A 57,671-nucleotide genomic window follows, 5' to 3' on the forward strand; every position below is an offset into this window, starting at 1 on the left:
ACAACCGCCGCAGAATACACAAGATATATCAACTTCTGCACTAGGCTCTGTGAATGGGAAAAAGCTTGGACGAAATCTAACTTTTACATCTCCGAACATATATCTTAAAAATTCTTCTAAAACATATTTTAAATTAGCAAAAGATATTTTATCTCCATCTTCAACCACAAGCATTTCTATTTGATGAAACATAGGAGTGTGTGTAATATCAAAATCTCTTCTAAATACGGCACCAGGTGCAATCATTCTAATAGGTGGATTTTGTTTTTTCATAGTTCTTATTTGCACCGGACTTGTTTGAGTTCTAAGTAGTAATTTATCTATAAAATAAAAAGTATCTTGCATATCTCTAGCAGGATGTGATTTAGGTAAATTTAAAGCTTCAAAATTATGAAAGTCATCTTCAATCAACGGACCTTCTTCAAGACTAAAATTTTGTCTTAAAAAATAATCAATTATCTTATCCATTGTGCTCATTACGGGATGAAGAGCACCAGAATTTGAACGCTCATCAAAATAAGCAAAATTGAAAGCATCTTTTTTAGCTTTTGCTTTTATAAATTCATCTTTTAAATATTTTTGCTTTTGAGTAAATTTATCGTTAAATTCATCTCTTAATTTATTTAAAATTTCTGCTCTTTGTTTTTTTTCATCACCTTCTAAGTCTTTTAACTTAGCAAATTCACTTGTTAAATAACCTTTTTTACCAAGAATTTGCACCTTTATTTGCTCTAATTCTTCAAGCGAAGAACAATTATCTAAACTAATTAAAATATCTTCCAAGAGTTAGCCTTTTTATTGATTTTTTACAATTTTAGTGTAAATTACATAAATAAACGATTAAGACTATTAAAAAAAGGAAAGAAAATGAGCGATTTAAATGTTTTTGAAAGAATTGTAATAGGCGAACTCCCATCTAGTAAAGTTTTAGAAAATGATGAATTTTTAGCATTTCACGATATAGACCCAAAAGCTCCTGTTCATATATTAATAATTCCTAAAAAAAGATTTGTAAGTTTTCAAGATGTTGATGGTGCTACAATGGCAAAAATGACAGATTTTATTCACGAAGTTGCAAAATTATTAGGACTTGATAAGAGCGGATATAAATTACTTACTAATGTAGGTGCTGATGCAGGACAAGAAGTGTTTCATTTACATTTTCATATGCTAGGTGGATTAAAACTATTTATCCCAAAAGTTGAAGAAAATAAAGAAGCATTATTTTAATTTAAATTCCTAGCATTTAGCTAGGAATGTTTTAATATTCTAAATCAGGTTTGATTGTTTTAGAAGTTGAAGCAGGTAAGCTAGGATATGTAATATCAGGCATTTTACCTGTTAGTGATTTTAAGAATGTAATTATTAATTGTGATTCTTCATCATTTATTTCTATTCCTAATTGGATTTTTCCCATTAATTTAACAGCTTCATCTAATTCCCAAATAGCACCATTATGATAATAAGGTGCGGTTAATTCAATGTTTCTTAATGTAGGAGCTTTAATTAAACCATCGCTATCTCCTTTAAAATCACCTATATTTGCATATTTATATTTATTAGCTACTTCAAATGCTTGTAGTGTCCCACCAAGATTAATACCTGTATGACAAGCAGTGCAACCTTTATCTATAAATAGTTTTAATCCTTGTTTTTCTTCTTTACTTAAAGCTTTTTCATTACCATTTAAAAATTCATCAAATCTTGATGGAGTTATTAAGGTTCTTTCAAAAATACCAATACTTGTAGCAATTAAATCAAAATCAATTTTTTTATCTCCATAAGCTTTTTTAAAATCATTAACATATTCAGGAATTGAAGTAATTTTGCTCACAACTTCACTTGGTATAGCTGCCATTTCTACTGATGATTGAATAGGCCCTTTTGCTTGGTCTTGTAAATGACCTGAACGACCATCCCAAAATTGTGAAGAATTAAATACAGAATTATAAACCGTTGGAGAGTTTAGATGATGTGGATTAGGAGACCATTTATGCCCTGTACTTGCTGGAACTCCATCAGTTCCACCTAAACCTAAATTATGACAGGTATTACAAGATATAATTCCACTTTTTGAAATTCTTGGGTCAAAATATAGTTTTTTACCAATTTCAACTCTTTCTTTAGTGGTAGGATATTCTACATAATCAGGTGCATATTGTTTAATTAATTCTTCTAATTTGGCTTTATCGCTAGGTATAGCAACCAAACCTGCTTCTTTTGCTTCATCAATTAAACTAGCAGCATTTAAACCTGCTAATAAACTTAAAGATAACATAATTTTTTTCATTATTTTCTCCTTTTAATTAAAGTAAAAAGATTATAAAGTTTTTTAGATAATAAAAAATATTATTTATATAAAATTTTATAGTTTTATAATTTATTTTTTGATAAAAAATATTATTTGATATAAAAATATACTTTGTATAAAAACTAAAATACATATTATTTTGAAGAGCTATAAAAGGTTTAGATTACAAATAAAGTAAATATAGAAATAGAATAATTTTAGGTCTTAATGAAAAGACCTAAAATATTAAATTAAGATTTTTTTAGTGCTCTAATTTTTGCACTTAAGCTAAATAGTCTTATAAATCCTGCTGCATCAAATTGATTATAAACTTCATCTTCGCTAAAAGTTGCAAAATCTTTATCATAAAGACTATTAGGAGAGCTTTTACTCATTGCATTGCAATTGCCTTTATATAATTCTATAATTATTTCTCCATTTAAATCTTTGCTAAATTCATTAATCGCAGCACTAATAGCAGTTCTTGTAGGGCAAAACCACTTACCATCATACACTAAATAGCTCATTTCAAGTCCTAACATAGCTCTTAATTTTAAGCTATCTCTATCAAGAACGATTTGCTCTAACGCTCTTAAAGCAGTATTTATAATTGTTCCGCCAGGTGTTTCATAGCATCCCCTTGATTTCATTCCTACAAGCCTATTTTCTACAATATCAATCCTACCAACTCCGTGTTTTGCCCCTATTTCATTAAGCTTATTTAACGCTTCGTAAGGACTTAGGCTAATATCATTTACCTTTGTAACCACACCTTTTTCAATGCTTAATTTTACTAATTCAGCTTCATTAGGAGCTATTTTTGGATTTACACTTAGACAAAAACAATCTTCATTATTAAAAGTTGTTGTGTCTTCTAAAACTCCACCTTCAGTTGAAATATGCCAAGCGTTTGCATCTTTGCTATAGATTTTTTCTTTACTCGCTGTTGTTTTAATATTTTTTAACGCTAAAAAATCAAGCAAATCTTCTCTTGATTTCATATTCCAAATTCTCCAAGGAGCTATAACTTCTAACTTAGGTGCTAATGCGTTTATAGTATATTCAAATCTTACTTGATCATTACCTTTTCCTGTAGCTCCATGTGCGATAGCATCAGCATTAATGCTTATTGCATAATCAACTAAAGCCTTAGCAATTACCGGTCTTGCCATTGAAGTGCCTAGTAAATATGTGCCTTCATATAATGCCCCGCTTAAAATTGTAGGATATATATAGTTTTTAACAAAATCTTCTTTTAAATCAACTACCACACAATCTTTTGCCCCTGAATTAAATGCCTTTTGTTTAACATCTACTAATTCATTTTTATCTTGACCAACATCAGCTACTAAAGCATACACTTCACAATCATAATTTTCTTTAAGCCAAGGAATAATTGCTGAAGTATCAAGCCCACCACTATAAGCTAAAACAATTTTTTTCATACTTTCTCCTTAATTATCTAAATCGTATTTTTGTAATAATTTTACATAAGTTCCGTTGTCTTTTAGAATTTTTAAGGCATTATTAAAATCATCTTTTAATTTTGTATTACCTTTAGCAAATGCAAAACTCACTCCATCACCTAAAATTGGTGTTTTAGCAAATACGCTAAGTTCAGGATAAGTATTAATATAGCCTTTAGCCACAGCAGCGTCTAATACAAAACCATCTATTTTTTTATTAACCGTTGCTAAAACAAAAACTATTAATTCAGAATTTAAATATGGTTTTACGCCTTTAATTTTACTAACTTCATCAGCTTGTAAAGTGCCTAATTGAGCTCCTAATTTAGCTCCTTTTGATAAATCTTCTAAAGAATTTATATTAGTATTTTCTTTTAATTTAACATAATAATTTACCCCGTTATAATATGAATTAGAAAAATCAACACTTTTTGCTCTTTGTGGGGTTTCATTCATTCCAGAAGCTATAACATCAATTTTTCCTGCTTTTAAAGCATTGATTAAACCATCAAATTCAATAGCAACAAATTCAACTTTAATATCTAGTATTTTTGCTATTTCTTCCACTAAATCCATATCAAATCCAACAATTTTACCATCTTTCATATATTCAAATGGTGCATAACCAGGAGATGTTCCTACTTTTAAAATATCTTGAGCAAAAATTTGTGCAACTAGTGCAAAACCTAAAAATAACTTTTTCATAATTAATCCTTTTAATAAAAATAAATAACTAAATTGCTTAAAGCAAAAAACTAAAATAACCTAAATAACAATGATAAAACTAACAATAATAAAAATTAACAATGATAAAATCTGGGAAATTAAAAAATAGTAGTAAGCATCAACGAAGTCTTAAAAATAATTTAGCAACACTCTTTTGCATTTTTTCTCCTTTAAAATAATTTAAATAATAATATCAATATTTTTTGTTAATGATGATAAAAAATTATTTTTTTTGTTAATTTCGTTACTATTTGTAACAAAATTAACAAAATTTGTATTAAAAAATATCACATTTCATATTTTTCTAATAATTTTTCATAAATTCCTTGACTTTTTACAATTTCTAAAGCCTTATTAAAATCATCTCTTAATTTAATATTACCTTTAGCAAATGCAAAGCTAGTGCCACCTTTTTCTTTTATATCTTTAAATATTTCAATTTCTTTATAGGTATTTAAGTATCCTCTAGCTACTAATTTATCAACTATAACAGCATCTATTTTGCCATTTACTAATGCTAAGATTAGATTTGAAATCTCAGAATTTAAAAATGGTTTTGCCGAAGGAATTTCATTAAGCATTGCAGCTTGAATTGAACCTAATTGCACTCCTACTACTAAATTATTTAAATCTTTAATATCAGTTCTTGATTTTAATCTTAAAAAACAATTTGAACCAGTGTAATAAATATCACTAAACTCAACATTCTTTGCCCTTGCAGGAGTATTGCTAAGTCCTGAAGCTATCACATCAATTTTGCCTAATTTAACAGCACCCATTAAAGCATCAAAATCCATAGGAACAAATTCCACTTTAATATCCAACACTTTAGCTATTTCATTTACTAAATCTATATCAAAGCCAACGATTTTTTCATCTTTTATATATCCAAACGGAGCAAAACCAGGCGACATACCAACTTTAATTAAATCTTGTGCGAAAATTTGCATTACAAATGCTAATAAAATAATTAATTTTTTCATAATTTTTCCTTATTCCATATCATATTTTTTTATTAAATTATCATAAATTCCACTATCTTTTATAATTTTAAGTGCCCTATTAAATTCATCTCTTAACTTTGTATTTCCTTTAGCAAAAGCAAAACTAAGACCATCAGTTTTTTCTTCAGTTTTCTTAAATACAACTAAATTTTTATAATTTCTTAAATATCCTTTGGCTACAGTTTTATCTACTAAAACAGAATCAATTTTGCCACCAACTAATGCTAAAATTAAATTTGAAGTATCAGCATTTAAAAATATTTTTACATCTTTAAATCTAGCTAATATATCAGCTTGAATTGAGCCTAATTGTGCTCCTATAGTAAGTCCATTAATTTCAATAATATCAGTTCTTGAAGATTGTTTTAAAAAATAATTACTACTTATGTAGTAAAAATCACTAAACTCAACGCTTTTAGCTCTTTCTGGTGTATTTCTAAGTCCTGAAGCTATCATATCAATTTTTTTAAGTTTTAAACCACCTATTAAACCATCAAAATCCATAGGAATAAATTCCACTTTAATATCCAATATTTTAGCCATTTCATTTACTAAATCTATATCAAATCCATATGCTTTACCATCTTTCATATATCCAAATGGTGCATATGCTGGGTCAATTCCAACTTTAATCAAATCTTGTGCGAAAATTTGCATTACAAATGCTAATAAAATAATAAATTTTTTCATAATTTTACCTTTAAAAACAATAAAACAAATTTATTTTCAAGCAAATAAAATAAAGCTATAAAGCTTAAAATGCTAAAAATAAAAAACTAAAAAAATAAACAATAATAAAAATTGGGAAATTAAAAAATAAGAGTAAGGGTCAATGGGCTTTAGTTAATAATACAAAAGAATTTAGATTGTTACAATTTAACATTTTATCTCCTTTAAAATTTTTTGCAAAATATATCATAAAATAGCAAATAATATTAATTATTTATAAAAAATATTATTTGCTTTAAATTTTATACTTTTTTGAAGAGTTTTAAGAGTTTTAACGTTAATTTTTTTAATATACTAGATTTTTGCGAAGCTAAATATTCAGCAATTTCAGTTCTTCCAAACATTAAAGCAAATGTGTAAGGAGTCATTCCTAAACCATTGTTTTCATCAATATTCGCTCCATTTTCTACTAGCAGTTTTACGATATTTAAATAACCTTTAAAGCAAACTCCAGCTAGTGGAGTTTGACCTTTATCATTTTTCATATCAACATTTGCACCATTGCTAATAAGCATTTGAGCGCATTCGTAAGAGCCGTTATAACAAGCCAACATTAAAAGTGTGTTTCCACGATGGTCTTTAAAATCAACATTAAATCCTGCCTTTATCATGTTAAGGAGAGTGTTGTAATCATTATTTCTTGCAAAATCCAACGCCATTTTACATAATTCATCGTATCTTGCTAATTCGGCACTACTTAATTGCATTTTATTTTCCTAAAGCTTTTCTTACGCCATTTGCATATTCAGGGCTAATTTTTTCAAAATGTGCTAGAGCTTTTGCAATGATTTCATCTTTTACACCATCAAAACTTGCTGCTAGATTTTTATATAGTCTTTCTTTTTCATCAGCAGGTAAGATATTAAATAGATTTCTTGGTTGTGTATAAAAATCATTATCAAGCGGAGCATATCTAGCTGCACTACTACCTATTGCCAAATCAGGCTCAAGATATTTAGCATTTTCACTTGCACCACCTAAAGTATTTGGCTCATAATAAGCACCATTAGATAAATTATCACCTATACCAAAATTCATAGCACCTGCAACATTATATGTGCTAACTTCATTTCTAGCTCTATTTACAGGTAATTGATGATAGTTTGCACCAATTCTGTATCTTTGTGCGTCAGGATAGCTAAAAATTCTAGCTTGAAGCATTTTATCAGGGCTAAAGCTTATACCTGGAACAATATTGCTTGGGCTAAATGCAGCTTGCTCTACTTCATTAAAGTAATTTTGTGGATTGCGATTTAATATCATTTCTCCAACTTCAATTAACGGAACAATGCTATGAGGCCATACTTTTGTTAAATCAAATGGATTAAATCCAAGTTTTTCAACTTCGTTTTCTGCAAGGATTTGAACTTTTACGCTCCAAACAGGGAAATTTCCTTTTTCAATATTCTCGTATAAATCTCTTTGATGAGATTCTCTATCTTTTGCTATGATTTTTTCTGCTTCTTCATTTGTTAAGCACTTAATTCCTTGTTTGGTTTTAAAGTGAAATTTAACCCAAAATCTTTCATTTTTATCATTAATAAATGAATAAGTATGAGAACCATATCCATTCATATGGCGATATGATGCAGGAATTCCTCTATCACTCATAAGAATTGTTACTTGATGTAGTGCTTCAGGAGTTAAAGTCCAAAAATCCCACGCAGCATTATTGCTTCTTAAATGAGTTCTTGGGTCTCTTTTTTGAGTATGAATAAAATCAGGGAATTTGTAAGCATCTCTTAAGAAAAATGTAGGAGTATTATTACCTACTAAATCCCAAATACCTTCTTTTGTGTAAAACTTAATCGCAAAACCACGAACATCTCTTTCAGCATCAGCTGCACCTGCTTCACCTGCAACTGTTGAAAAGCGTAAGAAAAGTGGAGTAACTTCACCCTTAGCAAAAACTTTTGCTTTTGTATATTTGCTAATATCTTGTGTTATTCTTAATTCTCCATAAGCTCCACTTCCTTTTGCATGAACTGCACGCTCTGGAATTCTTTCTCTATTTTGATGAGCAAGTTTTTCAATCAATTGATAATCTTGCATTAAAAGCGGTCCCATTGCACCTGCACTAAGTGAGTTTTGATTTGAACCTATTGGGTTACCAAAATCCGTTGTTAATTGTTTCATTATATCTCCTTTTAAAAATGTGAAGTAATAATAAATAACATAGGATAATAATTGGTAAATAATAAAAATTATTATCTAAAAAATTTTTTAGCTAATAATTTTATTCTATTTTATATGAAATTAGGAGCATCGTTTGAGAATATTATTAAATCCTTTTCTTTAGTTTCATTAGCTAAAGTTTCAATTAATTTTGCTTTATCTTTTAGAATGATTTTTTTAATTTTTAAATTCTCATCATATATTCTAGCATTAGTCTCACTTGTAATAATTGCTAAATCAAAACATTCATTAATTACTTCGCATAGTTTTTTATTTAACTCTTCACTTGCTTCAATTATGCCTGGACTAACTAAGACTTTTTTGCCTAAATTATAATCTTTAATTATTCTATAACTATCACTCATACCATCATAATTACCATTAAATCCATCATCAATTATAAATTTTGGCTCACGAGAGATGATTTGTAATCTATGTTCTGTAGCTTTTAAATTAGCTATTTCTTTGCTAATTTGCTCGTAATTTAAACCTAAAGCCTTAGCTAGGTAAATACAAGCACATAAATTACTAGCATTAAAACTACCTAATAAATTAGCAAAATACTTTTCATCATTGCATTTAAAACTAAGCCCATCTAAACTAGCTTTTATCTCACTTAAAGCACTATCATAGCTAAAGCTCTCACCTACACTACTATGAGTGATTGCTAATTCCAATCTAGTGCTTTTTAGGGCTTCTTTTTTAACTTCTTTAGTATTTTCTATATTTTTAAAATATTCTAAATGAGCTGTGCCAATTTGTCCTATTATTACATAATGAGGGCGGACTAATTTTGTGATTTCTTCTATATCGCCCTTTTTTCTAGCACCTGCTTCTATTATTAATAAATTTGTATTTAGGTCTAGGTTTTCATTAATATCTTTAATAAGCCCTAAAAGAGTATTAATACTTCCTTTAGCATAATGAATTTTAAAATAGTTTTGAGTAATACTAGCTAGGTAATGTTTGATACTTGTTTTGCCATAACTTGCAGTGATTAATACTACTTTACAATCTTTTAAATTGCTTATTTTATTGTAAGCTTTATCATAAAAACTCTTATTTACAAAATACTCACAAATATACGAAAGTAAAAATGCAAAAATTATAATATCTAAGGTATGTGGGTCAAGTTTGTAATAAAAATGAATTGGGGTAAATATAAAAGCACCTAATAAATTAAATAAAAATAATCTCTTAATCCTAGCTGTAAATACTAAAGGTTTATCAATATTTTTTGCTAAAAAAATTAAAGCTAAAAGATAAATTATAGCCACTCCTAAGGCTAAAAAATGATTAATATCACAAGTAATTACATAGAGTAAAAATGGTGCTATTAGATAATAAAAATGCCAACGCTTTTTAGAAAAATTAAATAAAACTCTTTTAAATTTATAATTATTTAACTGCAATACTAAAGCTAAATAATAAAGCATCAAAAAAGAAAACGCAAAAGAAACTATATAAATCATAAAAATAACCCTTCGTTAAATACATTTAATTCATTAATAAATTTATTTTTATCGCCTTTATATAACATATAAGTATGATTTTTTATTTCGGTGATTTCAAATAAATTTAAATGTTTTTTGATTTCGCTAATGATTAATTCGTTATTTTCAAAAAACACAACCTTAGAGCCTTCGCTCATTTTGACTATTTCACTATTATCATTTAAAAATATAAAATCTAATAATTTAAGATTTGAATAATTGATATTTAGTTCTTTAAATACATTGATTTTCGCAAATTGTTCTGTAAATATTATAGGTATAAAAACATTGTAATAATACTCATCATTTAATATTAAATCTTGATAAAAAAAACTAGAGCGTTTAATAATTTCATAAGAATACTTTACATTTTCATAGCTTAAGCTTAATTTATCTAAATATTCCTTGCTTGAGCAAAAGATTAAATTATTTTTTAAAATATTTTCAAAATCATAAAATAAGTCATTTTTTAAAGTAGTAATATTTAGCCTATTTAAACATTCTATGCTTAATTCATCTAATAAAACCACCCTTTTATCAATTGAATAAAACGCAAGCAATCTTGTTAAAGCAAATTCAAAATCATTTATTTTTAAAAATGCTACTTCTTTATCACTAATTGATAAATCCTTAGTGCTAATTATCGCATAAGCACCTTTTTTAATAGCTTCATTTGCCAATGCTTGTTCATTGGTAAAAAACGCACTAGCATTAGTAACGCTATTTAAATTAAGGCAAAAATCTTTAAGCCTAGAAACACTAGGCTTATTAATAATTTTTGCATTAATTAATTCTGAAAAATTAGTTATTTCCAATTTTTATCCAATCACAGCACCATTTTCACATTTAGTAAGCGGTGTTAATAAAACTAAGCTTTCATCTGAATTTTTAGCACTTAAAATCATACCTTCACTTAAATGCTTAAATACTTTTCTACTCTCTAAATTAGCAAGTAAAATAATTTGTTTGCCAACTAAATCTTTAGCATTATAATATTTCGCAATTCCGCTTAAAACTTGTCTTTTTTCAGTTCCTAAATCAAGTTGGAATTTTAATAATTTCTCACTACCTTCTACATTTTCACATTCTAAGACGGTTGCTACTTGCATTTTGATTTTTGCAAAATCATCAATTTTGATTTTTGGCTCTTTTAATTCTTTTTTTACTTCTTCTTTGCTTTCAACTTTAAGCTCAACTCTTGAGAATAAATGTTCGCATTCGTTTAAATTAAATTCTTTTTGTAAATTAAACATATCGTTATATGTTTTAGTATCAATATTTACTCCTAAAGCATTAGCTATTTTTGCACTAGCTTTTGGCATAACAGGACTTAATAAAATACTAGCATTTTTTAAAATGTTAAAAATTACTGCTAATAAGCTTTGAGTTTGTTTGCTTTCGTTGTTTTTCATCATAGTCCAAGGCTCATATTTTGAAACCATCGCATTTGCTATACTTAAAGCTTTCATAATTTCGCTTATATATTCATTCATTCTAAGCTCATTTATAGCATTTATACTTGCTTTAAAATATTCATTTGCCTTATTTAATTCTTCGCTAAATCCTGATTCAAATTCCACTTTCAAATCAAAATATTTTTTAGCCATTGATATGCTTCTGCTTAATAAATTACCTAATTCATTTACTAATTCAGCATTTATTTTATTAACCATTGCAAGTTTGCTAAAATCTCCATCATTTCCAAAAGGCATTTGAGATAATAAAAAATATCTTAAAGGCTCATTGCCAAATTCATTTTTAACATCAATAGGATTTATTACATTTCCTACACTTTTACTCATTTTTTCGCCTTCAACCGTCCACCAGCCGTGCGCTCCTATCATTTTAGGCAACTCTAAATCAAGGCTCATTAAAAAACAAGGCCAATAAATTGCGTGGAATTTTAAAATATCTTTACCAACTAATTGAATATTTGCAGGCCAAAAAGACATTTTTTCATCATTATCTAAATACCCTAAAGCACTCAAATAATTACTCAAAGCATCAAGCCATACATAAACTATATGCTTACTATCATTTAATTCATCAGGTATTTTTATACCCCAAGAAAAGCTAGTTCTAGTTACCGATAAATCCCTTAAGCCTTGTTTTACAAATGCTATTACTTCGTTTTTTTTGCTAGCTGGCATAATGCAAGTAGGATTATCTTCATACCATTTTAATAATCTATCTTGGTATTTGCTTAATCTAAAAAAATAGCTTTCTTCTTTTAAAATTCTAGTAGGCTTTTTACAATCAGGACATTTATCATTATCAAGTAATTGAGTTTTTGTATGAAAAGTCTCGCAAGATACACAATAATGACCTTCGTATTCATCTTTATAAATATCGCCTTTTTCATACATTTTTAAAAAAATCTTACGAACGCAATTTTTATGATTTTCATCAGTTGTTCTAATAAAATAATCATTACTAATTTCAAGTTCAGCCCACAAATCTTTAAAACTTTTACTAACTTTATCAGCATAAGCTTTTGGGCTTTCGTTATTTTTGATAGCGCTTTCTTCTATTTTTTGACCATGCTCATCAGTGCCTGTTAAAAAGAAAGTCTCATCTCCTTTAAGTCTAGCAAATCTAGCAAGCGTATCAGCAATTATAGTAGTATATGCGTGACCTATATGAGCTTTGTCATTTACATAATAAATTGGAGTTGTAATATATGTTTTCATCTAAATCCTTAAAAATTAAAATCTTGTGAAGCACCTTGCGACATATTTTCATAAGTAGCCTTTACAAAAGCATTTCTTATATCGCACTCACAGAGCTTTTCACAATCTATACAAGATAATTTATTTTGTGTTTTTTGTTGGCAATCTTGCAAATTCTTTTTAGCAATTTGCAAATTACTCTCATAAATATTCATCTAAATATGCCTTTTCACTGATTGAACCAAGATAACAAGGTGTGCTTGCGTGAATTGTGCTAAATTTTAAATTAAGCAAACTCTCATATCCTTTAGAGCCTTTTATCCCATCACTTGAAAATCCACCAGCTTTTTCATAAATATAAGCGAAAGGAAATACTTCAAATAAAGCCCTAAGTTTTCCTAATTTACCATCATTTAATGTAGCTTCGCTTGTATTTGGATATGAAAACAATCCCCCACCTTTTATTAAAATCTGATGCAAATCACTAACCATAGCACCACTATATCTTAAGCGGTATCCATCACTAAATATTTTATCAATCATTGCTTTATGAGCTTTACTCCAATCTTTTTGAGTGCCGCCTGTTGCGTTTAATTTACCTTTTTCATTTAGTTTTAAATCTTTTAAGAATTTAAATTCTTTTCCATCGTATTCATATAATTTTGGTTCATTTATACAAACTACTAATTGGGTTCTAGGACCATAAATTGAATAAATAGCTGCTTTTAAACTATTAGGCTCTGCAGTATTTTCATAGATGGCAAATATACTTCCTACTGCAAAATTAACATCAAATAAAGAAGAACCATCAAGTGGGTCATACGCAACTATATATTTTGCATCATCGTATAAAAATTGTGGATTTTCTTTTTCTTCACTGATAATTGCTTTAATTGAGCCAATTTTACTAAGCTCGTTTGTAATTATCATATCGCTTAATACATCTTGTTTTAATTGTAAATCCCCGCTAGCATTGCTTAATTCTGTATAGCCATATTCAGGGTTATCAAAGCTTTGCTTAATCTTTAAAACGCTTTGTTTTATAGCTTCTATTATTTCTTGCATTAAATCTCCTTAGCATTATTCAAAACAAATTCACTAATACTAGCAATATCATCTAAATTAAATTGCTTTAAACCATAATCTTTATTAGAATAACTAGCTAATGCTAAAGAATATTCTAAATAACTCTCATCAACTTCTTTGCAAAACACACATAATCTTGGTAAAGGCAAACTTTTAAGTCCTTCAACTAAAACAATATCAGCACTAAATTGCTTTATTATCTGCTCTATTTCTAAGCTTTCGTGATAAAAAATAGTAGTTTTTACAGGGCTTAAAACTGCAACTTCAGCACCCGTTTGATAGAATTTAAAACTATCTTTACCATTCGTATCAAATACTGCTTTATCTTTTGGGTCGTGCTTAATTATTGCTACCTTTAAGCCAAGCTTTTGTAAATGCTCTGAAATTTTACAAATTAGTGTAGTTTTGCCCGAATTTGATGGGCCAGTAAATGCGAATGCTTTTTTCATTGATTAACCTTTTTTATTAAAAATTATAAATTTATAAATTAAACGAAAGAGAAGTAATGAAAAAAGCTTTATTTTTAGTAATTTTGATATGTTTTACAGCTTGTGTTAAGCAAAATGATGAATTTTATAATTCAAAAGAAGAAATAATGCTAAGGTCTTATTATGTAAATGATTGCATTATTAGTTATTTAGGAGTTAAGGATAATAACGATTATTTTGTGATTGCTAGTAAAAATGAAATTGAACATATAATAATTGAAGGGTATTTGGTTCAATTTTTAAAACTGCCAAAAAATGAATTTAATTTGCCTTATAAAAATGATTTTTTATATTTTTACAAAATAATAAATACTGCTAGTAAAAAGACAAATATTGATATAGAAATTACTTTAAATAATGAAGAAACAAGAAGCGCTAAAATACAAAGAATTTCAAAATCTCTTGAATATCAATTTTAAGGGCTAAAAAACCCTTAAAATTACGCTAATAATGACGCTATTTGAGTTTGGTTAAAATTAACTTGCTGAGCGTTTTTAAAACTTTCTTCATTTTGCTTTAAAAAATTAGCGTTTAATTTAGAAAAATCTTCATTTTTAAATCTATCGTTATTGTTATTTGCTGTTTTTAAACTATTTTCTATTTTTTCTAAATCATTTTTCAAATCAGCTTTATTTGTATTATTATTTTGAATTTTTGAAATCATTTCATCTTGTTGAGTGCTGATTTCTTGATATTTTTTCTCGCTTAATTTTTCTTCACTTACTTTTTTCTCATTTAGTTGTTCTACCGAAGTATCTTCAACTTTTTGAGTAGGTTTATTTTGAGCCATTAAGACATTGCTTTGTATGTTATTGTTAATTTGCATACTAAACTCCTTTTAAATTTTGCCGATTATAGCCTATTTTTCTTTTTTCTTAGTAAAAAATAATATTAATTGTAAAATAACCATAACTTTAAAAATCATTTCACTTTGCTTATGATTATCATTAAAATCTTTACTATCAGTAATGCCTAAAGCCTGCATATCAAGCACATTAGCTGTATGATAAAATACAAACACTAAGGCTAAAATCAAAATTATTAGGCTTAAAATTGGCTTTAAACTAAATAATTTATTTGAAATACTTTCATAAATAATATTTAAAAAGCTTACGAAAAGTAACAAATAATTAAATTTTACAAACACTTGTGTCATCAAAAGTCCGCTTTGAAAGTGGCTTAAAATCCCATCTCCAATAATTGCACTAGGATAAAAAATAATAGGAGCAACAACAATTCCTATGAATAATTCTACAAAAATTATTCCAGCTAATAAAAAATCATTAATTTTTTTCATAATCTAACCTTTCTGCTATAAAAACTCTATCAAAACCATTTAAATCTTTATAAAAACTAGCCTTAAAATTCTTTTCTTTTAGATAATCATTTAGGATTTCTTTTTGATCATATCCAAATTCGCACATTAAAAATCTCACATTTTCTAAATAACATTTATCAATTATTTTAAATAATATCTCATATCCTTTTTTACCACCAAAAAGCGCTGTTTTAGGCTCTTTTAATACTGATTTATCTAAATTATATTCGGTGCTAATATATGGAGGATTTGAGATAATTAGTTCATAGTCTTTAAAATTAACTTTCATAAAATCGCTAATAAAAAAATCACAATTTATATTATGCAATTTAGCATTTTCATTGGCTAGTTTTAAGGCTAATTTGTTTATATCACAAGCTTTTATATTTGCTTTTGTAAATAATTTTAAAAATATACTAATAATCCCACTTCCAAAACCTATTTCAAAAATATTTTTTATGTTATTTTGATTTATTAGATTTATTGCTAAATCTATTAGTATTTCAGTATCATTTCTAGGAATTAACACTCCTTTAGCACATTTAAATTCTAAATCTTTTATATAAGTTTTTGAGAATATGTATTGTAATGGAGTGCCGTTTTTGTATTCGTTTGCAATACTTAAAAGTTTAATTTTATCGCTTGGATTTATCACATTTGCCCTTGCGACTGAATACTCAAGCATTGAATATGAAAAATACTCCATTATAATCTGTCTTGCAATTATTTCATTGCTTAGGGCTTTTAATTCGTTAAATGTGGCTATCATTTAATGCACTTATTCTTCTACTTAAACTCGGATGAGTTTTATAAATCATTTCATAAATAGCGTTATGATCTAACAAGGCTTTATTATGAATAGCTAATACCTTTAAAGCACTTATCATATCGTTTTTGCTAGTTTTTATTGCCCCATGTTTATCTGCACTAAATTCATTTTTTCTTGATAAAGAATTTAAAATAGGACTTAAAATAAACGAAATTGCCGAGCCTACCATAATAAAAGCAAACAACGGACTAGATACAAAGCCTTCTAAATTAAATTGATTTTCAAAAAAACTTGAAAAATATCCAAAAAACGCAAAGGTAATTAATAGATTTAAACCACTTATAAAAAGCATTCTTAAAATATCTTTATGTTTAAAATGCCCTAATTCGTGAGCTAATACGGCAAGTAATTCATCTTTACTCATAGCATTGATTAAAGTATCATAAAGAACTACTTTTTTTGCTCCAAACATACCCGCAAAATAAGCATTAAGTCTGGTATCATTTTTACTAGCGTCCATACTAAATACCCCATTACTTTTAAAGCCACATTCATCTAATAATTTTGCAATATCATCTCTTAATTCACCTTCTACAGGGCTTAATTTATTAAACAATGGAACTATAAAATTAGGATAAATAACCATAGCTAAAAGACTAAAAATAAATAAAATAGCAAAGCCACCTATCCACCAAAACTCGCCTAATTTAGCAATAGCAAAAAGCAAAATATAAACTAAAGCTCCACCTATAATTACTAATAAGATTAATGATTTTAAAAGGTCTTTAAAATACATTTTAGGAGTTTTCTTATTAAAGCCGTGCTTGGTATCAACAACCATAGTTTTATAATAATCTAAGCAAGTTAGAATACAAGAATTTATAATAAAATACAATAAAACTAAAATAGTATTATCAAGCAGTGAATTAGGCTCAAAATGAACCTTTAATACATTAAATAACACCAATATAAATACGCAATTTAAAATAAGTGCTAAAAAATTATTTAGTATTGAAAATTTATGCTCAACTATAGCTATATTTTTAAATTCTATAAATTGCTCATCACTTAAAAAACCTTTATTTGTTTTTGTTTTAATATGATTTATTTCAAGTAATTTAAGTATTGTTTCAATCACAAAAATTACACTAATTATACTAATTATCAACATTTTCTAACCTTTCTGTAAGTTCTAAAACTTCGTAATACTCATTTTCTAAAAGCTCTAATTCCTGATTTAAATTCTCAAGTCTTTCATTAAGAGCCAATATCCCATATTTTTCATATTTTGTAGGGTCGCTTAAGTATTCATTTAATAATCTAATTTCTTTTTCAATCTCTTCAATTTTAACTGGGTGTTCTTCTAGGATTTTATTTTGTTTATAGCTTAATTTTACGCTTTTTTTACGCTCAACTTTTACTGGTTTTTCTTTATCATTTTCTATTTCGCTATTTAACTCGCTTAATTCATCGTTTAATTCTAAAAGCTCACTAAATTTCATAGTTTCAATTTCAATTGATTGATTTGAAAAGGCAAAAAGCTTAGTAGCAAGTCTATCCGTAAAATATCTATCATGACTTACAAATATCAAAGCACCTTTAAAATCCATTAAATACTGCTCTAAAATATTAATCGTAGCAATATCTAAATCATTAGTAGGCTCATCTAAAATTAATACCTCATAATCTTTTGTAAAAAGTTTTGCTAAAGCCACCCTACTTTTTTCGCCACCACTAAGTGAGCCAATTTTATAAGTAAGTTGTTCTTTAGGAAATAAAAAATGCTTTAAATATCCATATACATGCATATTAGAGCCTTTCACATTGATAGTATCTCCACCATTTGGACAAAAATACTCAATCAAAGTTTCATCATCTTTTAAATCACTTTTTTTCTGGTCAAAATATCCTATATTTATCTCACCTTTTTTAATAAAACCACTGCTAGGGCGAAGTTTTTCAAGTAAAATTTGTAAAAAGCTAGATTTTCCACAGCCGTTTTTGCCTACAATTGCTATTTTTTCACCTTGTAAAATCCTTGCATTAAATGGCTTAAATAATAATTTTTCGCCTAGCGTTAGGCTAATATCGTGTAATTCAAAAAGCATTTTTTTCTTATTTGCTATGAGTGGATTTGATTTTATATCACTTGCACGGGCAAGTTCAACTCTTAGTCTATTCAAAATACTAGGATTTTTTTTAGCCTCTTCACGCATTTTAAAAATACGCTCTTTTCTGCCTTCATTTCGCTTAAGCCTTGCTTTTACCCCACGACGCAACCATTCTTCTTCGCTTTTTAATTGTTTTACTAAGGTTTCATAGCTTTTATTAAGGCTTTCTAGTAATCTTGCCTTAGCTTGTAAATAATTTGAATACCCACCTTCAAATTCTCTTAATTTTGCATCTTCTATTTCTACGCATTTACTTGCAATGTTGTCTATAAAATATCTATCGTGACTTATAAAAATAACACATTTTTTACTAGCTTTTAACATATCTTCAAGGTATTTACACATAGTTACATCTAAGTGGTTCGTAGGCTCATCTAAAATCAAAATATCAGGAGATTTAAGCAGCATACAAGCAAGGCTTAATCTTCTTAATTCTCCACCACTAAGACTTGCTAGATTTCTATTTATAAAACTACTTAATTCAAATTCTTTTAAAGCTCTATTTATTTTACTATCAATACTCCAAGCGTCCTTGCTCTCTATTAAATCAAATAAAATTTGTTGTTTTTGTAATAATTCTTTATCATTTGGATTAGTTGATAGTTTAGAATTAATCTCATTATATTCGCTTAAAGCATTAAAAATATCGCCTAATTCTAATTTAATATATTCATCTACGCTAAGATTATAATCTATATTAATGCTTTGAGAAAGCATAGAAAAATTTATACTTGAATTAATCAAAACCCTACCATTATCAGGTTCTATTTCTTTAGTAATTATTTTTAAAAATGTAGATTTGCCCTGCCCGTTTTTACCTATTATTGCGATTTTTTCGCCATCGTTTATACTAAAATTTACATTTTTTAAAATAACTTTTTCGCCGTAAGCTTTATCAATATCAATACAATCTATTAAAATCAATTTAAATAATCCTTAAGTTTTTTAAAGGCTAGTATTCTAGCCTTTAAAGATTATTTAACATCTACATCAAAATAAATTTCAACTTCTTCGTGAGTTTTCTTTCCGTGAAGTGCCGAGATTTGTTTATCAGTTGAAAGTGCTGTAAATGCTTCAGTTGTATTAAAATCAGTATTCATATTTATTACTCCTTTTACAACTAATTTACCATCAGCTACGCTATAAGTCATTGGAATTTCTTTTGTAATATCATTAAATGTGATTACACCTGTAGCACTACCACTTGTTTCATCACCTTTTACATCTTTTAAACTAGCTTCAATTTTGCTATTTTTTAAATTTGCAATATAAGTTCTATGGATATTGTTTTCACGAATTTTATCTTTTGTATTTTCGTTAGCAAAATCCATACTTGCTTTAGTTCCATTTAAAATATCTACAACAGAGCCACTTGTTTTGCTAAATTCAAATTTAGCATCATCAATAACACCAGGAACACCTAATTTTTTTTCCATTTTAAAACCAGTAAAATGAGCTTTTACACTAGCTTCATCAATAGTAATTGCATAAGCACTTGAGCCTAAAATCGCAGTAGCGATGATTGAAGAAAATATCTTTTTCATTTTTTTATCCTTTTTTTTAAATTGAACCATTATTATACGATATTTTGTTAATCATTATCATTTCTAATAGAAAATTTTTATTAATTAAAATTTTATATATTTATGCAATTTTTTTTAAGGAGAAAAAATGTTAAAACAAATTAAAAAGTTAGCTTTAGTGTTGCTTGTTAGTTCAAACTTATTTGCCTTAAGTGAAGGTGTAGAATACAATGTGCTTGAAAATCCAATCCCAAATTCTGATAATTCTTTAACAGAAATATGGTCTTATCAATGTTCGCATTGTTATTTACACCACAATCACAATACTTTAGGATTAATAAAAGAGCAATTAAAAGATTTAGATATTAGATTAATGATGGTAAAAACTTGGGGAAAATTTGGTCAAGAAATGGCTAATTTACTTGCATACGCACATTATCAAGATGAAAAAAATAAAATTAGCTTGATTGATAAAAATAGCCTATATGATAAAATTAGTAGCGTTTATTTTGTTGAAATGTTTAAAAATAAATCAACTTGGAATAATAATCTTGATGAATTTTATAAATCTGGTCTAAGTATTCTTGGAATTTCAAAGAAAAAATTAGAAAGTTTCTTGCAAAGCCCTGAAGGAAAATATTTATTAAGCTCAACTGATATTGCAAATGAAATTGCTAATACTTACGGAACTCCAACCTTTATTGTAAATGGAAAATATGTAATCAATTTAGCTTATGCAAAATCTCCACAAATGCTTATAGATATGATAAACGAACTATCTAAAAAATAAGGATTTACTTAGGTAAATCCTAAATATTTATAATACTTGTATTAAAAAGTAGTGAAATGTTGCATAAAATTATAAAACTCTTACAATATTTATCTTATTATTTATCTTGGTTATGCGTAGTTGTTGGTTTGATTGAGCTTTTTATGGGCTTTAATTTTGCTTATTATTTTATATCTGCAATTTTGCTTTCTGCTATTTATGGAAGTATTAAAAAGAGATTAGATGAGATTAAATTTAATAAATACTTTTTAATAATTTTAGCTTTAGTATCTGCTTATAAATACTATGAATTTTTTATAAAAGAGCCAAATGACTTAATAGCAAAAATCATAAATGCTAATAAAACTTGCCTAGAAAATCAAATATATTGCATAATAAATGAAGTTACTACAAAAGAACTCAACGCTGTATTATTAGATAAAAACAATGATGAAATTCTTAAATATCTAAAAGAATATGGATTTAGAAAAAATGAGAAAAATAATATGCTGTATTTTCAAGATACTATTTATAAAAACCCAGTTGATATAGCAATAAAATTGCAAGATAATCAAATAAATAAAATATATTATAAAGCAGATAGAAAATAAATCTACTTTACACAAAATAAGCAAATCCTACTTATATAACTTATAATGAATTTCTTGGATTACTTTATCTTTATAAATTAAAGCTATGAAAATAGTCTTACCAAACACTACATTTTTATAACAAATATTAGCATTTTTATAACACCTTAGCATTTTAAATTCTTTAAAATATTCATAAACTTCATAAGGGCTTTTATCCTTTATGTTTTTATTAAGTGCATTGATTAAATTAATATCATCTAATAAAAAATAATCATCAAAATTAATCTTTTTAGCTTTTATAATCTGCATTACAAGTTCATTTGGCAGTTTTAAAAAATAATCATAATATTTATAGGCGCAAAATACTAGTAAGATAGCTAAAATAAGTGCTTGGTATTTAATTGTATTTTTACCAACTAATTTATAAATTATGAAAAATAAAACCGCATAAATAATATTTAAAATAAAATCATTTTTTACATAAAGATTAAATAAAGCATTAGCTAAAGCAATAAACATTATATTAAATGAAAAATATTTTAAAACACTACAAAATCTATCTTTTAAATATATTTCAAAGTTTTTTAGCCTTTTAGAAATTATGTAATAAAGCATAAAAGATAGGCTTGAAATTATCAAATAAATTAAAATCCAAGTGATTATTAAAACTCAATGGATTTATATAGATTAAATAAAATAAAGCTAAAGCTACGAAAAAGAAAAACCAAGTTAGATAAAAAAGTATATTTTTTATAAATACAATAAAATCATTTTTAAAAGCCATATATTCTCGCATTATATTATTTTAGTTTTGAAATAATTTTATTGTAAATATAATTTATTGCAAGAGCTAAATACATATAAAACAAATTAATATTTAAAATAACTTCTTTTGAAAATATTTTATAAAATTGTTGATAATAAGTAATAAAAATAGCAATAGTTAAAAAGAATAAATAAATTGTCTTAACTCTAAAAAAATAACACACAATATGTATTATTAAAGATATAACTAATAAGCTAAAACTAGGAAAAATATTATAAAAAAGATACAATAATGCAACAATAAAAATCAAACTTATATACGCATATTCAATATTGATTTTATGTGAAATTTTATTTTTAAAACTAGCAAAAAACCACATATAAGGCAGTAATAAAAAATGAATAATTGTAAAAATTATGTTGAAAAATATATAGCTATCATTTGAGTTATGTGAAAATGCTTTAGTTAAAAGCCCTAGATCAACAGAATAATAAAGCGATAAATAAAACAAGAATAATAAAAATCTATAAATACTAATCTTCAAATAAGAAAATGGAAAAAACATAGCTTTAAAATAATCAAAATCTATTAAAGCTTTATCCTTGCTATTTAAATTAATAATAACCCAAGATATTAGCATATTAATATAGTTTTTCATTACTTGCCTTTTTTATTAAAATAAATCTTGTATATATTCTGTTCCAAGAAATGGCTCGTATTCTATTACAATATATTTCGCTACAATACCATTGTCCGTTTCATTACTAACGAATGTTATATCATAATATTGACCTTTTATAATCTTCTTGCAAGAATAAACATTATTTTTAAATTTAATTTGTTTAAATCCACTATCCTCAAAATATTTTTTAGTATTATCTCTTATTTTTGTATTAACATAATCAAATAAATCTAAATCATTTTTTATCACATAGATATATCCGCCTTTCTTTCCATCTGTAAAATACCCTTTATTAGAACTTATAATCATTTTTATTAATTCATTTGGTTCTTTTATATGTGTTATATAAAATTGTGAAATTATTAGCAAAGTTGATAAAGTAATAAAAATATATAAAACTTTTTTAGAAGGTTTATAATCTCTTATAATCATTGACATTAACAAATAAAGAAAAGCAAAAACTATCGTGCAAAGCAATAATATATCATTACAAACATTGATATAAATTAAAGATACAAGATGTATAAAAAAAATTATAAATAAAGCAAGAAAAATATTTTTCAAAATACCTATGATAAGTTTTAAAATATTAAAAATTTTACCAATACATTTCATAGTTTTACCTTTTTTTGCTTGAATAGTATTTAAAATACATAAAATACAATTAAAATTCTAATTTTTATTAATATAATTTATTTTATATTAAAATCTTCTCATTAAAAAGCTTGATATTTTTATAAAAGGATTTAAATGTTTTTAAAAGAGTTTTATTAACCCTAGCTTAGGTATTAATTAAGCTAGAGTTATTTGGAATTTTATTCCCATTCTATAGTTGCAGGTGGCTTACTAGAAATATCATAAACTACTCTATTAATTCCATTAACTTCGTTTATAATTCTTCTACTTACATTCTCTAATAATTCATAAGGTAAATGAGAAAATGTAGCTGTCATACCATCACTTGCATCAACTGCTCTTAAAGCTATTGCGTTATCATAGGTTCTATTATCACCCATTACTCCAACGCTTCTTACATTTAACAATACGCAAAATGCTTGCCAAGTTTTATCATAATAACCATTTGCTTTAAGTTCTTGAATAAAAATATCATCAGCTTCTTTTAAGATATTTAGGCTTTCTTCATTTACTTCACCCATAATTCTAATTGCAAGTCCTGGACCTGGGAAAGGATGGCGATATACTAAGTCTTTAGTAAGACCTAATTCAAGTCCAAGCAATCTTACTTCGTCTTTAAATATTTCTTTTAAAGGTTCAACTAATTTTAAATTCATCTTTTCAGGTAAGCCACCTACATTGTGATGGCTCTTAATTGTTTTTGAGCTACCTACAACGCTACTTTCAATAATATCAGTATATAAAGTGCCTTGAGCTAAAAATTCAACACCTTCTTGTTTTTTTGCAAAATCTTCAAATATTTCAATGAAGGTATTTCCGATAATTTTACGCTTAGTTTCTGGGTCTGTTACACCTTTTAATTTTTTTAAGAAAATTTCTCTTGCATCAATTGTATTTAATTCTATTCCAAATTTTAATTTAAGCATACTTTCTACTTGCTCTTTTTCATTTTTTCTAAGCAATCCAGTATCAACAAAAACTAAAATAGTTTGTTCTTTAATAGCACTAGCAAGCAATGCAGCCACAACGCTACTATCTACACCACCACTAATTGCACAAAGAACCTTTTTATCTCCAACCTGCTCTTTAATTTTCTCAATTTGTGTCTTAGCAAATGAACCCATATTCCAAACGCTTTCGCAATTACAAACATATTTTGCAAAGTTTTTAAGAATATTTTTACCAAATTCACTATGTTGAACTTCAGGATGAAATTGTAAGGCATACATTTTTTTCTCATCATTACCATATACGCAAAATGGACTATTATCACTAACAGCAATAGTTTTAAATCCTGCTGGTAAATTCTCAACCTTATCAGAATGGCTCATCCAAACCACTTGAGATTTAGGTAAGTTTTTAAATAAACAACTATCTTCTTGAATGCTAATTTTAGCTTTACCATATTCTTTATGCCCTGCAGGTGCAACAACTGCTCCAAAATGATGAGCCATTAACTGCATTCCATAACAAATCCCTAAAATCGGCAAACCTAAATCAAAAATTTCTTTATCGCAAAAATAAGCATCATTTGCATAAACACTAGCAGGACCACCACTTAAAATAATACCTTTAGGCTCATAATTTTTAATATCATTCGCACTAATATTAAATGGTAAAATAAGTGTATAAACTCCTTGCTCTCTAAGTCTTCTAGCAATAAGTTGGGTATATTGCGACCCAAAGTCAAGCACTAAAATATCTGCTTTTTCCATTAATTTCCTTTCCTAATATAAATCAAAATATTCAAATTGTAACCACCAAACAATAACACTTAGAACATAACCTAATAAAACAGTCCAAGCATATTTCATATGAGAGCCAAAGGTATAAATTCCACGCATTTTTCCCATTACTCCAACCCCAGCAGCAGAACCAAAACTAATTAATGAGCCACCTATTCCAGCCGTTAGAGTTACTAAAAGCCAATCATCTATATTCATATTTGGATTTGCTTTTAAAACTGCACTCATTACAGGCACATTATCAACTACTGCACTTAAAAACCCAACTCCAATATTTGTGCTCATAACTCCAGCAAAATCATATAATCTTGAAGCATAAGCTAGCCAACCTGCAAAATGAAGCGCTCCAACAGCAGCTAAAATACCGAAGAAAAATAACAATGTATCCATTTCAATTTTAGTCATATATGAAAATATATTTATATCTTTTTTGCCACGAGCGACATTAAATCTATAAGTATAAAGACTTAAAAGTGATAAGCCAAACATCATTCCCCACATAGCAGGTAAGCCAAATAATGAGTGCATTAAAACTGCACTAAAAATCGTTAAAGCACCTAAGAAAATAATGATTTTTCCACCATCTTTTATACGCTCAACTTTTAAAGATTTTTCATCAAAATTAGGTTTTACATTTGGAACAAATTTACTTAATAAAAACGCAGTAAGCCACCAACCAAGGAAACTAGCAGGAAATAATGCGAAAAAGTCTATAAAAGGACTTTTACCAGCAGTCCAAACCATAAGAGTTGTAATATCTCCAAAAGGACTCCAAGCTCCACCTGCATTTGCAGCTACAACTATATTTATAGCACCAGGAACTAAAAATTCCTTTTTTTGATTGTCAATTGTAAGTAAAACGGTTGAAAGAATTAAAGCTGTAGTTAAATTATCAGCAACAGGAGATATGAAAAATGCTAAAAGCCCAGTTAGCCAAAATAATTTTCTATAAGTATATCCCTTTGTTACAAGCTTATATTTTAAGGTATTAAACACATTACGCTCAATTAAAGCTTCAATATAAGTCATAGCAACCATTAAGAAAAACACTATTTCAGCAATCTCTTCTATTAAATCCTTTACTTCATGTTCTAATGGCTCTGTGCTTTTTCCATTTAGACACAAATAAAGCCCTAAAATAATAAACATTAAAGTTCCAATAAATATTGCAGGTTTTGTTTTATTTATATGATATTTATCTTCAGCTGCGATAAAATAGTAACCGATGATAAATATCACTAAACATAAAATTCCCGCCCATGAAAATGTAATTTCCATAAAAGCTCCTTTTAAAAAAATGATAGATATTATTTACTCTAATTCAACAAAGGGTAATTTTTGCGTTTGCGTTGACTTGTTATTATAATAACTTGGGTCGCTTTTATACCCACAAGCAGAAAACAACAAGGCAGCAAGTAAAACAATATGGTGGAATTTAAAAACATTGAAAATATTCATAATATTCTTTCTTCTCATAATAAAAACCTTTTATTTTTAAAGATTAATAAGCAATTAAAATTATTTATTTTAAGTATGCCACCTGACCTTAAATATAAATTAACTCAAAAAGGTGTAGTTTGTGATGTATTTAAAAAATATAATAAAAATTGCTTTAGAATTAGAGTTTATCATCCGACTTTAGCACAAGATTTAAGAAATGATTCAACTATAAAAACATTAAAAGAACATATTAAAATATATAAAAGAATTAATCCAAAGGACGCTGCTATTTTAAATCTATTTGAAGAAGAAATTATAATTAATTCTAATGCTATTTTAAAAGCATATATTGATTATGAAAAATCAAAACAACCAAAAATATTTTTAAAAGACTTAATGTGTGAGAATTTTCAAAATCTAGCGATATATGAAGAGCAAAAAATATTAATAAATAATCTAAAAGAAAGTATCAAAAAAACAAATGCAAAAATCAAATCTCTTAGACAAAATTAAATCATTACCAAATTCTTCTGGAGTTTATAGATATTATCATAATAATACCTTGCTTTATGTAGGTAAAGCAAAAGATTTAAAAAAAAGAGTTAAAAGCTATTTTGCCTTTACTCCAAGCCTTAGAGCAAATCCTAAAAACTCTCCTAGAATTATAAAATTAATTGAAGAAGCAAATAATTTAGAATATACCGCTACAAATAGTGAATTAGACGCACTGATTTTAGAAAATTCATTAATTAAACAAATGCGACCAAAATATAATATTTTATTAAGAGATGATAAGACTTATCCATATATTTGCTGTGATTTAAAAGAAGCTTATCCAAGATTTGAGATAACTAGAAAGGTTAAAAAAGACCCACTGACTAAATATTATGGGCCTTATGCTAGTGGGGCTAAGGATTTGTTAGAAGCATTGTATTTGTGTTATCCATTAAGACAAATGAAAAGCTGTAAAAAAAGATGTATATTTTATGATATGTCAAGATGTTTAGCTCCTTGTGAGTTTAGTGTTAAAGATGAATATGAAAATATCTTAAAACAAGCCCTACAAGCTCTAAAAAATCCAAAACAAATGCTACAAACTTTAAATGAAAAAATGTTTAGATATGCTGATAATGAAAACTACGAAGAAGCGGCAAAAATAAGAGATATGATAAATCATATAAAGAATTTAAATCAAGAAATTGAAGTGGATTTGGCAAAAGATGTTAGTTTTGATGTATTTGCAATAACCAATAATAATGAATTTTTATCAAGCACTAGATTAGTGATAAATCACGGAAAAGTAATAAGCGTAATAAATGAAAAAATATCTAATAAAGAAGGTGATTTTTTAACCCAATTAATACTAGCAAACTATAAAGAAGGAATAATTCCAAATAATATTTATATAGAAAATCACAATGAAAATATAGAACTCTTAGAAGAATATTTAAGCAATCTTGCAAATCATAAAGTAAATATAAAAATCGCAAAAACTTTAGAGATAAAAAAACTAATTCAATTAGCTAAAAACAATGCTTTAATAAATCTTGAAAAGACTGAAAATAATATAGCAAATAAACTAAAAAGCTTTTTTAATCTTAGCAATACTCCTTATAATATTGAAGTATTTGATAATTCACATTTTCAAGGTCAAGCAATAATCGGAGCTTTAGTTAGTTATGATGTGTTTTCTAATAGTTTTAATAAAAATAATTATAAAAGATTTAATCTTACTAGCAATAACGATTATGAACAAATGAGAGAAATGCTTACTAGAAGGATAAATTCTTTTGATAAATCAGCCTGTCCTGATTTGTGGATTATAGATGGTGGAAAGGCTTTATTAGATTTAGCAAACGAGCTTTTAGCTCAAAATGAAATCAATTTAGATGTAATTGCAATTTCTAAAGAAAAATTAAATCATTTAGCACATAGAGCAAAAGGTGCTGCTAGGGATAAAATACATTTTAAGGATAAAGAATTTAATCTTAAAACAAGTGATGAAATATTGCAATTTATTCAAAAACTAAGAGATGAAGCTCATAGATTTGCAATTACTTGCCATCAAAACGCAAAAAGAAAGCAAGATATAAAATCATCAAAATTAGAGCAAATTGGAATTTCAAAAGCTAGTATCGTAAAATTATTAAAATACTTTGAAAATTATGAAAATATATACAATGCAAGTTATGATGAAATAGCAAAAGTAACAAATAAAAATGTAGCAACGAAAATTAGCCAAATTATTAAGTAATCATTTAATTTAATAGACATAATTATGCTCTAAATTATATAAAGGATTGTTGTGTTCCCAAGCTTGTTTAATATATTATTATGTGCTATTTTAATAGCAAGTTTATTTATAGAAAACCTATTAAATCAAACAATTTTTACAATTATTCTAGCAATAATTTTGATATTTAATGCTGTTAGTTTTATGGCTGCATTAATTAGAAAAAAAAGTGCTAACCAAAAAATAAATATTTTAAAAGAAATTTTAAAAAGTTTAGGTGCTAATAGCGATAACTTAGATTTGAATAAGAATTTAAGATTAATCGTTGATGAGGTTGGTAAAATCAAACAAAAAATGATGGCTTTGCAAAATCACAACGAATTTTTACATAAGCATTTAATTGATAATGCTAAACAATTAAAGAATATAAATGCCGTGTTATCTTATACAAATGATAAGAATTTAAATCAAATTAAAGAATTAATAGAAAAGCATAATGAAGATAATATTCAAAATATATACTCTTTAACAAAAACTACAATTACATACGAAACTAATTACGATAATTTTGATAATGAGTTAAATCCTAATTTTGCAAGTGCAAAAATAGCTATTTTAAATAATGATTTATTAGAAAACTTTTTGCTAGAAACATTACTAAATCAATACGGAATTAGTGTTGATTTTTATACAAAAATTAATGATTTTTCAAATTATGCCTGCGTTATAGCTGATGAAAATTTTAATTATAAAGAAAAAAATACAATTATCTTAAGTGAAAATTGCAATAAAGATAGTTTTTTAAAAAGACCTTTTAATAAAAATAAATTAAAAAATATTTTAGTAACAATGCTAAATGATTATAAGAGTGATATGAATACAACAAATTACCAAAACGATGTATTAATATTGCTTAGTTCTGATATGCAAAGTGATTATTTATATCATATCGCAAATAAACACGCAAAATTGAATAAAAAAGTAGATAGTATAAGTTCATTTAAAGATGAACTAAAAAATAATTATAAAATCATTGCCATTGGATATGAGGCTATTTTATTTGATTATGAAAGTTTAGTTAGCAATATTAATCAAGTAAAAAGCGAAAATCCAAATACTTTTATAATGTTATTTTTAGGCAATAAACACGCTAAAAAGAATTTAGATTTTGCAGATTTGATTATTAAAGATGCTACAGAGACACAAATTGCAGAAGTAATGAAGAAATATTTATGATTAGATACTTGCTTTTTAAATACCTAAGATTTGATAAATCAATGCCATTTATTATGATTACTAAGCTACTTGCTTTTATCGGAGTAGCTTTAGGAGTTTGTGTTTTAATAATAACTATGGCAGTAATGAATGGAATGAATAAAAGCTTTATTGATAAATTACTTACTATGAATTATCCAATTACTTTATATCCTAAAACCACATTAATTGATGAAGAATTAATAAATGAATTAAGTAAAGATTATAAAATCAGTCCTTTTATTCAAACACAAGCCGCTATTAAATATGGTAATGAAATGAGAGGTGCTATAATTTTTGGGATTGATTTTGAAAAAGAAAAAGAAGTAAATAAAATTTTTAAAGATTATTATTTAAATTCTAATTTGAAATTCCCCGCAATTTTAGGCAATTTACTAGCTTCAAGATTAGAAGTTAATAAAGAAGATAAAATACATATAATTTTTACAAATCTTAATGCAAATGCTTTTAGTATTACACCTAATATAAAAAGTTTTTATGTAAATAATACTTTTCATTCAGGTCTAAATGCTTATGATTCATCATATGTATATGTAGATATTAAAGATTTACAAAAGGTATTAAAAAATAATGACATTACAGGCATTCATATAGATACTGCAAATCCTAAAGAAGAAATTAAAAAATTAAATGAAAAATACAAAAATAATTATTTTTTAGTTGGCTGGTGGGAACAAAACGGCAATATTTTAAGTGCAATTGATTTAGAAAAAAAAGCATTATTTTTTATTTTAATGATGATAGTAATTATTGCTAGTTTAAACATAATTACTTCTTTATTTATGATAGTTTTAAATAGAAGAAATGAAATAGCCCTACTTTTAGCGTTAGGAACAAGCAAAAGCGAAATACAAAAATCATTTTTTACCATTGGTTGTTTTATAGGATTTGTTGGAATTATTTTTGGTTGTTTATTAGGATTTTTTGGACTTTGGTTTTTAGATACTTTTGATATTATTTCTTTACCAGCTGATGTTTATGGTAGTTCAAAATTACCTATTAATTTAAGTATAAGTGATTTTTGTTTTATTATTTTAGGTGCTAGTTTAATAGTAGTGTTATCATCACTTTATCCAGCATATAAAGCAAGTAAAATTGATGTATTAAAAACTTTAAGAAATGAATAAAAAGGAGTTGTGTTATGCAAATGTTTAAAAAAGAAGATATGAGAAAAGTTGTAGAATTTTTTACTGCTAATATTTATAGGTATTTTTATGATATAGATTTTGAATTTTGTCTTACTTATATCAAAAGCCCTGATGAAGAGCATAGAAAAGTAATTGCTAGTATTTTAAGAAAAACTGATTGTGTATTTGAACTAGATAGTGGAATAATAATATTATTTTCTGGAACAAGTAAAGAAAAAACACAAATAATAAGTAATGAAATATATGATTTTTTAAATACTAAAGCAAGAGATTGTGTAGCTTTTTATCCTTATGATGGAGATAATTTTGATGATTTAATGTTAAGATTAAATAATCTTACTACTAAAAACTATAAAGTAAATATCTTAGATGAATCAAATTAAACATATCATTGATTTATTAAAGCAAGGAAGAAATGTATTTTTAACAGGTGGTGCAGGAGTTGGAAAATCCTACACCATAGAAAAAATAATAAAAAGTGAAGCTTTTAAAACCATAGTCTTAGCAAGCACTGCACTTGCTGCTATTAATATTGGTGGAGACACTGTTCATAGATTTTTTAAACTAAGACTTGCAAAAAACATTAATGAGCTAAAAACAAGTAAAGATGATTTAATGGCTTTAAATAAGTCTTTATCAAATATAGATTTAATAATAATTGATGAAATTTCAATGATTAGTAGTGATGTTTTTGATATGATTTATTCAAGGCTTTTTGGTTATAGCAATATAAAATTACTAATAGTTGGAGATTTTTATCAACTCGAACCTGTAAAATCCGATGGAAATTATGCTTTTTGCTCTAAATATTGGAATGAATGTAATTTTAAGGTGATTGAGTTAATTACCCAGCACAGAATGGAAGATAAGGAATTTTATGAAAATCTAAGAAGTATTAGGATTGGCAATATAACTAATACTTGCATAGAGTATTTTAAAAAGTATAAAATTCAAGATGATATAAATAATTATGATGATTATACAATTATTTGTGGCACCAATGAAGAAGCAAAAAATATAAATAATGCTAAACTTAAAAAAATTGATGATGAAGAATATGTTTTTAACTCAAGTATTAAAAAAAATACAGAATTAAATGAAGAACAAGAAAAAGAATTTAAACAATGGCTAAAAGCTCAACCAATTGAAGAAGAATTTATTTTTAAAATTGGAGCTAAAGTTATTTTTACTTATAATTCTGATAATTATTATAATGGAATGCAAGGAGAAATAATTGCGTGGGATAAAAGTGAGCAGGAATTAAAGATTAAATCTAATAGAATGATTTATTCAGTTTACCCTAAAGAATTTTTATACTTTAATGACCCTGAAATAGCAGCTAGCTATAGGGTTAATCCTAATTTAGTTGATACCAAGCCTGATGCTATATTAAAAGCATTCCCACTAAAATTATCATATGCTATTACTATACATAAAAGTCAAGGAATGAGTATTGATAAGTTAATTTGCAAATGCGATAGGATTTTTGCACAAGGTCAGCTATATGTTGCATTATCAAGAAGTTCAAATCCTAATAATTTTAAAATTATTTTTAATGGAAGTGATAAATCGTATGAGAATTTGTTTAGACTAAAGGCAAAGACAAATCAAGTGGTAAAGACATTTTATCAATTTTGCGATAAGGAACAATTATGAAAAAAATAATGCTAATATTTTTTAGTATTTTTGCATTTGCAAATAGTATAGAAATTAATAATTTTGAGACCGATTTGTATTCAAAATCAAACGGGCTTAAAAAAATTACTTTAAGTTTAAAAATCATAGGAGATAATGTTAATAACGAAAATGATTATATACAAGATAGTATTAATATGGTGATTTCTAGCTATTATTACGAAGATTTATTTACAGAACTTGGTAAGGAAAATCTCAAAAAAACCATAATAAAATACGCAGGTAAAAAATACTCTGTAAATATTGATGATATATTAATCATAAATCTAAAAAGCAAAGATAGTGCAGAAGCAATAAAAGAGATATTAAAAGACGCAAATTTAATATAAAAATTAATAAATAAGTTCATAAATTTTAGAACTTATTTAAAATTATTATTATAAATTATTAGCTAAATCTTTATCTTGAGAGTATTTAATATAACCCAAAACAAAAGCTAAAATAATTATTAAAATTACGAAAAATAAAATATTTAAAAAAGAATTTAAAAAAACAATAGGAAATTTAATAAACAAAAAGCTCATATAATTAGTAAAAAAAGCTTCGTAAAAATCCACACATAAAAAATATAATAAAATAGCTGGCAATAAGCCTATTTTAAACATAGAAAAAATCTGATTTTTATTTTGTATATTTTTATATTCTATTTTTAAAAATTGTTGATAGGCTAGTTTGATTAAATACATAAACACAAATGATAAAAGAATTTGAATTGAAACATTTGAAGCAATATAATCAGACAAATATTTAAAAAACATCAAAAAAGACATATAAGAAATGATATATCCATCAATCTTAGAAATAACCTTTAGCATAACTTTTCCTTTTAATAGAATTTAAAATAAGAATTTTAAATTCTTATTTTAAATCTTATCTTACTGATATTTTATCAAATCATTAAATCCAGCTTCGCTAAAGCCTTTTAGTCTTAATTGGCAAGATTCACATTTACCACAAGCTAAATTATTACTATCATAACAACTATAACTAAGCTCTAAAGGTGCTTTTAGGCTCATTCCAAGTTTTACTATTTCTGATTTTTTTAGCTTGATTAAAGGAGTAATTATTTTAATATCTTCTCCACTACCTTCTTTTATAAACGAAGCGGTTTTTTCAACGAAACCTAAAGTAGTATCAGGATAATTGCTAGAATCCTCACTAACTAAGCCTGTATAAATTGCACTAGCATTAAATCTTTGTGCAACAGCAGCAGCAATACTATAAAAAATCCCATTTCTAAAAGGCACATAAGTATTTGGCAATTCACCATTTTTACCTAATTCATCTTTTGGAATTTCTAAACTCATATCAGTTAAACTAGAGCCGCCAATTTGTTTGAAAAAATCCATATCCACAACTAATTTTTCTATATTATAAAACTTGCAAATTTCATTAAAAGCTTGTAATTCTCTTTGCTCTGTTCTTTGACTATAATTAAAATGAAGGGCTATTACTTTATAGCCTTCATTTATAGCACAAGCAGTGCTAACGCAGCTATCTAGCCCTCCACTTAAAATACTTATAGCGATTTTACTCACTTATATTCCTTTACAAATTCTGCGATTTTTTCTATACCTTCTATGATATTTTCCATTGAAGTTGCGTAAGAAATTCTAAAATAACCACTCATGCCAAATCCACTTCCTGGCACGCAAGCTACTTTTTTATCATCTAAAAGCTTAGCACAAAACTCAACATCATCAGGATTAATACTAGAACAATCAATAAATAAATAAAACGCCCCGCTAGGTTTTACGCTTAATTTAAGCCCATTAATACTATTAATCATTTCACAAGCTTTATCTCTTCTTTTTTTGAATTCTTTTTTCATCATCTCAATATCTTTATCAATCTCTCCAACTAAAGCAGGAACTGCAGCAGCTTGAGTTATGCTACAAATATTACTTGTGCATTGACCTTGAAGATTTTTCATTAATTTATTTAATTCTTTATTTTTACTAGCACTATAACCAAATCTATATCCTGGCATTGCAGCGCATTTGCTAAGTCCATTTATTGTAACCGTGCGTTTTAGTGCATCTTCGCTTAAACTTGCAAACGCTACAAATTCTCCATCATAAACTAATTTTTCATACATTTCATCAGCTAATACAACAATACTAGTGCCTTCTAAAACTTTAGCTAATGCCATTAATTCATCTTTTGAATATAAAGCTCCACTAGGATTACTAGGATTATTTAATATTAATATTTTAGTTTTAGGTGTAATTGCAGCTTTTAATTCATCAGCACTGATTTTAAAATCTTTTTTAGGAGTTACAATCACAGGAACTCCACCCGAATACTTAACTTGCTCTGGATAAGTTACCCAATAAGGAGCTGGGATTATTACTTCATCACCATCACAAACAAGTGCTTGAATTGCATTAAATAAACTATGTTTAGCTCCAACATTTGCTATTACTTCACTTGTCTCATAATCTAAATTATGGTCTTTTTTAAGCTTAGTGCAAATTGCTTTTAAAACTTCAGTAGTTCCAGATACTGGAGTGTATTTTCCGCATCCATCATTTATCGCTTTAATAGCTGCATTTTTTACAACTTGCGGAGTATCAAAGTCAGGCTCTCCTGCACTAAAACTAATAACTCTTACACCTTGCTCTTTTAGTAATTTTGCCTTAGCTGTAATTGCTAAAGTTATTGATTCTTCTAAACCTTTAATTTTTTCTGAAAATTGCATATTCTCTCCTTTTAAATTTTCTTTAAATATCCATTATCGTGCATAAATATGAAAAGCTCACCTAAAATATGTTTTTTAGTTTTTTCATTTATTAATTCCGAAGAATTTATTTTATCTTGAATTTTTTCATCAATTTCACGAATATCGTAGTCTAAATCTTCTAAAATATCCCTAATTGATTGACTTTCAATAATGCTTTCAATCTCATAACCTTTATCATCAATATCAATACTAACTTGAGTTGGATGGGTAAATAAATTATGCTTCATTCCTAATACTTCTTGATAAGCACCAACTAAGAAAAATCCTAAGAAATAATCTTCTTGCTCTACATCAACATCGTGTAAAAATAAAGGGCGCTTAGCAGCATCAAACGATATTTCTCCATCACTATCACAAGTTATATCCCAAATACTAGCTGATCTTGTTGGTTGAGTATCTAATCTATCAAGTGGCATTATAGGAAATTCTTGCCCTAAGCCCCAAAAATCTGGCAAACTTTGAAACATTGAAAAATTGACCAAATATCTTTCTTGAACTTCTTTTTGAGTTCTTAATAAATGTTTTGGACTTAGCATAGAAACTGCTTTTTTACCTATTAGATGAACCAATATTTCGGCATTTGAGCGGTCTTGTAAATCTACATATCCTAAGTCAAATAAGGTTAAAATACTATCTAAATGGTCATAACTATCGTGCATATATTCTACTGCATTGCTTGGCTTTATATTTTTGTATAAATCACATAATTCATCTATTAATTGTGGGTTTTTTTCTTTTAACTGCATTTTGCTTTCTGAATATTCTTGAGAAAATAGTTCAAGAACAGGTGCTACTAATACTGCGTGAGAACCGCTTACAAAACGACCACTTTCTATATAAATATTTGGCTCTATTTCTTGTTTTTGTGCTGCAAGAGTTTTTAGAATAAATACAATATCATTTGCATATTCACTTAAAGTATAGTTTCTTTGAGAAGTCTTTTGAAATTGTGAATACTCAATTGCTAAACCACCACCAATATCAATATTTTCAAGGTTATTTGCACCCATTTTGCGTAATTCAAAATAAATATTTCCTGCTTCGCTTAAAGCTTTTTTTAAAGGATGTATTTCATTAATTTGTGAGCCTATATGAAAATGTATCATGGTAAAACAATCTAATAAATCATTTTCTTTTAAAAGCCCTACTGCTTCTATTAATTCAGTTGATGTTAGACCAAATTTTGAATTAATCCCACCACTTTTAGCCCAAGTGCCACTACCTAAAGAATGCAGCCTTACTCTAAGACCAATTTTTGGTTTTATCCCAAAACGCTCTTTTGCTGTTTTGATAATTACTTCAAGCTCATTAATACCTTCAATAGTTAAAGTTATATTATGCCCCATTTCAGCAGCAATAAAGCCCATTGTTATTAGTTCTTTATCTTTAAAACCATTAACAGTTATTGGAGCATTTTCGTTGTTATAAGCCATAGCTAATAATAATTCTCCTTTACTACCAGCTTCAAGACCATAATTTAGATTTTTACCAAGTTTTACAAGACTTTTTACAAAACCAGGAAATTGATTGACTTTTAGTGGATAAACAGCATTAAAACTACCACGATAATCAAATTCTTTAATGGCATTATTAAAATTTATATAGATTTGTTCTATTTGTTTTTTAATCAAATGATTAAATCTTAAAATTATAGGACCTTTATATCCATCATCTAAAAGAGTATTTACTATATCAATAATGGCAGGTTCGCTTCCATATTTTAAACATACCTTGCCATTTTTAATGATAAAATTATCATCTCCCCAAATATCTATGCCATAATCATTCATAAAATTTCCTTTAATTCATCGTATTTTATACTTTTTTGTTCGCCACTTTCTAAATCTTTAAAAAATACTTCATTTTTACTAGCTTCATCACTACCAATTGCAATAAAGTATTTATAGTTTTGTTTATTTGCTATATTTAAATGTTTTGCTAATTTTTTTGCTTCGTAATTTAGATTAATTGTTTTTCCGTTTTCTCTTAAATTATCAACTAATTTATAAGCAATTGGCAATAATTCTTCATCTAATATACAAAAATAAGTATTTTGTAATTTTTGCTCTATATTTTTACTTCTTAAAATATCCATAACACGCTCAACACCCATAGCAAATCCAACGCCATAGCTTTTAGCTCCGCCTAAATACTCAACCAAATAATCATATCTTCCACCACCAGCTATTGCAGCCTTTGCACCTATTTCGCTACTTTCAAACTCAAATGCTGTTTTTGAATAATAATCAAGCCCTCGAACCAATCTTTCATCAATTACAAAACTAATCTCATTATCTTTTAAAATCTCTTGTAATTTAATAAAATCAGCCCTACTCTCATCATCTAAAAACTCACTTAATTTAGGAGCGTTTATTAAGTGTTTAGCACATTCATCGTTTTTACAATCTAATACTCTAATAACATTAGTTTGTGTTCTTTTAGCACAATCAGCACAGAATTTAAAACCAGAACTATTTTCAATGTTTGCAATATATTCTCTTAATGCTTTTCTATAGTTTTGAAGGCATTCAGGCGAGCCTAAAGAATTGATTTTTAAAGTATAAGTAATATCAAGTTTTTTAAAGATTTTAGCAAGTATCATAATCACACTAGCGTCTTCATAAACATTAGCTATATTAAAACACTCTAAGCCAAATTGATGAAATTCTCTATAACGACCCCTTTGTGGCTTTTCATAGCGAAACATTGAGCCGTGATAAAACCATCTTTTAACAACTCCAGCTTTATCCATCTTATGCTCAATAAAAGCTCTTACAACCCCAGCAGTTCCTTCAGGTCTAAGACATACGCTATCTCCACTTTTGTCTAAAAACTCATACATTTCTTTACCAACTATATCGCTACTTTCTCCTACGCTTCTTTTAAAAAGCGGGGTAACTTCTAAATGTGGCACTTCAATATAGCTATAACCATAAGTTTTTGCTACTTCTTCACAAGTTTTTATAATCTTTTCGTAAATTAACGCATCATCATCTAATAAATCATTCATTCCTTTAATTGCATGTATCATTTATATACTCCTTAATCATTGTATTTATTTTATCTATACTAAGACTTGCATCTATTGTAAAAACTTTTAAATTTAAAGCTTTAAAAATCGCTTCATAATTTTCTTGAACTTTTAAAAAATATTCTACGCCTTTTTGCTCTATTTTATCAAGGCTTTTATTATTTAATCTACTTTCTAATAATTCCTTACTGCCTTTAAAAAATATTATATGATTAGGTAAAACATTATTAGTTGCAAATAAATTAAAATCCAATAATTGTTTGTAATCACTATCAACCTCATAAGCTAAATGAGAAAACAAACTCCTATCAGCTATAATAAATTCTTTAGTAAAATCAATTTTTGAAAATAATTCAGCCCTATCAGCTAAAAACAAAAACATTCTAGCCTTTTTACTCATTTCTTCATTTAAAATCAATTCTCTTAATTTTATTCCCAAAGTAGTTTCACCTGGTTCTTTTACAAAAATTGGCTGGAATTTAAAATAAGAATTTGGTAATTCTTGTAAAAGCTTAATTTGAGTGCTTTTGCCTAGAGTGTCAATTCCTTCAAAAGCGTAATAATTCATTTTAAATCCTTTAAAATACTAGATGGGACTAATTTTGAAATATCTCCACCATGAGCTTTAATGCTTCTTACAATTGAGCTTGAAATAAAGGCATTTTTAAGGCTTGGCATTAAATAAATAGTGTCAATTTCTTCGTTTAATTCAGCATTTGCATAGTGCATTTGTAACTCGTATTCAAAATCACTCACAGCCCTTAAACCCCTTACAATGGTATATATTTTTTGCTCTTTTGCAAAATCTACTAATAAATTGTCAAACCCTATTACTTCTACATTTAATCCACTTGTTGCATTTTTTACTAAATTAATCCTAGTTTCTAAATCATAATCAGGCTTTTTTTTATCATTTTTAGCAACTGCTATTATTAATTTATCAAAAATTTTTAAAGCCCTTTTTATTACATCTAAATGCCCATTTGTTATCGGATCAAATGTGCCTGGATAAATTGCTTTTTTCATTCGCTTTTCCATCTTTTAAATTTTTTATATTCAACTCCAAGCAAATCACACCATTTACCTATTACAAATTCTTTAAAAGAACTCTTAGAATATTTAGCGTAAATTGCAGGGGCTATTATACAGCCTAATTTATTTAATTTTAAAATATTTTTAAGCATTAATTCATTTAATGGCATTTCTCTTGGAGCTATTATGATTTTTCTATTTTCTTTAAGATTTACGGCAAAACTTCTTAGAATTAAAGTATCACTAAAACCATAACTAGCCTTTGCTAAAAAATCACTACTAGCATAATAAAACGCCGCATCAAGCTTAAAGCTTCCACTTGATACAGGTGCAGCTAAATCATCATTTTTTAAAAGAGTAATATTTGTATTTTTAATGTATTTTTTTATTTTTTTATTATTTTCTTCTTTTAAAACCTTTAAAGCACCTTTACTAAGGATTAAATACACTTCATTTTCTTTGCTTAATACCTTAGCTAATTTTAAAGCCAAATTAACTCCACTAGCTCCATTAATCGCTACTAAAAATCTCATTTTATTAAGACCTGTTTTTCATTAATTATTTCGCCAGTTAGATTGTGTCCTTGAGTGTTTTTAAGGCGAATTCTTTGACCTTTTACTCCACTTTGCAAGGCTATTAAATCAACAAACACACTCAAATCTCCATCATCTAAAATACCAACTACACTATCATCTTTATTAATTAAATAATTTGGCATTAGCATAGAGGTTTTTATAATACTACCTGCTCTTACTTTGCTTTTAAACTTAATACTATTATCAAGTGTTCTTAAAGCATTATAAGGTAATTTTAAAAAATCAATTTTTTCACTTTTTAAATCAAATAGCCCTATTTCTTCATCCTTTAAGACATCTTTTTTTAAAATATAAACCTTAGTAAGAGCTTGTAATTTAAAAGATATTTGCATATCTTTATCATTGCAATTTGCTTTAAAAAATCCTTGTTTGCTAAGATTTGGATATGTAATAATTTTGCAATTATTAATATTAGGATTAAAACTAAGACTTTTTATTTCTAAAAACTCATCTTGTTTTTTCCAATGTTTTAATAATTCATCGCTTAAATTATTAGCAAACAAAACCCCACTTAATACAAATAAACTAAATACTTTGTTCATAAACTCTTACTTTATCGTTTTGCTTAATATCACAATCAATAGGACAAATTATGTAATGAGTGCATTTATTTAATGGAGTAATTTGTCCGCTACTAAGTTTTGCATTATTAAATGGAACAAAAGTATCATTTATAATATTTCCAATAACTACATTTTCTTTATTATTTTTAATCTTTAAATCCATTGATATAGGATATAAAAAACTTGGCTTTTCATATATAATTCCTTGCATTTTATAAATTAAAGCTCTTGCATAAATTAAAGCCCCAATATAAGCGCTCATAGGATTACCCGGTAAAACCAAAATATATTTATTATCTTTAAAATATAAGCTAACAGGACCTGCAGGTTTCATTTTTACCTTAGTAAAAATAGGCTTAAAACCTAGTTCATCTAAAGCTTTTTTGATAAAGTCAGCATCACCTACACTTGCAGCTCCGATACTTACAACTAAATCAAAATTATCTAAAGCACCTTTTAAAGAATTTAAAACAAACTCATATTCATCTTTTAAAACCCCTAAATAATAAGGTTTAGAAAAACTCTTAAAAGCAGAATAAATTCCATAAGCATTAGAATTATAAACACCAAATCCATTTGAATAAGGCTCAATAATCTCAAGACCACTTGCAAAAATACCAACTTTTATTTCTTTAATAACTTCAATATTAAAAACTCCATTACTAGCTAAAATCATAATAATTTCATCAGTAATTACGCCTTTTTTGATAATTAATTCGCCTTTTTTGTATTCTTCACCTTCATATCTTATAGCTTCACCTACTTTTAAATTATCACTTGTAGCATACATTAAATCATCTTTAATAATAGAGTTTTCAACCATTAAAACACTATCAGCACCCTTTGGCACTCTTGCACCTGTCATAATCTTTACACATTCGCCACTTTTAATCTCGCATTCACTCATATCTCCTGCAAAAATAGTCTTTAAAACTTTAAGACCATTTTTAAACTCACTAGCCTTTAAAGCATAGCCATCCATTGCAGAATTTGTAAATAAAGGAGCGTTACATTTAGCATAAAAATCATTCGCTAAAACTCTTCCTTTTGCATCAAATAAATTAACAATTTCGGTGCTTTGAGTGTGATTAAGTGATTTTATATTTTCTAATGCTTCATTAATTGTCATTCTTCTTCCTTTAATTCAACTAATTTCGCACCTAATTTACTTAATTTCTCACACAAATTCTCATATCCACGCTCTAAATGATAAATTCTATGAATATTAGTAGTCCCATTTGCAGCAAGTGCAGCTAAAATTAATGCAGAACTAGCTCTTAAATCAGTTGCCATCACTTCAGCACCTTGTAAATTAGAAGTCTTAACATTGGCAATATGTCCATTTAGCTTGATATTTGCACCCATACGATTTAGCTCACTTACATGCATAAAACGATTTTCAAATAATCTTTCATCAATAATGCTTTCTCCATTTGCCTTAAGACATAAAGCCATAAATTGAGCTTGCATATCAGTAGGAAAGCCTGGATATTCGCTAGTTTTGATATTTGCCGCTTTATAATCGCTTGAATATACTTTAATACTATTTTTTAAAGTTTCGTATTTAATCCCCATTTCATCAAATTTTGACAATAATGCACCTAAATGCTCTGGAATTATATTTTTAACTTCTATATTTGATTTTGTAATAGCACCTGCACAAAGATATGTTCCTGCTTCAATTCTATCAGGAATAATTTCGCAAGTAAAATCAGTATTTAATTTGGTTACTCCTGTGATTTCAATAGTATTTGTCCCTATACCTTTTATATTAACACCTGCTTTTACCAAAAACTCGCATAAATTAACGATTTCAGGTTCACAAGCTGCATTTATTATAGTAGTTACACCTTTAGCATAAACTGCTGCTAAAATTGTATTTTCAGTAGCACCAACAGAAATTTTATCAAAATGTATTTTAGCTCCAACCAACTCTCCACTAGCTTTTACATAGCCATCAACTAATTCAATATTAGCACCCATTTTCTCTAAAGCACTTAAGTGCATATCAATTGGGCGTTGTCCTATAGCACAGCCACCTGGTAAAGATACTTCGCAAATTTTAAATCTACTAAGCAAAGGTCCTAAAACCAATATGCTAGCACGCATTTTGCGAACAATATCATAAAGTGCTTTTGTATTAAATACATTACTTGAATCAATTGTAACGCTATGATTGTTTAGTTCATATGTAGCTCCTAAATTCTCAAGCAATCTTAACATAGTCTTAATATCTGATACTAAAGGAAGATTTGTTAAAGTGCATTTTCCTTTAATAAGTAAAGCAGCAGCAAGTAATGGTAAAGCTGCATTTTTAGCTCCACTAATTTCTACGCTACCACTTAATTTTGCATTACCTTCTATTTTTAAATATTTCATTCATTATCCTTTTGTATGTGAAAACCTGCCCAAGTTTGAGTAACAGGCATTAGTTCTATTCTATTTATATTTACATGGTCTTTTAAATTAATAATACTAATAACTGCATCAGCAATATCTTCTGCATCAAGGTATTTTGTATTTTCATAAACTTTATCAGCTGCAATTTTATCGCCTTTAAAACGCACTTCGCTAAATTCTGTCTTACATAATCCCGGTGCAATATCAGTAATTTTTATATTATTTTTTCTTACATCATTTCTTAATGCGTGGCTAAATTGACCCACAAAAGCTTTAGTTCCTGCATATACATTACCACCAAAATAAGGATTATTAGCAGCAACTGAACCAAAATTAAATATGTGTCCGCCGTTTTCAAGCATTCTTGGTAAAATCAAATGAGTTACATATAAAAGCCCTTTTATATTAGTATCAACCATAGTTTCAATATCTGCTAAATCTAATTTATAAAACTCTCCTAAACCCAATGCTAATCCTGCTGAATTAACTAAAACATCAATTTTATTAAAATCATTAGGTAAATTATTTACAACATTTTTTAAAGCATTTATATCTCTTACATCAGCTTCTGCTATATATACATTATTTTTAAATTCATTTTCAAATTCTAATAATTTTTCCTTGCGTCTTGCAAGAACTACTACTTTATAATTATTCTTTAAAAGTCTTTTAGCAATCGCTTTTCCAAAACCACTACTAGCACCTGTTACAAACGCTGTTTTCATTGTTCTTTCTCCTTTAATCCTAATTTTTTTAAATACTCAATATTTTCTTTATTGTTATAAATCATCGCATAATCTAGTGCATTTAATCCAAAATTATCGCTTATCGTATAATCAGCCTTATTTTCTATAAGCAATTTTAAGGTATTTAAATTCGCTAAAGACGCTGCGTGTATTACCAAAGTCTTTGCAGGATGAATGTAAGAGCAAAAAGAAATATAATAAGGAAGATTTGTTTTTAGCTCTTCTTCACTATCAATTTGTTGTAAATTAAGATTAGCCCCATATTTTATAAGTAATTTTATAGTTTTAATATCACTGATTTCAACTGCATAAAAAATCGCACTTTTACCAAGAGCATTTACATAATTAACATTGGCTTTGTTTTCTAATAAATATTCTAATGCTTCATAATAATCAAGTGCATAAAAAATCGCACTCTCATAACCTGAATTAATATTTGTATTATTTTTAGCTAAAAACTCTATTATTTTCATATCTTTTTTAGCTAATAAAGCTATTTTTAATAAAAAATCTAACTGATAATAATTTGGGCTAATTTCGTTAAGATATGCAATGCTATCTTCTGGATTTTCTATCTTTAAAAATTCAATATAAATATCATCAAGCTTAATAAATTTATTAATAGAGCCAAAAGCTCTCATTCCTAGCCTTTGAGTAAAATTCTCACAAGATTTTTGATAATTTTTAGAAGAAAGCTTTATAAAATGCTCCTTGTTATTGCTACAAAAATTATTTATTTCATTATTAAACTCATCAAATAATCTTTTATTGCCAATGCTTTGATAAGCCCAATATTGAAAATAATCATAATATTTATCATAATCTTTTATAGGATTTTGATAAATATTTTTATCATTATAAGCTTTATTTAGCTCATCTATATAATTATTTAAATTTACAAAATAATCATGTCCGTTACACTCAACATTTCTTCCGCTAATTGTCTCGGCTAATTTAAATAACTTTTCATCACTTAATTCCTTTGAAAAAACAAAAGCACTAATTAATAAAAATACAATCTTTTTCAATACAAATCCTGATAATTTAATAGCCCTAACTTTAACATTTTTAAATAATTATTTGGTATTTTTTCGCACTAGTTTTAAATAAAAAATATAATTAAGTTTGTGCTAAATCAATATATATTTTTAATACTAAAATATAAAAATTACGCTTTTTTAAAGAAATTAATATTGAATTGTTATTAGTTTTTAATAGCAAAATTAGAAATTTAAATTCCTAATCTTTAACTAAGCCTTTTTTTAAATCCCTTATTAAAAATCTAGCAGGATGAAGTGCGTGTTCGTATCTTTTAAACATTCCACTAGGTGTGTTGTTAAAATAACTAGCAATTAATCTTGCAGATGTTATCGCACTAGATAAACCCCTTGAACCATGAGCTGTATTTATAAAAATCCTACTTCTTGGAGAATTTACTTGCGGTTTATGTTTATCAAATTGTAAAGATTTATAAAGATTTTTATATTTTTCTTCATTAAAATAAGCTCCAACAATAGGAAATCTATCTGAAGAATAACTTCTATAACCAACCCTATTACCTATTACCAAATCACTAAAATCAGCTTTAAAAATTTCTTTAAAATTATTTATATTAATATCATCATACTCTCTACTTGCTTCAGCAATTAAGTTTCTATCATAAGTAGCACCTAATAAAATAATCCCATCTTTTGCTCCAGTTATATAAGCTTTTGAGCTAATTGGGTGCTTATATTTAATTTTGTTTTTTAGCCAAGTTGCCTGACCTCTTACTACTGATAATGGTAAATTACTAAAGATTTCTTTAGAATATGCACCACTAGCAAATATTACAGCATCAAAAATCATAGTCTTATTATCAAAATCAAGCTCAACTCTATCATAAAATTCTCTAAAACTATTTAGTTTATAATTTAAAAATATCCTAGTATTAGATTTTGCAAAAATTTTAGGAACTAATTTACAAGGTTCTAATGTCCCACCATCTTTTAAATATGCAAAATCAAAATGTAATTTAATTAATGGATTATCCTTTTGTAGTTTAAATCTTTCTTTTAGTTCATCAGTATATGCGTGCTCTAATATCCCTTCTAAGTTATAGCCTAATTTTTTATAAAATTTTGAGCTATGCCAAAACGAAAACTGACTAAATTCTCCTAACAAACTTGATGGATTTTGAATTAATGCTGTTAATAACCCTATTTTATTTCCGCTTCCTTCGTTTGCTAAAGTATGGCTTTGCTCAAATACACTAATAGTTTTACCTAACTTTGATAGTTCATAAGCTATTGTAGCGCCTGCAATACCACCACCAATAATTGCTATATTATTAACTTCTAAATAATTTTTATGAAAATATCCTTCTATATCATCTTGCAAATCTTTATGTTTTAATATAGCAAGAGTGCTTTCTCTTTTTATTCCCAAATTAATATCGTGTATTTCAAATCCTAATTCAATTAAAGATTTTTTAAAATCAGAATTTGAACTATAACTAACTAATTTACCAGTTAATTTTAATAGCTTTTTGACATATTTTAAAGTCTCTTTAGAAAACATTTCTTTATTTTTATTAGGAGAAAAACCATCAGCATATACAACATCAGCTAAAAAATCTAAATCTTTTAAAGCAATATTTACATCTTGAAATACCAAGTCAAGAACAACGCCATCAAATTCTATTCTATAAATTCCATCTTTGCAAGGTGGATAATCATTAATAAAATTATTATTTAACTCTATACCAAATTTATTACAAAAATATCTTATGTCATCAATACTTTGGTAATAATTTTCAATCGCTACATAATGGAGTTTTATGCCTAAATCAATAGCTCTTTTTGCGCTTAAAAAGAAATTTAAACCCAATCCAAAACCAAGTTCTAAAATGGTTAATTTATTAAATGCGTTACTAAAAGCATTATCTATATAAATTCCATTTCTTTCTTTTAAAGGTTCTTTTATGTTGTAATAAAAATCATCAAAATCTAAAGAAAAAATCTCATCATTTTTTAAAATCCAATTCGCCTTTTTCATAAAACTTCCTTATTTATTTTTAACAAAATAACTCTCAATTCCATTTACAATACCATTTACCAAATAATCCTGATAAGCACTATCTGCGATATTTTTACCTTCAATAGGATGTGATATATAGCCAACTTCAATCAAAACAGCAGGCATTAAAGCACCAACTAAAACCCAAAAAGGAGCTTCTTTTACGCCACCATCTCGCTTTAAATATCCCTTAGGTATATTATTTAAAATACCACCTTGTATATCAATAGCTAACTTATTAGATGAAATAATTTTTTCTCTATTTAAAAAATTCAAAAAAGTTTGTTTAGAAAAATAATTCATCTCTTCAATATCACTTTTATTTTCTATTGCAGCTGCGTTTTTACTTCTTTCGCTTCTAGCTGGAGAGAGAAAATATGTCTCAATTCCATATATTTTATCAAATTTTGTCTTATCCCCGATAGAATTTGCGTGAATACTTATAAATAAATCACTTTTTTTATCATTTGCCATTTTAGTTCTATCTCTTAGATTTATATAAACATCTTTTTTTCTTGTTAAAAATACTTTATACCCTTTGTTCTTTAGAGCTTTTTCTAATTTTAGAACTATTGATAGAGTAATGTTTTTCTCATATCTGCCAAAAGCAGTTGCACCTACATCTTTTCCACCATGACCTGCGTCTAAAGTAATTAATAAATTTGATTTTTTAAATCCAACTTCAACTTTTTCACTAATCTCATCAGTGCTTACTTCTAAAGAATTATTATTTATATTAAAAAATATTTTTTTAGTATTCTTAGAGTATAAAACCACTCTTACCTTTTTAGGATTAAATTGTAAAACACTAATAGAGTATGTTTTAAAATCATAATTTTTCCTACCACCATTTAAAACTGCGTCAAATTCTAAGATTTGATTGTTGCTATAGCTAAAAGTTTTAATATCATCATTTGATAAAGAGTTGTTTAAAGTCAATAAAACCCCATTATCTTTTTTAACGGCTTTTGTAATTGTTATAGGTTTTTTGTTTTTATCATTTGTAATATTATTTGTAGCATTATCATTACTATCTAGCTTCGTATTTATATTACTTTCTTGTTTGTTTTTATCGTTAGTAGTAGCATTTTTTACATTATTATTTACTTTAGTATTATTATCTAATTCTTTTTTATCTTCAACTAAAGATTTTTTTATTTGAGTAGTATTTTCTTGCTTATTTTGCTCTTGCAAATTACCATCTATAGTAATGAGTAAAACATTATTATCAATCTTATAATCTAATTTCAAATCAGATTTTGACCTTAATACAAATCTTACTTTTTCCGGATTAAATTGAACCAAACTTATTTCATAATTTTTATCTATGAAATTTTGTTTTCCTATATCTAAAGCAGCATTAAATTCCAATATTTTATTTTTTAATTCTTTTGTATTATAGATAATACTTTTTATATTATTATCAAAATCTCCTTTTAATGATATTTCTATTGTATTATTTGCCTTATTAATTTTAGTTATATAAGTTTTTTTTACTTCTTCTTGTTTTGTTTCTGGCTTATTTTGACTATTTATATTTTTAGAATTTAAAGTATTTGTTGTAGTTTTAGTATTTTGTGTTTTGGTATTTTGAGTATTAATTGATTTTTGCTCTTTAGCTATATCTTTAGTCTTTTTTGCATCAGTATTATTTATATTATTAAATGAAATCTTATTAGGATTAATACCTAAATCTTGTAATTCTTTTTGATATGTAGATGAGTCAAGTTTTAATGTTTTTGAACTTAAAATAATTCTTTTTAAAACTTCTTTTTTGGTATCAATATCATCAGAAATTATACTTTTAATATATATAGTTTTTAATCTCTGATGAATTGCTAATTGTTCTGTTTTGCTAGATAATAAAAAACTCTTATCAAAATTAACAAATTCTTCATTTAAACTACTAGCAAACAAAACAACGCTTAGTAATAATAGTAAGATTTTATTCATCTTCACCATTAACTAATTTTTCAATCAACTCTTTAACACTAATTAACTTATTTAATCTATATCCATTAGCACCTGTAAAAAATAATCCACTTTCCTTTTTTCCACTATAAGCATCATAAAGTCTTTCGGCAATACAATATCCTACCTTTTTAGCGCCCCTACCACGCTCACATGGTGCAACACAATTTGCTATACAAGAAATTTTAGGAGCAGTGCCTTCTTCTATCATTTTTTGAAGGTTTGTTCTAATACCACGAGCAGGATAACCAACAGGACTTTTTAGCAATTCTATATCTTCTTTTTTAGCATCTAATAATACTTGTTTAAATTCAAGTGCAGCATCACATTCATAAGTTCCTATAAATCTTGTTCCCATTTGAACCCCATTTGCACCTAAACTAATAGCATTTAAAATGTCATTTTTATTCCAAATTCCACCAGCTGCAATTAAAGGAATATTATCTCCCCATTCATTAAGTTCAGCTCTTACTTCAGGAATTAATTTTTCTAATTGATAATTTGGGTCTATACATTGCTCGTATGTAAATCCTTGATGACCACCACTTAAAGGCCCTTCAAGAACAACTGCATCAGGCAATCTATCGTATCTTTGAGTCCATCTTTTACAAATTATTTTAAGAGCTTTTGCTGATGATACAATAGGAATTAATGCAACATCAGGAAAGTCTTTAGTAAATTCTGGCAAATTTGTAGGTAATCCTGCACCACTAATAATTGCATTAAAACCGACATTGCAAGCGTCTTTTACTATTCTTTCATATTCGTTTGACGCGTGCATTATATTACAGCCTAATGGTGAGTCGTTGCAGATTTTTCTAGCATTAGTAATTACAGCATTAAGTCCTTTTGTAGAATAAAAATTCTCACTTCCATAAGGTTTGCCATTTAGTTCTTTGTTAATATGTGCTCTATTTTCATAAAACCCAGTTCCAACCGAACTAATAATACCTAAAGCTCCATTTAAACTAACATTACCAGCTAATTTATCCCAACTTATTCCAAGTCCCATACCTCCTTGAAATACCGGCACTTTTAATGTAAAATTTCTTATTTTTAATTCTGGTAAGCTCATTATTATCCTTTTATTATTACTTTTGCAAATTTTCTTTTTCCAACTTGAATTATAAATTCACCATTGCTTAATTTTAGTTGTTCATCGCTAATTTTTTCTCCATTAACACTTACAGAATTAGCTTTTATAGCTCTTCTTGCTTCACTGCCTGAACTTGCTAAATTAGTATCTTGCATTAGTTTTATAATCCATTGTTCTTCATTAAAATTAAACTCCGCAATATCACTTGGAATTTCATTTTTACTATGAATATTATCAAACTCATTTTTCGCATTAATTGCTAAATCTTTACCCCAAAATCTCTCAACTATTTCTAAAGCCAAATTTTCTTTAGCAACCTTTGGATGTAGAGTATTGTTTTTAATATTGTCAAAAATATCATTAATTTCTTTTGTTGTCTTAAAGCTTAAAAGATTGTAATATTCTTTCATTAATTCATCACTTATACTAAGTAATTTTGCATACATAGAATTTGGTTCTTCACTAACTCCGATATAATTACCCAAACTTTTACTCATTTTATTAACACCATCAAGACCTACTAAAAGTGGTAACATTATAATACCTTGCTCTTTACCTGTATTATAAGTTCTTTGTAATGTTCTACCCATTAATAAATTAAATTTTTGGTCAGTTCCACCCATTTCAATATCGCATTTTAATGCAACGCTATCATAACCTTGTAAAAGTGGATATAAAAATTCGCTAATTGATATAGGGCTTTGTTCTTTAAATCTTTTCGTAAAATCATCTCTCTCAAGCATTCTAGCTACACTAAAAGTTGATGTAAGTTCAACTATGCCAACTGCTCCTAGAGCATTAAGCCAAGTTGAATTAAATTTTAATTCAGTTTTTTCTTTATCTAAAATTTTAAAAACTTGCTCTTCATAGGTTTTTGCATTTTTTAAAACTTCTTCCTTGCTTAATTGTTTTCTAGTAGCACTTTTGCCTGTTGGATCACCTATTTGAGCAGTGAAATCTCCTATTAGGAATTGAACTATAGCACCATGATTTTGTAAAAATCTCATTTTGTTTAAAATAACACTATGACCTAAATGTAAATCAGGTGCAGTTGGGTCAAATCCAGCTTTTACATAAAATACTTCGCCCTTTTCATAGTAATTTTTAATCAAATTCTTAATTTTTTCTAAATCAATAAATTCTGATACACCGCGTTCTAAATCATTATAAATTTCATTCAAATTCATCTTTATCCTTTATTCACTATAAGCGTCTTTTAATGATATAAACTCATAGATTTTACATTTTGTTTTGATTTTTTCTTTTGCTATTTCTATATTTTGATTATCAGGTACTTCAAAAACTATTTCAAAATACTCCAATAAACTATCAGCATTTTTTGTAATATTAATACTATTAACATTGATTTGTAGTTTTAGTAATTCTGTTAATAATGCTAATAATGTGCCTTTTTTATTCTCTAAAGAAAAAATCATTTTATAATTTTTAGGAGCATGCTTAGACCATTTAATTAGCACCATTTCTTCTTTAGAATCTTCCATTAATTTACTTGCTCTTTCACATAATTTATTATGAATTGTAACAGAATGATTATGTTTAAAAGCAACTATATCATCACCTCTTTTTGGGTTACAACAATAATCAAAATCCACATTATTTATTTTGTAGTTTGAATATACAACAAGATTTTCTATTCTTTGTTTTTTTAAATCATAATTTTTAACTAGCCAAATTCTTTTTGAATATTTTTTAAGACTATCTATAACCTTACTTAAAGTAATATTATCTGTAGTGCATTTTTTAACATTTTTTGATAGTTTTTCATTTGCAATCCAAGTATTTATCTTCTCTTCATCAGCACTAAAAATAGTTTGCAAAATTCTTAACCCAGCTTTTTGGTCTATACTTGAAATTCTTTGCTTGCAATGTGATTTAATCATAGCTTTGGCTCTAGCAGTAACTACACTATCAAGCCAAGAGCATCTTGGTTTTGCGTTATCATCTATCTCAATTCTTACAATATCCCCATTTTTAAGACTTGTAAGCAATGGAGATTTTACTCTGTTTATATAAGCATGACTTGCTTTAAGACCAATTTGTGAATGAACTTCAAAAGCAAAATCAAGAGCAGTCGAACCTCTAGGTAATGTAAAAATCTCTCCTTTTGGAGAATAAACTGCAATATCTTCAACATATAAACTATCTTTTGCGTATTCATAAAATGCCAAATCATTGTCTTTTTCTTCTAAAGAACTATTGGTTGCTATATCATTTACCCAATCAGCTTTATAGTCTTCTTTATCATTTTTATATTTCCAATGTGCTGCAATTCCAAGTTCTGCAGTTTCGTGCATTTTATATGTTCTAATTTGTGCTTCTATTATTGATTGTGCGTCAAATAAAGTAGTATGGATTGTTTGGTAACCATTTTGCTTAGGTAAGGCAATATAGTCTTTAAATCTTGAAGCAAGTGGATTGAAATGCACATGTAAAAGCCCTAAAACTATATAACAATCTTTAACATCTTTTACTAAAATTCTAATCCCCAATAAATCGAGCACTTCTTCAATACTAACGCCTTTTCTTTGCATTTTTAAAAAAATAGAATATACATGTTTTATTCTTTTTTCTATTTTAAAATCTACATCTTCAATATATCCGTTATCACGCATTAAATTAATTATTTTTTCAATAAAATCATTTAATGTTAATTGTAATTGCACATTATTTGCCTTTAAATAATCTGCTATTTCTTTAAATTCTACTGGCATTAGATATTTAAAGCTCAAATCTTCTAAGTAATTTTTAATACTAGAAATTCCTAACCTATGTGCAATTGGTGCATATACCATTAGAGTTTCTTCAGCTATTCTTTTTTGTTTTGCTTCTCTTAACGCATCAAGAGTTAGCATATTATGCAATCTATCACATAATTTAACAAGCAATACCCTACTATCTTCAATACTAACCATTAGCATATTTCTAAAAGTCATTGCTGATTTTCTAAGTTTTTCGTTTGATTCTGAACTAGCTAAATTATCTCCCCTAATCTCAACTATTTTAGTCATACCTTCAACTAAAATACCCACAGAATGTCCGAACATTTTTACAAGTTCTTCCTGAGTGCATTCGGTATCTTCTACAACATCGTGCAAAAGTGCTGCTAAAATCATACTTTCATCTTTTGAAAAGAAAGCTACAAAACACGCAACTAAAATAGGATGAATAGAATAAGGTTCTCCACTTTTTCTAAATTGTCCTTCATGTGATTTTATACAAAAATCTAAAGCTTTTTCAAGCATAGGAGTGCTTGAAAAAAGTGAATACAATAATTCCCGTGCTTTATTTAAATCATTACAATGCTTAATGTCTTCTAATAATGTTTCAAAACTTAGAATATTTTTCATTTTTTTATTCGTTTATTACACCATCAAATATAATTTTTTCTTCAGCAACTTCTAACATTGCTATATCAGTAAATTTCATTTTTCCTTTTTCAACCTTTACTAAAGGTTCAGCACCATCACTTAATTCTCTAGCTCTTTTAGCTACTATTAAAGATAGAATATATCTATCATTTCCTACTTTTTCTAATGCTTTTGCTGCTACTTGTTCAGTTCTCATTTTATTCCTTTTAATTAATTTTTTACGATTGAGCAATTGCTAAAATCATCTTTAATAATTTTTAAAATATTACCTTCTTCAAACATATTGCAAACTACTATTGGTAATTTATTATCCTTAGCAAGTGCTATTGCTGTATCGTCCATTACCTTAATATCATCACCCATAGCAAGTTCGTAACTTAATTCATTATATCTTTTTGCATCTTCAAATTTCATAGGGTCTTTATCATATACACCATTAACTTTTGTTGCTTTAATAATCATTTCAGCATTAATTTCAATAGCTCTTAAAACTGCTGCAGTATCAGTAGTAAAAAATGGATTACCTGTTCCTGCTGCAAAAATTACAACTCTGCCTTTTTCTAAATGTCTTTGCGCTCTTCTCATAATATAAGTTTCGCAAAAAGCTTCCATTTGAATAGCACTCTGAACTCTTACACTAATTCCACAACCTTCTAACGCTTCTTGCATAGCAATTGAGTTTATCACGGTAGATAACATTCCCATATGATCGCCACTAACACGCTTAATTATCCCATCTTTAGCAGCACTAACTCCACGAATAATATTACCACCACCAATAACAATTCCTACTTGAGTTCCAGCATCTACTAATTGTTTAATTTGTCCTGCAATAAACTTTAAAATATGAGTATCTATTCCAAAGCCTTGCTTACCAGCCAAAGCTTCACCTGAAAACTTAATTAAAATTCTTTTAGCCATAATGATTTCTCCTTAATTGATAAACGCGATACTACAAAAAAATTTTTAACGCTTAAACTCAAGTAAGAATTTTTCAATCTGATATCTATCTCTATAAGCAGGGCTCATTAAATGAATTAAACAATCTCCTAAATCAAGAACACTCCAATCATCAGTGCATTCTTCATAATAAACTTTACTATTATGTTTTTTTAACAATTCTTTAATATCTTCAATTATTGCAAAAGATTGTTTAGTAGAAATCATAGTTGCAATAATTACTTCATCTACAAAATATTCACTTCCTTTAATATTAATCAACTCAACATTCTCTGCTTTTTTTTCATCTAAAAGCTTAATAATATCTTCATTTCTATTCATTACTTTCCTTTATAAAATTCTTTTACTTCATCTTTAATTTTAGGATTTACTTTTTCCAAAATCAAATTATTTCTTATAAAACTTGAAGAAATATCTTCATTTATTTCAAGTCTTAAATAATTATCTGGTATAAAAATATTATCCCTACTAGCTATAACAAAAATGACATTTTTAGATAATTCATCAAAATTATGCCATTTATGTAAAGTTTTTAAATGATCAGCTCCTATTATAAAATAAATTAAGCTAGAATTTAGTAAATTTTTAAAATACATAACACTCTTAAAACTAGGAACTGGCTCATTTTGAGATATTTCATAATCACTTATTAATAATTTATCACTTTCAACAAACACACTCTTTAGCCATTTTAATCTAAGTTCTGGACTAGCATTAAAATTATTTTTAAATAAACTAATATATGTTGGCAATATTATTAATTTATCAATATCTAATGTATCTAAAGCTGCTTTTACTACTTTTTCATGACCTAAATGAACTGGGTCAAAACTACCACCAAAAATTGCTATTTTCAAAATCTCTTAACCTTTTTTTATTAGTATTATCTCAAATTTTTTAAATAAAGGGTTAAAAATGGGAGTAAATGTAGCGATTAATGGATTTGGTAGGATTGGTAGATGTCTTAGTAGAATAATTCTTAATGAAAACAAAATGAATTTAGTAGCAATAAATTGCTCGTGGGATATGAAAAGTATTAAATACCTTCTAAAATACGATAGTGTTCATGGGAATTTCAATCAAGAAATTGACAATGATGGAGAAGATATTTTAATAGTAGGAAATAAAAGAATTCAAATAATTAGAAGTAGAGAAATTGAAAATATTGATTTTGCTAAATATGGAGCTAGTTTAGTTTTTGAATGCACGGGAGCATTTTTAACACAAGAAAAAACTAAAGCATATTTAGACAATGGTATTAAACAAGTAATTATGTCAGCACCACCAAAAGATAATACACCTATGTTTGTAATGGATGTAAATCACACTAAATATAACGGCGAAGCTATTATTTCAAATGCAAGTTGCACAACAAACTGCCTTGCACCAATGGCAAAAGTTTTAGATGAGAATTTCGGTATTAAAAAAGCTTTAATGAATACAATTCACGCATATACAGCAACTCAAGAACTATGTGATACAAAATGCCCTAAAGACATTAGAAGGGGTCGCGCAGCAGCACTAAATCTAGTCCCATCAAGCACAGGTGCAGCAAAATCAATAGGTAAAGTTATACCTAACCTTTTAGGTAAAGTTGATGGTCAAAGTGTTAGAACTAGCTTAGCAAATGTATCAATGCTTGATTTAACTTTATTGTTAGATAAAAAAACTACAAAAGATGAAATAAATGAAACTTTTATAAAAGCAAGTAAAACAATGAATGAAATTCTAGCAATTGATTACGATTGCTGCGTTTCAAGTGATTTTTGCACTAGCACTTATGGATGTATATTTGTCCCTGATTTAACTCAAATAATTGATGAAGATTTTGTAAAAGTTCTAGCTTGGTATGATAATGAATACGGATATTCATATCAATTAAATAGATTAGCTCAATATATTAGCAAGGAGAAATAATATGCCTTTAATTTCCATAAAAGATGTAGATTTAGTAAATAAATGTGTTTTTATTAGATGTGATTTTAATGTCCCACAAGATGAATTTGGAAACATTAGTGATGATAGAAGAATAAAATCTGCAATTCCAACTATTAAATATTGCCTTGACAATGATGCTAGAGTGATTCTTGCAAGTCATTTGGGCAGACCAAAAGAAATAAGTGATAAACATTCTTTAAAGCCAGTTGCAAAAAGATTATCAAAACTTCTTGGAACTGAAGTTATAATGGCAAACGATATAATCGGAGAAGATGCTCAAAATAAAGCTAAAAACTTAAAAAAAGGTGAAATTTTACTACTAGAGAATTTAAGATTTATAAAAGGTGAAACAAAAAACGATGAAGATTTGGCTAAGAGTTTAGCTTCAATGTGTGATGTGTATTGTAATGATGCTTTTGGAGTTTGTCATAGAGCACATTCAAGTGTAGAAGCAATTACTAGATTTGCAAAAGAAATTTGCGCTGGGTTTTTATTGCAAAAAGAATTTAATTTCGCACAAGATTTATTAAAATCTCCTGCTAGACCTTTTGTTGCTGTTGTTGGTGGTAGTAAAGTTAGTGGAAAATTACAAGCTTTACACAATCTACTTCCTAAAGTTGATAAGATAATAATTGGTGGCGGAATGGCTTTTACTTTCCTTAAAGCAAACGGATTAAATATAGGAAATTCAATTGTAGAAGAAGAACTAATTGAAGATGCTAAACAAATTATGCAAACTGCAAAAGAACTAGGCGTTAAGTTATATTTACCTGTTGATGTTCTTGCTGCACAAAGCTTTTCAAATGATAGTGTAGTAAAGAAAGTAAGCGTTCAAGAAATACCAAATGGTTGGATGGGGCTTGATATTGGACCTGCTAGCTCAATTTTATTTAAAGAAATTTTAAGTGATGCTCAAACTATATGGTGGAATGGACCTATGGGGGTATTTGAGTTTGATAAATTCTCAAAAGGTAGCTTTAAAATGAGCCATTATATAAGCGATTCTTATGCTACTAGCGTTGCTGGTGGTGGAGACACTGCTGATGTTATTAATCGTGCAGGAGATGCTGATGATTTTAGTTTTATCTCTACTGGCGGTGGTGCTAGTTTAGAACTAATTGAAGGTAAGGAATTACCTGCTATAAAACCACTTATATTAAAGGAAGAATATTAATGATAATTGCCGCAAATTTTAAATGTAATCATACTAGAAAAGGTTTTGCTGAATACGCTAAAAAACTTAATGCTTATTTAAGATTT

Annotated in this window: 61 protein-coding genes (1 of these 61 running past the window's edge); 14 read left to right on the forward strand and 47 right to left on the reverse strand. The window is 27.0% G+C overall.

The genetic code is table 11. The features are described 5' to 3' along the window. On the reverse strand, positions 1 to 783 hold a 783-nt coding region (locus AVBRAN12654_RS03435; protein WP_336613948.1), incomplete at its 3' end, for a phenylalanine--tRNA ligase subunit alpha. Positions 784 to 867: 84 nt separating this feature from the next. On the opposite strand from AVBRAN12654_RS03435, the gene AVBRAN12654_RS03440 reads away from it, so the two are divergent. Further along, positions 868 to 1,230, forward strand: coding sequence for a histidine triad nucleotide-binding protein (locus AVBRAN12654_RS03440; RefSeq protein WP_214120332.1), 363 nt, complete (start codon positions 868 to 870; stop codon positions 1,228 to 1,230). 31 nt (positions 1,231 to 1,261) lie between these two features. Here AVBRAN12654_RS03440 and AVBRAN12654_RS03445 read toward each other — a convergent pair whose 3' ends face one another. The 13 genes from AVBRAN12654_RS03445 to mobB all read right to left on the reverse strand — a co-directional run bounded on the left by AVBRAN12654_RS03445 (position 1,262) and on the right by mobB (position 14,087). Beyond that, positions 1,262 to 2,290 (reverse strand): cytochrome-c peroxidase, encoded by a 1,029-nt coding sequence (locus tag AVBRAN12654_RS03445; RefSeq protein WP_336607124.1) that lies wholly within the window; start codon positions 2,288 to 2,290, stop codon positions 1,262 to 1,264. A gap of 251 nt (positions 2,291 to 2,541) precedes the next feature. Further along, on the reverse strand, positions 2,542 to 3,735 hold the full coding sequence (locus tag AVBRAN12654_RS03450) for an argininosuccinate synthase (RefSeq protein ID WP_214117525.1): 1,194 nt from the start codon (positions 3,733 to 3,735) through the stop codon (positions 2,542 to 2,544). Between the two features lie 9 nt (positions 3,736 to 3,744). Continuing rightward, positions 3,745 to 4,461 (reverse strand): transporter substrate-binding domain-containing protein, encoded by a 717-nt coding sequence (locus tag AVBRAN12654_RS03455; protein WP_214117526.1) that lies wholly within the window; start codon positions 4,459 to 4,461, stop codon positions 3,745 to 3,747. 308 nt (positions 4,462 to 4,769) lie between these two features. Beyond that, positions 4,770 to 5,465: a transporter substrate-binding domain-containing protein gene (locus AVBRAN12654_RS03460; protein WP_336607976.1), complete on the reverse strand. Its 696-nt coding sequence runs from the start codon at positions 5,463 to 5,465 to the stop codon at positions 4,770 to 4,772. 9 nt (positions 5,466 to 5,474) lie between these two features. Continuing rightward, positions 5,475 to 6,176 carry an ABC transporter substrate-binding protein gene (locus AVBRAN12654_RS03465; RefSeq protein ID WP_336613949.1) on the reverse strand — a complete coding sequence of 234 codons (702 nt, stop codon included), beginning with the start codon at positions 6,174 to 6,176 and terminating at the stop codon, positions 5,475 to 5,477. A gap of 281 nt (positions 6,177 to 6,457) precedes the next feature. Beyond that, a complete protein-coding gene (locus tag AVBRAN12654_RS03470; RefSeq protein ID WP_214117529.1) occupies positions 6,458 to 6,922 on the reverse strand; it encodes an ankyrin repeat domain-containing protein in 465 nt (154 codons plus the stop codon). Position 6,923: 1 nt separating this feature from the next. After that, positions 6,924 to 8,351 (reverse strand): catalase, encoded by a 1,428-nt coding sequence (locus AVBRAN12654_RS03475; RefSeq protein ID WP_336607978.1) that lies wholly within the window; start codon positions 8,349 to 8,351, stop codon positions 6,924 to 6,926. A gap of 110 nt (positions 8,352 to 8,461) precedes the next feature. Then, on the reverse strand, positions 8,462 to 9,862 hold the full coding sequence (locus AVBRAN12654_RS03480) for a UDP-N-acetylmuramoyl-tripeptide--D-alanyl-D-alanine ligase (RefSeq protein ID WP_336613950.1): 1,401 nt from the start codon (positions 9,860 to 9,862) through the stop codon (positions 8,462 to 8,464). Then, the gene (locus AVBRAN12654_RS03485; protein ID WP_336613951.1) at positions 9,859 to 10,698 is read right to left on the reverse strand and encodes a hypothetical protein; all 840 of its coding nucleotides are present in this window, start codon (positions 10,696 to 10,698) and stop codon (positions 9,859 to 9,861) included. The genes AVBRAN12654_RS03480 and AVBRAN12654_RS03485 overlap by 4 nt, the downstream gene beginning before the upstream one ends. Before the next feature lie 3 nt (positions 10,699 to 10,701). Beyond that, entirely contained in the window at positions 10,702 to 12,573 is a 1,872-nt protein-coding gene (gene metG, locus AVBRAN12654_RS03490) for a methionine--tRNA ligase (protein ID WP_336609514.1), read from the reverse strand. 8 nt (positions 12,574 to 12,581) lie between these two features. Next, positions 12,582 to 12,767 carry a hypothetical protein gene (locus tag AVBRAN12654_RS03495; RefSeq protein WP_214117534.1) on the reverse strand — a complete coding sequence of 62 codons (186 nt, stop codon included), beginning with the start codon at positions 12,765 to 12,767 and terminating at the stop codon, positions 12,582 to 12,584. Continuing rightward, on the reverse strand, positions 12,754 to 13,617 hold the full coding sequence (locus tag AVBRAN12654_RS03500; protein ID WP_214117535.1) for a class 1 fructose-bisphosphatase: 864 nt from the start codon (positions 13,615 to 13,617) through the stop codon (positions 12,754 to 12,756). The genes AVBRAN12654_RS03495 and AVBRAN12654_RS03500 overlap by 14 nt, the downstream gene beginning before the upstream one ends. Beyond that, positions 13,617 to 14,087 carry a molybdopterin-guanine dinucleotide biosynthesis protein B gene (gene mobB / locus AVBRAN12654_RS03505; protein ID WP_214117536.1) on the reverse strand — a complete coding sequence of 157 codons (471 nt, stop codon included), beginning with the start codon at positions 14,085 to 14,087 and terminating at the stop codon, positions 13,617 to 13,619. Before mobB ends, AVBRAN12654_RS03500 begins: the two co-directional genes overlap by 1 nt. A 56-nt stretch (positions 14,088 to 14,143) precedes the next feature. On the opposite strand from mobB, the gene AVBRAN12654_RS03510 reads away from it, so the two are divergent. After that, on the forward strand, positions 14,144 to 14,545 hold the full coding sequence (locus AVBRAN12654_RS03510; protein WP_336608543.1) for a hypothetical protein: 402 nt from the start codon (positions 14,144 to 14,146) through the stop codon (positions 14,543 to 14,545). Positions 14,546 to 14,565: 20 nt separating this feature from the next. Here the strand turns inward: AVBRAN12654_RS03510 and AVBRAN12654_RS03515 are convergent, their stop codons facing one another. From AVBRAN12654_RS03515 to AVBRAN12654_RS03540, 6 genes are read right to left on the reverse strand one after another with little or no spacing between them, the layout of a single operon-like run. After that, a complete protein-coding gene (locus AVBRAN12654_RS03515; RefSeq protein WP_336608544.1) occupies positions 14,566 to 14,952 on the reverse strand; it encodes a hypothetical protein in 387 nt (128 codons plus the stop codon). A 33-nt stretch (positions 14,953 to 14,985) separates the two neighbouring features. Further along, complete coding sequence (locus tag AVBRAN12654_RS03520; protein ID WP_214120461.1) at positions 14,986 to 15,423, reverse strand: DUF4149 domain-containing protein; 438 nt, start codon at positions 15,421 to 15,423, stop codon at positions 14,986 to 14,988. After that, positions 15,410 to 16,213, reverse strand: a complete 804-nt coding sequence (locus AVBRAN12654_RS03525; RefSeq protein ID WP_336613952.1) for a HemK/PrmC family methyltransferase — start codon at positions 16,211 to 16,213, stop codon at positions 15,410 to 15,412. Before AVBRAN12654_RS03525 ends, AVBRAN12654_RS03520 begins: the two co-directional genes overlap by 14 nt. Beyond that, on the reverse strand, positions 16,197 to 17,384 hold the full coding sequence (locus AVBRAN12654_RS03530; RefSeq protein ID WP_336613953.1) for a M48 family metallopeptidase: 1,188 nt from the start codon (positions 17,382 to 17,384) through the stop codon (positions 16,197 to 16,199). Before AVBRAN12654_RS03530 ends, AVBRAN12654_RS03525 begins: the two co-directional genes overlap by 17 nt. Next, positions 17,371 to 19,308, reverse strand: coding sequence for a ribosomal protection-like ABC-F family protein (gene abc-f, locus AVBRAN12654_RS03535; RefSeq protein WP_336613954.1), 1,938 nt, complete (start codon positions 19,306 to 19,308; stop codon positions 17,371 to 17,373). The genes AVBRAN12654_RS03530 and abc-f overlap by 14 nt, the downstream gene beginning before the upstream one ends. Before the next feature lie 50 nt (positions 19,309 to 19,358). Next, positions 19,359 to 19,928: a hypothetical protein gene (locus AVBRAN12654_RS03540; protein WP_214150635.1), complete on the reverse strand. Its 570-nt coding sequence runs from the start codon at positions 19,926 to 19,928 to the stop codon at positions 19,359 to 19,361. 127 nt (positions 19,929 to 20,055) lie between these two features. Between AVBRAN12654_RS03540 and AVBRAN12654_RS03545 the strand changes: the two genes are divergently transcribed. Together AVBRAN12654_RS03545 and AVBRAN12654_RS03550 are read left to right on the forward strand one after the other, a co-directional pair. After that, positions 20,056 to 20,697, forward strand: coding sequence for a thiol:disulfide interchange protein DsbA/DsbL (locus AVBRAN12654_RS03545; RefSeq protein ID WP_336613955.1), 642 nt, complete (start codon positions 20,056 to 20,058; stop codon positions 20,695 to 20,697). Positions 20,698 to 20,753: 56 nt separating this feature from the next. Further along, the gene (locus tag AVBRAN12654_RS03550) at positions 20,754 to 21,287 is read left to right on the forward strand and encodes a hypothetical protein (RefSeq protein WP_336613956.1); all 534 of its coding nucleotides are present in this window, start codon (positions 20,754 to 20,756) and stop codon (positions 21,285 to 21,287) included. Positions 21,288 to 21,314: 27 nt separating this feature from the next. On the opposite strand, the gene AVBRAN12654_RS03555 is transcribed toward AVBRAN12654_RS03550, so the two are convergent. The 5 genes from AVBRAN12654_RS03555 to nhaD form a co-directional block, all read right to left on the reverse strand. Next, positions 21,315 to 21,884, reverse strand: a complete 570-nt coding sequence (locus AVBRAN12654_RS03555) for a hypothetical protein (protein ID WP_336613957.1) — start codon at positions 21,882 to 21,884, stop codon at positions 21,315 to 21,317. A 185-nt stretch (positions 21,885 to 22,069) separates the two neighbouring features. Beyond that, positions 22,070 to 22,693 carry a hypothetical protein gene (locus tag AVBRAN12654_RS03560; RefSeq protein WP_336613958.1) on the reverse strand — a complete coding sequence of 208 codons (624 nt, stop codon included), beginning with the start codon at positions 22,691 to 22,693 and terminating at the stop codon, positions 22,070 to 22,072. 15 nt (positions 22,694 to 22,708) lie between these two features. After that, positions 22,709 to 23,332 (reverse strand): hypothetical protein, encoded by a 624-nt coding sequence (locus AVBRAN12654_RS03565; RefSeq protein WP_336613959.1) that lies wholly within the window; start codon positions 23,330 to 23,332, stop codon positions 22,709 to 22,711. Positions 23,333 to 23,532: 200 nt separating this feature from the next. Further along, entirely contained in the window at positions 23,533 to 25,068 is a 1,536-nt protein-coding gene (gene guaA / locus AVBRAN12654_RS03570; protein WP_214117549.1) for a glutamine-hydrolyzing GMP synthase, read from the reverse strand. 12 nt (positions 25,069 to 25,080) lie between these two features. Further along, the gene (nhaD, locus tag AVBRAN12654_RS03575) at positions 25,081 to 26,376 is read right to left on the reverse strand and encodes a sodium:proton antiporter NhaD (protein WP_214117550.1); all 1,296 of its coding nucleotides are present in this window, start codon (positions 26,374 to 26,376) and stop codon (positions 25,081 to 25,083) included. Between the two features lie 147 nt (positions 26,377 to 26,523). Between nhaD and AVBRAN12654_RS03580 the strand changes: the two genes are divergently transcribed. The 7 genes from AVBRAN12654_RS03580 to AVBRAN12654_RS03610 are packed head-to-tail and all read left to right on the forward strand — an operon-like array spanning position 26,524 to position 33,218. Next, positions 26,524 to 27,051, forward strand: a complete 528-nt coding sequence (locus AVBRAN12654_RS03580) for a hypothetical protein (protein WP_214117551.1) — start codon at positions 26,524 to 26,526, stop codon at positions 27,049 to 27,051. After that, positions 27,020 to 28,792, forward strand: coding sequence for an excinuclease ABC subunit UvrC (gene uvrC / locus AVBRAN12654_RS03585; protein WP_214120566.1), 1,773 nt, complete (start codon positions 27,020 to 27,022; stop codon positions 28,790 to 28,792). The genes AVBRAN12654_RS03580 and uvrC overlap by 32 nt, the downstream gene beginning before the upstream one ends. Before the next feature lie 51 nt (positions 28,793 to 28,843). Next, positions 28,844 to 30,007, forward strand: coding sequence for a hypothetical protein (locus AVBRAN12654_RS03590; RefSeq protein WP_336613960.1), 1,164 nt, complete (start codon positions 28,844 to 28,846; stop codon positions 30,005 to 30,007). Next, complete coding sequence (locus AVBRAN12654_RS03595) at positions 30,004 to 31,173, forward strand: ABC transporter permease (protein WP_214149968.1); 1,170 nt, start codon at positions 30,004 to 30,006, stop codon at positions 31,171 to 31,173. The genes AVBRAN12654_RS03590 and AVBRAN12654_RS03595 overlap by 4 nt, the downstream gene beginning before the upstream one ends. Before the next feature lie 14 nt (positions 31,174 to 31,187). Beyond that, positions 31,188 to 31,577: a hypothetical protein gene (locus AVBRAN12654_RS03600; protein ID WP_214117555.1), complete on the forward strand. Its 390-nt coding sequence runs from the start codon at positions 31,188 to 31,190 to the stop codon at positions 31,575 to 31,577. Continuing rightward, the gene (locus AVBRAN12654_RS03605; protein ID WP_214117556.1) at positions 31,564 to 32,850 is read left to right on the forward strand and encodes an ATP-dependent DNA helicase; all 1,287 of its coding nucleotides are present in this window, start codon (positions 31,564 to 31,566) and stop codon (positions 32,848 to 32,850) included. Before AVBRAN12654_RS03600 ends, AVBRAN12654_RS03605 begins: the two co-directional genes overlap by 14 nt. Beyond that, positions 32,847 to 33,218, forward strand: a complete 372-nt coding sequence (locus tag AVBRAN12654_RS03610) for a flagellar basal body-associated FliL family protein (protein WP_214117557.1) — start codon at positions 32,847 to 32,849, stop codon at positions 33,216 to 33,218. Before AVBRAN12654_RS03605 ends, AVBRAN12654_RS03610 begins: the two co-directional genes overlap by 4 nt. Positions 33,219 to 33,266: 48 nt before the next feature. Here the strand turns inward: AVBRAN12654_RS03610 and AVBRAN12654_RS03615 are convergent, their stop codons facing one another. From AVBRAN12654_RS03615 to nadD, 22 genes are all read right to left on the reverse strand, one after another. Beyond that, positions 33,267 to 33,704, reverse strand: a complete 438-nt coding sequence (locus AVBRAN12654_RS03615; protein WP_214117558.1) for a hypothetical protein — start codon at positions 33,702 to 33,704, stop codon at positions 33,267 to 33,269. 60 nt (positions 33,705 to 33,764) lie between these two features. Next, positions 33,765 to 34,427, reverse strand: coding sequence for a 7-cyano-7-deazaguanine synthase QueC (gene queC / locus AVBRAN12654_RS03620; RefSeq protein ID WP_336613961.1), 663 nt, complete (start codon positions 34,425 to 34,427; stop codon positions 33,765 to 33,767). Next, positions 34,424 to 35,590, reverse strand: a complete 1,167-nt coding sequence (locus tag AVBRAN12654_RS03625; protein ID WP_214149962.1) for a pyridoxal phosphate-dependent aminotransferase — start codon at positions 35,588 to 35,590, stop codon at positions 34,424 to 34,426. Before AVBRAN12654_RS03625 ends, queC begins: the two co-directional genes overlap by 4 nt. An 11-nt stretch (positions 35,591 to 35,601) precedes the next feature. After that, entirely contained in the window at positions 35,602 to 37,422 is a 1,821-nt protein-coding gene (speA, locus tag AVBRAN12654_RS03630; protein WP_214117561.1) for a biosynthetic arginine decarboxylase, read from the reverse strand. Continuing rightward, a complete protein-coding gene (gene hisS, locus AVBRAN12654_RS03635) occupies positions 37,419 to 38,663 on the reverse strand; it encodes a histidine--tRNA ligase (protein WP_336613962.1) in 1,245 nt (414 codons plus the stop codon). Before hisS ends, speA begins: the two co-directional genes overlap by 4 nt. After that, positions 38,647 to 39,231, reverse strand: coding sequence for a dTMP kinase (gene tmk, locus AVBRAN12654_RS03640; RefSeq protein WP_214117563.1), 585 nt, complete (start codon positions 39,229 to 39,231; stop codon positions 38,647 to 38,649). The genes hisS and tmk overlap by 17 nt, the downstream gene beginning before the upstream one ends. After that, complete coding sequence (gene coaD, locus AVBRAN12654_RS03645) at positions 39,228 to 39,689, reverse strand: pantetheine-phosphate adenylyltransferase (protein WP_214120471.1); 462 nt, start codon at positions 39,687 to 39,689, stop codon at positions 39,228 to 39,230. Before coaD ends, tmk begins: the two co-directional genes overlap by 4 nt. Continuing rightward, positions 39,686 to 40,228 carry a UbiX family flavin prenyltransferase gene (locus AVBRAN12654_RS03650; RefSeq protein ID WP_336613963.1) on the reverse strand — a complete coding sequence of 181 codons (543 nt, stop codon included), beginning with the start codon at positions 40,226 to 40,228 and terminating at the stop codon, positions 39,686 to 39,688. The genes coaD and AVBRAN12654_RS03650 overlap by 4 nt, the downstream gene beginning before the upstream one ends. Beyond that, positions 40,225 to 40,833, reverse strand: a complete 609-nt coding sequence (flgA, locus tag AVBRAN12654_RS03655; protein WP_336613964.1) for a flagellar basal body P-ring formation chaperone FlgA — start codon at positions 40,831 to 40,833, stop codon at positions 40,225 to 40,227. The genes AVBRAN12654_RS03650 and flgA overlap by 4 nt, the downstream gene beginning before the upstream one ends. Beyond that, positions 40,817 to 41,983 (reverse strand): molybdopterin molybdotransferase MoeA, encoded by a 1,167-nt coding sequence (locus AVBRAN12654_RS03660; protein ID WP_336613965.1) that lies wholly within the window; start codon positions 41,981 to 41,983, stop codon positions 40,817 to 40,819. Before AVBRAN12654_RS03660 ends, flgA begins: the two co-directional genes overlap by 17 nt. Continuing rightward, a complete protein-coding gene (murA, locus tag AVBRAN12654_RS03665) occupies positions 41,980 to 43,233 on the reverse strand; it encodes a UDP-N-acetylglucosamine 1-carboxyvinyltransferase (RefSeq protein ID WP_214117568.1) in 1,254 nt (417 codons plus the stop codon). Before murA ends, AVBRAN12654_RS03660 begins: the two co-directional genes overlap by 4 nt. Then, entirely contained in the window at positions 43,230 to 43,979 is a 750-nt protein-coding gene (locus tag AVBRAN12654_RS03670; RefSeq protein WP_214117569.1) for an SDR family NAD(P)-dependent oxidoreductase, read from the reverse strand. Before AVBRAN12654_RS03670 ends, murA begins: the two co-directional genes overlap by 4 nt. Further along, positions 43,976 to 45,028, reverse strand: coding sequence for an ankyrin repeat domain-containing protein (locus tag AVBRAN12654_RS03675; RefSeq protein ID WP_214117570.1), 1,053 nt, complete (start codon positions 45,026 to 45,028; stop codon positions 43,976 to 43,978). The genes AVBRAN12654_RS03670 and AVBRAN12654_RS03675 overlap by 4 nt, the downstream gene beginning before the upstream one ends. A 211-nt stretch (positions 45,029 to 45,239) precedes the next feature. Beyond that, a complete protein-coding gene (mnmC, locus tag AVBRAN12654_RS03680) occupies positions 45,240 to 47,036 on the reverse strand; it encodes a bifunctional tRNA (5-methylaminomethyl-2-thiouridine)(34)-methyltransferase MnmD/FAD-dependent 5-carboxymethylaminomethyl-2-thiouridine(34) oxidoreductase MnmC (protein WP_336613966.1) in 1,797 nt (598 codons plus the stop codon). Between the two features lie 9 nt (positions 47,037 to 47,045). Then, positions 47,046 to 49,010, reverse strand: coding sequence for an N-acetylmuramoyl-L-alanine amidase family protein (locus AVBRAN12654_RS03685; protein ID WP_336608561.1), 1,965 nt, complete (start codon positions 49,008 to 49,010; stop codon positions 47,046 to 47,048). Beyond that, positions 49,003 to 50,103: a nitronate monooxygenase gene (locus AVBRAN12654_RS03690; RefSeq protein WP_214117573.1), complete on the reverse strand. Its 1,101-nt coding sequence runs from the start codon at positions 50,101 to 50,103 to the stop codon at positions 49,003 to 49,005. The genes AVBRAN12654_RS03685 and AVBRAN12654_RS03690 overlap by 8 nt, the downstream gene beginning before the upstream one ends. Positions 50,104 to 50,105: 2 nt before the next feature. Further along, positions 50,106 to 51,311 carry a tyrosine--tRNA ligase gene (tyrS, locus tag AVBRAN12654_RS03695; protein WP_214120370.1) on the reverse strand — a complete coding sequence of 402 codons (1,206 nt, stop codon included), beginning with the start codon at positions 51,309 to 51,311 and terminating at the stop codon, positions 50,106 to 50,108. A gap of 9 nt (positions 51,312 to 51,320) precedes the next feature. Further along, positions 51,321 to 53,492: a RelA/SpoT family protein gene (locus tag AVBRAN12654_RS03700; protein WP_336613967.1), complete on the reverse strand. Its 2,172-nt coding sequence runs from the start codon at positions 53,490 to 53,492 to the stop codon at positions 51,321 to 51,323. Positions 53,493 to 53,496: 4 nt separating this feature from the next. Further along, a complete protein-coding gene (locus AVBRAN12654_RS03705; RefSeq protein ID WP_214117576.1) occupies positions 53,497 to 53,709 on the reverse strand; it encodes a DNA-directed RNA polymerase subunit omega in 213 nt (70 codons plus the stop codon). Between the two features lie 14 nt (positions 53,710 to 53,723). After that, positions 53,724 to 54,434 (reverse strand): UMP kinase, encoded by a 711-nt coding sequence (pyrH, locus tag AVBRAN12654_RS03710; protein WP_250325143.1) that lies wholly within the window; start codon positions 54,432 to 54,434, stop codon positions 53,724 to 53,726. 45 nt (positions 54,435 to 54,479) lie between these two features. Beyond that, positions 54,480 to 54,794, reverse strand: coding sequence for a ribosome silencing factor (rsfS, locus tag AVBRAN12654_RS03715; protein WP_214117577.1), 315 nt, complete (start codon positions 54,792 to 54,794; stop codon positions 54,480 to 54,482). Beyond that, positions 54,794 to 55,330, reverse strand: coding sequence for a nicotinate (nicotinamide) nucleotide adenylyltransferase (gene nadD / locus AVBRAN12654_RS03720; RefSeq protein WP_336612494.1), 537 nt, complete (start codon positions 55,328 to 55,330; stop codon positions 54,794 to 54,796). Before nadD ends, rsfS begins: the two co-directional genes overlap by 1 nt. Before the next feature lie 58 nt (positions 55,331 to 55,388). Here nadD and gap point away from each other — a divergent pair, with 58 nt between their 5' ends. The 3 genes in view from gap to AVBRAN12654_RS03735 are tightly spaced (at most 1 nt apart) and all read left to right on the forward strand, a layout consistent with a single transcriptional unit that may run on beyond the window. After that, on the forward strand, positions 55,389 to 56,390 hold the full coding sequence (gap, locus tag AVBRAN12654_RS03725) for a type I glyceraldehyde-3-phosphate dehydrogenase (RefSeq protein WP_214117579.1): 1,002 nt from the start codon (positions 55,389 to 55,391) through the stop codon (positions 56,388 to 56,390). A 1-nt stretch (position 56,391) separates the two neighbouring features. Next, positions 56,392 to 57,585: a phosphoglycerate kinase gene (locus tag AVBRAN12654_RS03730; protein ID WP_336613968.1), complete on the forward strand. Its 1,194-nt coding sequence runs from the start codon at positions 56,392 to 56,394 to the stop codon at positions 57,583 to 57,585. Continuing rightward, positions 57,585 to 57,671, forward strand: the start of a protein-coding gene (locus tag AVBRAN12654_RS03735) for a triose-phosphate isomerase (RefSeq protein ID WP_214117581.1). It continues 600 nt past the right edge of the window; only the first 87 of its 687 coding nucleotides appear in the window; it begins with the start codon at positions 57,585 to 57,587; its stop codon lies off the right edge, out of view. The genes AVBRAN12654_RS03730 and AVBRAN12654_RS03735 overlap by 1 nt, the downstream gene beginning before the upstream one ends.

The organism is Campylobacter sp. RM12654 (genome assembly GCF_020137585.1).
In the GTDB taxonomy this organism is placed as follows: Bacteria; Campylobacterota; Campylobacteria; order Campylobacterales; family Campylobacteraceae; genus Campylobacter_E.

What these genes read in the sequence shown, in the direction of transcription:
- AVBRAN12654_RS03440 (WP_214120332.1), top strand. Translation starts at nt 868, where the DNA reads ATGAGCGATTTAAATGTTTTTGAAAGAATTGTAATAGGCGAACTCCCA.
- AVBRAN12654_RS03445 (WP_336607124.1), bottom strand. Translation starts at nt 2,290, where the DNA reads ATGAAAAAAATTATGTTATCTTTAAGTTTATTAGCAGGTTTAAATGCT.
- AVBRAN12654_RS03450 (WP_214117525.1), bottom strand. Translation starts at nt 3,735, where the DNA reads ATGAAAAAAATTGTTTTAGCTTATAGTGGTGGGCTTGATACTTCAGCA.
- AVBRAN12654_RS03455 (WP_214117526.1), bottom strand. Translation starts at nt 4,461, where the DNA reads ATGAAAAAGTTATTTTTAGGTTTTGCACTAGTTGCACAAATTTTTGCT.
- AVBRAN12654_RS03460 (WP_336607976.1), bottom strand. Translation starts at nt 5,465, where the DNA reads ATGAAAAAATTAATTATTTTATTAGCATTTGTAATGCAAATTTTCGCA.
- AVBRAN12654_RS03465 (WP_336613949.1), bottom strand. Translation starts at nt 6,176, where the DNA reads ATGAAAAAATTTATTATTTTATTAGCATTTGTAATGCAAATTTTCGCA.
- AVBRAN12654_RS03470 (WP_214117529.1), bottom strand. Translation starts at nt 6,922, where the DNA reads ATGCAATTAAGTAGTGCCGAATTAGCAAGATACGATGAATTATGTAAA.
- AVBRAN12654_RS03475 (WP_336607978.1), bottom strand. Translation starts at nt 8,351, where the DNA reads ATGAAACAATTAACAACGGATTTTGGTAACCCAATAGGTTCAAATCAA.
- AVBRAN12654_RS03480 (WP_336613950.1), bottom strand. Translation starts at nt 9,862, where the DNA reads ATGATTTATATAGTTTCTTTTGCGTTTTCTTTTTTGATGCTTTATTAT.
- metG (WP_336609514.1), bottom strand. Translation starts at nt 12,573, where the DNA reads ATGAAAACATATATTACAACTCCAATTTATTATGTAAATGACAAAGCT.
- AVBRAN12654_RS03495 (WP_214117534.1), bottom strand. Translation starts at nt 12,767, where the DNA reads ATGAATATTTATGAGAGTAATTTGCAAATTGCTAAAAAGAATTTGCAA.
- AVBRAN12654_RS03500 (WP_214117535.1), bottom strand. Translation starts at nt 13,617, where the DNA reads ATGCAAGAAATAATAGAAGCTATAAAACAAAGCGTTTTAAAGATTAAG.
- mobB (WP_214117536.1), bottom strand. Translation starts at nt 14,087, where the DNA reads ATGAAAAAAGCATTCGCATTTACTGGCCCATCAAATTCGGGCAAAACT.
- AVBRAN12654_RS03510 (WP_336608543.1), top strand. Translation starts at nt 14,144, where the DNA reads ATGAAAAAAGCTTTATTTTTAGTAATTTTGATATGTTTTACAGCTTGT.
- AVBRAN12654_RS03515 (WP_336608544.1), bottom strand. Translation starts at nt 14,952, where the DNA reads ATGCAAATTAACAATAACATACAAAGCAATGTCTTAATGGCTCAAAAT.
- AVBRAN12654_RS03520 (WP_214120461.1), bottom strand. Translation starts at nt 15,423, where the DNA reads ATGAAAAAAATTAATGATTTTTTATTAGCTGGAATAATTTTTGTAGAA.
- AVBRAN12654_RS03525 (WP_336613952.1), bottom strand. Translation starts at nt 16,213, where the DNA reads ATGATAGCCACATTTAACGAATTAAAAGCCCTAAGCAATGAAATAATT.
- AVBRAN12654_RS03530 (WP_336613953.1), bottom strand. Translation starts at nt 17,384, where the DNA reads ATGTTGATAATTAGTATAATTAGTGTAATTTTTGTGATTGAAACAATA.
- AVBRAN12654_RS03540 (WP_214150635.1), bottom strand. Translation starts at nt 19,928, where the DNA reads ATGAAAAAGATATTTTCTTCAATCATCGCTACTGCGATTTTAGGCTCA.
- AVBRAN12654_RS03545 (WP_336613955.1), top strand. Translation starts at nt 20,056, where the DNA reads ATGTTAAAACAAATTAAAAAGTTAGCTTTAGTGTTGCTTGTTAGTTCA.
- AVBRAN12654_RS03550 (WP_336613956.1), top strand. Translation starts at nt 20,754, where the DNA reads ATGTTGCATAAAATTATAAAACTCTTACAATATTTATCTTATTATTTA.
- AVBRAN12654_RS03555 (WP_336613957.1), bottom strand. Translation starts at nt 21,884, where the DNA reads ATGCTTTATTACATAATTTCTAAAAGGCTAAAAAACTTTGAAATATAT.
- AVBRAN12654_RS03560 (WP_336613958.1), bottom strand. Translation starts at nt 22,693, where the DNA reads ATGAAAAACTATATTAATATGCTAATATCTTGGGTTATTATTAATTTA.
- AVBRAN12654_RS03565 (WP_336613959.1), bottom strand. Translation starts at nt 23,332, where the DNA reads ATGAAATGTATTGGTAAAATTTTTAATATTTTAAAACTTATCATAGGT.
- guaA (WP_214117549.1), bottom strand. Translation starts at nt 25,068, where the DNA reads ATGGAAAAAGCAGATATTTTAGTGCTTGACTTTGGGTCGCAATATACC.
- nhaD (WP_214117550.1), bottom strand. Translation starts at nt 26,376, where the DNA reads ATGGAAATTACATTTTCATGGGCGGGAATTTTATGTTTAGTGATATTT.
- AVBRAN12654_RS03580 (WP_214117551.1), top strand. Translation starts at nt 26,524, where the DNA reads ATGGTGGAATTTAAAAACATTGAAAATATTCATAATATTCTTTCTTCT.
- uvrC (WP_214120566.1), top strand. Translation starts at nt 27,020, where the DNA reads ATGCAAAAATCAAATCTCTTAGACAAAATTAAATCATTACCAAATTCT.
- AVBRAN12654_RS03595 (WP_214149968.1), top strand. Translation starts at nt 30,004, where the DNA reads ATGATTAGATACTTGCTTTTTAAATACCTAAGATTTGATAAATCAATG.
- AVBRAN12654_RS03600 (WP_214117555.1), top strand. Translation starts at nt 31,188, where the DNA reads ATGCAAATGTTTAAAAAAGAAGATATGAGAAAAGTTGTAGAATTTTTT.
- AVBRAN12654_RS03605 (WP_214117556.1), top strand. Translation starts at nt 31,564, where the DNA reads ATGAATCAAATTAAACATATCATTGATTTATTAAAGCAAGGAAGAAAT.
- AVBRAN12654_RS03610 (WP_214117557.1), top strand. Translation starts at nt 32,847, where the DNA reads ATGAAAAAAATAATGCTAATATTTTTTAGTATTTTTGCATTTGCAAAT.
- AVBRAN12654_RS03615 (WP_214117558.1), bottom strand. Translation starts at nt 33,704, where the DNA reads ATGCTAAAGGTTATTTCTAAGATTGATGGATATATCATTTCTTATATG.
- AVBRAN12654_RS03625 (WP_214149962.1), bottom strand. Translation starts at nt 35,590, where the DNA reads ATGCAATTTTCAGAAAAAATTAAAGGTTTAGAAGAATCAATAACTTTA.
- speA (WP_214117561.1), bottom strand. Translation starts at nt 37,422, where the DNA reads ATGAATGATTATGGCATAGATATTTGGGGAGATGATAATTTTATCATT.
- hisS (WP_336613962.1), bottom strand. Translation starts at nt 38,663, where the DNA reads ATGATACATGCAATTAAAGGAATGAATGATTTATTAGATGATGATGCG.
- tmk (WP_214117563.1), bottom strand. Translation starts at nt 39,231, where the DNA reads ATGAATTATTACGCTTTTGAAGGAATTGACACTCTAGGCAAAAGCACT.
- coaD (WP_214120471.1), bottom strand. Translation starts at nt 39,689, where the DNA reads ATGAAAAAAGCAATTTATCCAGGCACATTTGATCCGATAACAAATGGG.
- AVBRAN12654_RS03650 (WP_336613963.1), bottom strand. Translation starts at nt 40,228, where the DNA reads ATGAGATTTTTAGTAGCGATTAATGGAGCTAGTGGAGTTAATTTGGCT.
- flgA (WP_336613964.1), bottom strand. Translation starts at nt 40,833, where the DNA reads ATGAACAAAGTATTTAGTTTATTTGTATTAAGTGGGGTTTTGTTTGCT.
- AVBRAN12654_RS03660 (WP_336613965.1), bottom strand. Translation starts at nt 41,983, where the DNA reads ATGACAATTAATGAAGCATTAGAAAATATAAAATCACTTAATCACACT.
- murA (WP_214117568.1), bottom strand. Translation starts at nt 43,233, where the DNA reads ATGAAATATTTAAAAATAGAAGGTAATGCAAAATTAAGTGGTAGCGTA.
- AVBRAN12654_RS03670 (WP_214117569.1), bottom strand. Translation starts at nt 43,979, where the DNA reads ATGAAAACAGCGTTTGTAACAGGTGCTAGTAGTGGTTTTGGAAAAGCG.
- mnmC (WP_336613966.1), bottom strand. Translation starts at nt 47,036, where the DNA reads ATGAAAAAGGCGAATTGGATTTTAAAAAATGATGAGATTTTTTCTTTA.
- AVBRAN12654_RS03685 (WP_336608561.1), bottom strand. Translation starts at nt 49,010, where the DNA reads ATGAATAAAATCTTACTATTATTACTAAGCGTTGTTTTGTTTGCTAGT.
- AVBRAN12654_RS03690 (WP_214117573.1), bottom strand. Translation starts at nt 50,103, where the DNA reads ATGAGCTTACCAGAATTAAAAATAAGAAATTTTACATTAAAAGTGCCG.
- tyrS (WP_214120370.1), bottom strand. Translation starts at nt 51,311, where the DNA reads ATGAATTTGAATGAAATTTATAATGATTTAGAACGCGGTGTATCAGAA.
- AVBRAN12654_RS03700 (WP_336613967.1), bottom strand. Translation starts at nt 53,492, where the DNA reads ATGAAAAATATTCTAAGTTTTGAAACATTATTAGAAGACATTAAGCAT.
- AVBRAN12654_RS03705 (WP_214117576.1), bottom strand. Translation starts at nt 53,709, where the DNA reads ATGAGAACTGAACAAGTAGCAGCAAAAGCATTAGAAAAAGTAGGAAAT.
- pyrH (WP_250325143.1), bottom strand. Translation starts at nt 54,434, where the DNA reads ATGGCTAAAAGAATTTTAATTAAGTTTTCAGGTGAAGCTTTGGCTGGT.
- rsfS (WP_214117577.1), bottom strand. Translation starts at nt 54,794, where the DNA reads ATGAATAGAAATGAAGATATTATTAAGCTTTTAGATGAAAAAAAAGCA.
- gap (WP_214117579.1), top strand. Translation starts at nt 55,389, where the DNA reads ATGGGAGTAAATGTAGCGATTAATGGATTTGGTAGGATTGGTAGATGT.
- AVBRAN12654_RS03730 (WP_336613968.1), top strand. Translation starts at nt 56,392, where the DNA reads ATGCCTTTAATTTCCATAAAAGATGTAGATTTAGTAAATAAATGTGTT.